General features: G+C 67.3%; 53 protein-coding genes (2 of these 53 only partly in view). 23 read left to right on the top strand and 30 right to left on the bottom strand.

Annotation, left to right across the window (positions count from 1 at the left end):
- The 3 genes from BLR29_RS15585 to BLR29_RS15575 form a co-directional block, all read left to right on the top strand.
- On the top strand, positions 1-1,747 hold the 3' end of the coding sequence (locus BLR29_RS15585) for an FtsK/SpoIIIE family DNA translocase (protein WP_092137925.1). Its footprint begins 1,964 nt before the window's first position; only the last 1,747 of its 3,711 coding nucleotides appear in the window; its start codon lies off the left edge, out of view; it ends in the stop codon at positions 1,745-1,747.
- A 22-nt stretch (positions 1,748-1,769) separates the two neighbouring features.
- Entirely contained in the window at positions 1,770-2,114 is a 345-nt protein-coding gene (locus tag BLR29_RS15580; protein WP_092138244.1) for a cupin domain-containing protein, read from the top strand.
- Between the two features lie 128 nt (positions 2,115-2,242).
- Complete coding sequence (locus BLR29_RS15575) at positions 2,243-3,829, top strand: ABC transporter permease/substrate-binding protein (RefSeq protein WP_176860969.1); 1,587 nt, start codon at positions 2,243-2,245, stop codon at positions 3,827-3,829.
- A gap of 94 nt (positions 3,830-3,923) precedes the next feature.
- Here BLR29_RS15575 and BLR29_RS15570 read toward each other — a convergent pair whose 3' ends face one another.
- On the bottom strand, positions 3,924-5,354 hold the full coding sequence (locus tag BLR29_RS15570) for an aminotransferase-like domain-containing protein (protein WP_092137924.1): 1,431 nt from the start codon (positions 5,352-5,354) through the stop codon (positions 3,924-3,926).
- Positions 5,355-5,579: 225 nt separating this feature from the next.
- Here BLR29_RS15570 and BLR29_RS15565 point away from each other — a divergent pair, with 225 nt between their 5' ends.
- From BLR29_RS15565 to BLR29_RS15555, 3 genes are all read left to right on the top strand, one after another.
- The gene (locus tag BLR29_RS15565) at positions 5,580-5,765 is read left to right on the top strand and encodes a DUF2970 domain-containing protein (RefSeq protein WP_092138242.1); all 186 of its coding nucleotides are present in this window, start codon (positions 5,580-5,582) and stop codon (positions 5,763-5,765) included.
- An 81-nt stretch (positions 5,766-5,846) separates the two neighbouring features.
- Complete coding sequence (locus BLR29_RS15560) at positions 5,847-7,160, top strand: c-type cytochrome (protein WP_092137923.1); 1,314 nt, start codon at positions 5,847-5,849, stop codon at positions 7,158-7,160.
- A complete protein-coding gene (locus BLR29_RS15555; RefSeq protein WP_092137922.1) occupies positions 7,157-8,995 on the top strand; it encodes a flavin monoamine oxidase family protein in 1,839 nt (612 codons plus the stop codon). Before BLR29_RS15560 ends, BLR29_RS15555 begins: the two co-directional genes overlap by 4 nt.
- 11 nt (positions 8,996-9,006) lie before the next feature.
- On the opposite strand, the gene BLR29_RS15550 is transcribed toward BLR29_RS15555, so the two are convergent.
- Positions 9,007-9,987 carry a glutathione S-transferase family protein gene (locus BLR29_RS15550; protein ID WP_092137921.1) on the bottom strand — a complete coding sequence of 327 codons (981 nt, stop codon included), beginning with the start codon at positions 9,985-9,987 and terminating at the stop codon, positions 9,007-9,009.
- A gap of 101 nt (positions 9,988-10,088) precedes the next feature.
- Here BLR29_RS15550 and BLR29_RS15545 point away from each other — a divergent pair, with 101 nt between their 5' ends.
- Positions 10,089-11,006 (top strand): LysR family transcriptional regulator, encoded by a 918-nt coding sequence (locus tag BLR29_RS15545; RefSeq protein ID WP_092137920.1) that lies wholly within the window; start codon positions 10,089-10,091, stop codon positions 11,004-11,006.
- A 61-nt stretch (positions 11,007-11,067) separates the two neighbouring features.
- Here the strand turns inward: BLR29_RS15545 and BLR29_RS15540 are convergent, their stop codons facing one another.
- Both BLR29_RS15540 and BLR29_RS15535 read right to left on the bottom strand, forming a co-directional pair.
- Positions 11,068-11,508 (bottom strand): MarR family winged helix-turn-helix transcriptional regulator, encoded by a 441-nt coding sequence (locus tag BLR29_RS15540; RefSeq protein ID WP_092137919.1) that lies wholly within the window; start codon positions 11,506-11,508, stop codon positions 11,068-11,070.
- A 475-nt stretch (positions 11,509-11,983) separates the two neighbouring features.
- Entirely contained in the window at positions 11,984-12,523 is a 540-nt protein-coding gene (locus BLR29_RS15535) for a carboxymuconolactone decarboxylase family protein (RefSeq protein WP_092137918.1), read from the bottom strand.
- A gap of 169 nt (positions 12,524-12,692) precedes the next feature.
- On the opposite strand from BLR29_RS15535, the gene BLR29_RS15530 reads away from it, so the two are divergent.
- From BLR29_RS15530 to BLR29_RS15520, 3 genes are all read left to right on the top strand, one after another.
- Positions 12,693-13,679 (top strand): AraC family transcriptional regulator, encoded by a 987-nt coding sequence (locus BLR29_RS15530; RefSeq protein ID WP_092137917.1) that lies wholly within the window; start codon positions 12,693-12,695, stop codon positions 13,677-13,679.
- 171 nt (positions 13,680-13,850) lie between these two features.
- Positions 13,851-14,750 carry a non-homologous end joining protein Ku gene (locus BLR29_RS15525; RefSeq protein WP_092137916.1) on the top strand — a complete coding sequence of 300 codons (900 nt, stop codon included), beginning with the start codon at positions 13,851-13,853 and terminating at the stop codon, positions 14,748-14,750.
- 23 nt (positions 14,751-14,773) lie between these two features.
- The gene (locus BLR29_RS15520; RefSeq protein WP_092137915.1) at positions 14,774-15,604 is read left to right on the top strand and encodes a tetratricopeptide repeat protein; all 831 of its coding nucleotides are present in this window, start codon (positions 14,774-14,776) and stop codon (positions 15,602-15,604) included.
- Between the two features lie 24 nt (positions 15,605-15,628).
- On the opposite strand, the gene BLR29_RS15515 is transcribed toward BLR29_RS15520, so the two are convergent.
- The 3 genes from BLR29_RS15515 to BLR29_RS15505 all read right to left on the bottom strand — a co-directional run bounded on the left by BLR29_RS15515 (position 15,629) and on the right by BLR29_RS15505 (position 19,822).
- The gene (locus BLR29_RS15515) at positions 15,629-16,954 is read right to left on the bottom strand and encodes an Nramp family divalent metal transporter (protein ID WP_092137914.1); all 1,326 of its coding nucleotides are present in this window, start codon (positions 16,952-16,954) and stop codon (positions 15,629-15,631) included.
- 135 nt (positions 16,955-17,089) lie between these two features.
- Positions 17,090-19,345, bottom strand: coding sequence for a xanthine dehydrogenase family protein molybdopterin-binding subunit (locus BLR29_RS15510; RefSeq protein ID WP_092137913.1), 2,256 nt, complete (start codon positions 19,343-19,345; stop codon positions 17,090-17,092).
- 3 nt (positions 19,346-19,348) lie between these two features.
- Complete coding sequence (locus tag BLR29_RS15505; RefSeq protein ID WP_092137912.1) at positions 19,349-19,822, bottom strand: (2Fe-2S)-binding protein; 474 nt, start codon at positions 19,820-19,822, stop codon at positions 19,349-19,351.
- A gap of 293 nt (positions 19,823-20,115) precedes the next feature.
- Here BLR29_RS15505 and BLR29_RS15500 point away from each other — a divergent pair, with 293 nt between their 5' ends.
- Together BLR29_RS15500 and BLR29_RS15495 are read left to right on the top strand one after the other, a co-directional pair.
- The gene (locus BLR29_RS15500; protein ID WP_092137911.1) at positions 20,116-21,165 is read left to right on the top strand and encodes a tripartite tricarboxylate transporter substrate binding protein; all 1,050 of its coding nucleotides are present in this window, start codon (positions 20,116-20,118) and stop codon (positions 21,163-21,165) included.
- A gap of 143 nt (positions 21,166-21,308) precedes the next feature.
- A complete protein-coding gene (locus BLR29_RS15495) occupies positions 21,309-22,286 on the top strand; it encodes a D-2-hydroxyacid dehydrogenase family protein (RefSeq protein ID WP_092137910.1) in 978 nt (325 codons plus the stop codon).
- Between the two features lie 92 nt (positions 22,287-22,378).
- Here the strand turns inward: BLR29_RS15495 and BLR29_RS15490 are convergent, their stop codons facing one another.
- Positions 22,379-22,954 (bottom strand): redoxin family protein, encoded by a 576-nt coding sequence (locus BLR29_RS15490; RefSeq protein ID WP_092137909.1) that lies wholly within the window; start codon positions 22,952-22,954, stop codon positions 22,379-22,381.
- Between the two features lie 406 nt (positions 22,955-23,360).
- Here BLR29_RS15490 and BLR29_RS15485 point away from each other — a divergent pair, with 406 nt between their 5' ends.
- The 5 genes from BLR29_RS15485 (at position 23,361) to BLR29_RS15465 (ending at position 29,092) form a co-directional block, all read left to right on the top strand.
- Positions 23,361-24,317 carry a tripartite tricarboxylate transporter substrate binding protein gene (locus BLR29_RS15485; protein WP_255371296.1) on the top strand — a complete coding sequence of 319 codons (957 nt, stop codon included), beginning with the start codon at positions 23,361-23,363 and terminating at the stop codon, positions 24,315-24,317.
- Positions 24,318-24,346: 29 nt separating this feature from the next.
- Positions 24,347-25,144 (top strand): enoyl-CoA hydratase/isomerase family protein, encoded by a 798-nt coding sequence (locus tag BLR29_RS15480; protein WP_092138241.1) that lies wholly within the window; start codon positions 24,347-24,349, stop codon positions 25,142-25,144.
- 18 nt (positions 25,145-25,162) lie between these two features.
- A complete protein-coding gene (locus BLR29_RS15475) occupies positions 25,163-27,271 on the top strand; it encodes an acetate--CoA ligase family protein (protein ID WP_092138240.1) in 2,109 nt (702 codons plus the stop codon).
- Between the two features lie 17 nt (positions 27,272-27,288).
- The gene (locus BLR29_RS15470; RefSeq protein WP_255371270.1) at positions 27,289-28,176 is read left to right on the top strand and encodes an alpha/beta fold hydrolase; all 888 of its coding nucleotides are present in this window, start codon (positions 27,289-27,291) and stop codon (positions 28,174-28,176) included.
- A gap of 109 nt (positions 28,177-28,285) precedes the next feature.
- Positions 28,286-29,092 (top strand): IclR family transcriptional regulator, encoded by an 807-nt coding sequence (locus BLR29_RS15465; protein ID WP_092137907.1) that lies wholly within the window; start codon positions 28,286-28,288, stop codon positions 29,090-29,092.
- A 56-nt stretch (positions 29,093-29,148) separates the two neighbouring features.
- Here BLR29_RS15465 and BLR29_RS15460 read toward each other — a convergent pair whose 3' ends face one another.
- Positions 29,149-29,418, bottom strand: coding sequence for a zinc ribbon domain-containing protein (locus BLR29_RS15460; protein WP_092137906.1), 270 nt, complete (start codon positions 29,416-29,418; stop codon positions 29,149-29,151).
- 123 nt (positions 29,419-29,541) lie between these two features.
- Between BLR29_RS15460 and BLR29_RS15455 the strand changes: the two genes are divergently transcribed.
- Together BLR29_RS15455 and BLR29_RS15450 are read left to right on the top strand one after the other, a co-directional pair.
- Entirely contained in the window at positions 29,542-29,976 is a 435-nt protein-coding gene (locus BLR29_RS15455) for a MarR family winged helix-turn-helix transcriptional regulator (RefSeq protein WP_092137905.1), read from the top strand.
- A gap of 162 nt (positions 29,977-30,138) precedes the next feature.
- Positions 30,139-30,669 (top strand): DUF3016 domain-containing protein, encoded by a 531-nt coding sequence (locus BLR29_RS15450; RefSeq protein WP_176860968.1) that lies wholly within the window; start codon positions 30,139-30,141, stop codon positions 30,667-30,669.
- 38 nt (positions 30,670-30,707) lie between these two features.
- Here BLR29_RS15450 and BLR29_RS15445 read toward each other — a convergent pair whose 3' ends face one another.
- On the bottom strand, positions 30,708-32,084 hold the full coding sequence (locus tag BLR29_RS15445; protein ID WP_092137903.1) for a sensor histidine kinase: 1,377 nt from the start codon (positions 32,082-32,084) through the stop codon (positions 30,708-30,710).
- Positions 32,081-32,773, bottom strand: a complete 693-nt coding sequence (locus BLR29_RS15440) for a response regulator (protein WP_092137902.1) — start codon at positions 32,771-32,773, stop codon at positions 32,081-32,083. The genes BLR29_RS15445 and BLR29_RS15440 overlap by 4 nt, the downstream gene beginning before the upstream one ends.
- Before the next feature lie 217 nt (positions 32,774-32,990).
- Here BLR29_RS15440 and BLR29_RS15435 point away from each other — a divergent pair, with 217 nt between their 5' ends.
- Complete coding sequence (locus tag BLR29_RS15435; protein ID WP_092137901.1) at positions 32,991-34,052, top strand: porin; 1,062 nt, start codon at positions 32,991-32,993, stop codon at positions 34,050-34,052.
- A gap of 201 nt (positions 34,053-34,253) precedes the next feature.
- Here BLR29_RS15435 and BLR29_RS15430 read toward each other — a convergent pair whose 3' ends face one another.
- Positions 34,254-34,739, bottom strand: a complete 486-nt coding sequence (locus BLR29_RS15430; protein WP_092137900.1) for a GFA family protein — start codon at positions 34,737-34,739, stop codon at positions 34,254-34,256.
- A 324-nt stretch (positions 34,740-35,063) separates the two neighbouring features.
- Here BLR29_RS15430 and BLR29_RS15425 point away from each other — a divergent pair, with 324 nt between their 5' ends.
- The gene (locus BLR29_RS15425; RefSeq protein ID WP_092137899.1) at positions 35,064-35,399 is read left to right on the top strand and encodes a hypothetical protein; all 336 of its coding nucleotides are present in this window, start codon (positions 35,064-35,066) and stop codon (positions 35,397-35,399) included.
- Positions 35,400-35,693: 294 nt separating this feature from the next.
- On the opposite strand, the gene BLR29_RS15420 is transcribed toward BLR29_RS15425, so the two are convergent.
- The 5 genes from BLR29_RS15420 to BLR29_RS15400 form a co-directional block, all read right to left on the bottom strand.
- Positions 35,694-36,629, bottom strand: coding sequence for a LysR family transcriptional regulator (locus BLR29_RS15420; protein ID WP_092137898.1), 936 nt, complete (start codon positions 36,627-36,629; stop codon positions 35,694-35,696).
- The gene (locus BLR29_RS15415; RefSeq protein WP_092137897.1) at positions 36,629-37,564 is read right to left on the bottom strand and encodes a 2-hydroxy-3-oxopropionate reductase; all 936 of its coding nucleotides are present in this window, start codon (positions 37,562-37,564) and stop codon (positions 36,629-36,631) included. Before BLR29_RS15415 ends, BLR29_RS15420 begins: the two co-directional genes overlap by 1 nt.
- Positions 37,565-37,633: 69 nt before the next feature.
- A complete protein-coding gene (gene garL / locus BLR29_RS15410; protein WP_092138238.1) occupies positions 37,634-38,425 on the bottom strand; it encodes a 2-dehydro-3-deoxyglucarate aldolase in 792 nt (263 codons plus the stop codon).
- A gap of 19 nt (positions 38,426-38,444) precedes the next feature.
- A complete protein-coding gene (locus BLR29_RS15405; RefSeq protein ID WP_092137896.1) occupies positions 38,445-39,539 on the bottom strand; it encodes a malate/lactate/ureidoglycolate dehydrogenase in 1,095 nt (364 codons plus the stop codon).
- 2 nt (positions 39,540-39,541) lie between these two features.
- The gene (locus tag BLR29_RS15400) at positions 39,542-40,543 is read right to left on the bottom strand and encodes a Bug family tripartite tricarboxylate transporter substrate binding protein (protein ID WP_092137895.1); all 1,002 of its coding nucleotides are present in this window, start codon (positions 40,541-40,543) and stop codon (positions 39,542-39,544) included.
- A gap of 202 nt (positions 40,544-40,745) precedes the next feature.
- Here BLR29_RS15400 and BLR29_RS15395 point away from each other — a divergent pair, with 202 nt between their 5' ends.
- Positions 40,746-42,425 (top strand): thiamine pyrophosphate-binding protein, encoded by a 1,680-nt coding sequence (locus BLR29_RS15395; RefSeq protein ID WP_092137894.1) that lies wholly within the window; start codon positions 40,746-40,748, stop codon positions 42,423-42,425.
- A gap of 14 nt (positions 42,426-42,439) precedes the next feature.
- Here the strand turns inward: BLR29_RS15395 and BLR29_RS15390 are convergent, their stop codons facing one another.
- The 5 genes from BLR29_RS15390 to BLR29_RS15370 form a co-directional block, all read right to left on the bottom strand.
- Positions 42,440-42,757 (bottom strand): hypothetical protein, encoded by a 318-nt coding sequence (locus tag BLR29_RS15390; RefSeq protein ID WP_092137893.1) that lies wholly within the window; start codon positions 42,755-42,757, stop codon positions 42,440-42,442.
- A gap of 110 nt (positions 42,758-42,867) precedes the next feature.
- On the bottom strand, positions 42,868-43,563 hold the full coding sequence (locus tag BLR29_RS15385) for a substrate-binding domain-containing protein (RefSeq protein WP_092137892.1): 696 nt from the start codon (positions 43,561-43,563) through the stop codon (positions 42,868-42,870).
- Positions 43,564-43,633: 70 nt separating this feature from the next.
- Entirely contained in the window at positions 43,634-44,626 is a 993-nt protein-coding gene (locus BLR29_RS15380; protein WP_092137891.1) for a tripartite tricarboxylate transporter substrate binding protein, read from the bottom strand.
- 55 nt (positions 44,627-44,681) lie between these two features.
- Positions 44,682-45,653: a tripartite tricarboxylate transporter substrate binding protein gene (locus BLR29_RS15375; protein WP_092137890.1), complete on the bottom strand. Its 972-nt coding sequence runs from the start codon at positions 45,651-45,653 to the stop codon at positions 44,682-44,684.
- A 119-nt stretch (positions 45,654-45,772) separates the two neighbouring features.
- Complete coding sequence (locus tag BLR29_RS15370; protein ID WP_092137889.1) at positions 45,773-46,654, bottom strand: fumarylacetoacetate hydrolase family protein; 882 nt, start codon at positions 46,652-46,654, stop codon at positions 45,773-45,775.
- 151 nt (positions 46,655-46,805) lie between these two features.
- Here BLR29_RS15370 and BLR29_RS15365 point away from each other — a divergent pair, with 151 nt between their 5' ends.
- Entirely contained in the window at positions 46,806-47,528 is a 723-nt protein-coding gene (locus tag BLR29_RS15365; protein WP_255371269.1) for a FadR/GntR family transcriptional regulator, read from the top strand.
- A 187-nt stretch (positions 47,529-47,715) separates the two neighbouring features.
- On the opposite strand, the gene BLR29_RS15360 is transcribed toward BLR29_RS15365, so the two are convergent.
- The 8 genes from BLR29_RS15360 to BLR29_RS15325 all read right to left on the bottom strand — a co-directional run.
- The gene (locus tag BLR29_RS15360) at positions 47,716-48,822 is read right to left on the bottom strand and encodes a porin (RefSeq protein WP_092137888.1); all 1,107 of its coding nucleotides are present in this window, start codon (positions 48,820-48,822) and stop codon (positions 47,716-47,718) included.
- A 181-nt stretch (positions 48,823-49,003) separates the two neighbouring features.
- Positions 49,004-51,112, bottom strand: a complete 2,109-nt coding sequence (locus tag BLR29_RS15355; protein ID WP_092137887.1) for an acetate--CoA ligase family protein — start codon at positions 51,110-51,112, stop codon at positions 49,004-49,006.
- Positions 51,113-51,169: 57 nt separating this feature from the next.
- Positions 51,170-51,565 carry a Zn-ribbon domain-containing OB-fold protein gene (locus tag BLR29_RS15350; RefSeq protein WP_092137886.1) on the bottom strand — a complete coding sequence of 132 codons (396 nt, stop codon included), beginning with the start codon at positions 51,563-51,565 and terminating at the stop codon, positions 51,170-51,172.
- Complete coding sequence (locus tag BLR29_RS15345; protein WP_255371268.1) at positions 51,562-52,740, bottom strand: thiolase family protein; 1,179 nt, start codon at positions 52,738-52,740, stop codon at positions 51,562-51,564. Before BLR29_RS15345 ends, BLR29_RS15350 begins: the two co-directional genes overlap by 4 nt.
- Positions 52,719-53,966, bottom strand: a complete 1,248-nt coding sequence (locus BLR29_RS15340; RefSeq protein WP_092138235.1) for an ABC transporter substrate-binding protein — start codon at positions 53,964-53,966, stop codon at positions 52,719-52,721. The genes BLR29_RS15345 and BLR29_RS15340 overlap by 22 nt, the downstream gene beginning before the upstream one ends.
- A 70-nt stretch (positions 53,967-54,036) precedes the next feature.
- Entirely contained in the window at positions 54,037-55,095 is a 1,059-nt protein-coding gene (locus tag BLR29_RS15335; protein ID WP_092137885.1) for a cyclase family protein, read from the bottom strand.
- A gap of 4 nt (positions 55,096-55,099) precedes the next feature.
- On the bottom strand, positions 55,100-55,915 hold the full coding sequence (locus BLR29_RS15330; protein ID WP_092137884.1) for an IclR family transcriptional regulator: 816 nt from the start codon (positions 55,913-55,915) through the stop codon (positions 55,100-55,102).
- A 171-nt stretch (positions 55,916-56,086) separates the two neighbouring features.
- Positions 56,087-56,233, bottom strand: partial view of an AI-2E family transporter gene (locus BLR29_RS15325; RefSeq protein ID WP_255371266.1) — the final stretch only. 1,041 nt of this gene lie beyond the right edge of the window; 147 of the gene's 1,188 nt are visible here — the last part of the coding sequence; its start codon lies beyond the right edge, outside the window; the stop codon is at positions 56,087-56,089.

Here is a 56,233-nt window from a genome sequence, read left to right as displayed (position 1 = left end):
CAACACCGATGCCATGACCGCCGTCGCGGCCGAGGCGCCATCGCCGGACGTCGAGCCAGTCGAAGAGGATGCCGGCGCCGCGGTGCTCGACGCCAATGCGCTCGTGCAGGCCACCCCCAAGCCGCGCATCGTGCTGCAGGCGGTGGTTGGCAAGACCGTGCCGCTCGCGCCCGCGCCGGCCATCCAGTCGTCGTCGCCGCTGGTGCCATCGCTGCCGGTGTCTTATCCCGTGCCCCCGGCACCTCCGGCGCCGCCGCGCATCGTCGACTATCGCCTGCCTGGCGGCGACCTGCTGGAAGCGGCGATGGATAGCGGGGAACAGGTATCCGAGGAGCGGCTGCAGGAGACGGGCGAACTGATCGCCCAGCGTCTGGCCGAGTTCAAGGTGCCGGTATCGGTGGTCGGCGCCAGTGCCGGCCCCGTCATTACGCGATTCGAGGTCGATCCGGCCATGGGCGTGCGCGGCGCGCAGGTGGTGGGTCTGATGAAGGATCTGGCGCGCGCGCTGGGCGTGACGTCGATCCGCGTGGTGGAAACCATCCCCGGCAAGACCTGCATGGGGCTGGAGCTGCCAAACGCCAAACGGCAGATGATCCGGCTCTCGGAGATCGTCACCGGCGCCGCGTTCCAGGCGCACGCATCGCGTCTGGTGCTGGCGATGGGCAAGGACATCACCGGCAACCCGGTGGTGACCGACCTGGCCCGGGCGCCGCACCTGCTGGTGGCCGGCACGACCGGCTCCGGCAAGTCGGTCGCGGTCAACGCCATGATCCTGTCGATGCTGTACAAGGCCACGCCGGAAGACGTGCGCATGATCATGATCGACCCGAAGATGCTGGAACTGTCCGTCTACGAGGGCATCCCGCATCTGCTCGCGCCCGTGGTCACGGACATGAAGCAGGCCGCGCACGCGCTCAACTGGTGCGTGGGCGAGATGGAAAAGCGCTATCGGCTGATGTCCGCGCTGGGCGTGCGCAATCTGGCCGGCTACAACCAGAAGATCCGCGCGGCCGAGGCCGCCGGCGAGAAGGTGCCCAACCCGTTCTCGCTGACGCCGGACGCGCCCGAGCCGCTGTCCACGTTGCCGTTGATCGTGGTGGTGATTGACGAGCTGGCGGACCTGATGATGGTGGCCGGCAAGAAGATCGAGGAACTGATCGCGCGGCTGGCGCAGAAGGCCCGCGCCGCCGGCATCCACCTGATCCTGGCCACGCAGCGGCCGTCGGTGGACGTGATTACCGGCCTGATCAAGGCGAACATCCCGACGCGCGTGGCGTTCCAGGTGTCGTCGAAGATCGATTCGCGCACGATCCTGGACCAGATGGGCGCGGAAAGCCTGCTGGGGCAGGGCGACATGCTGTTCCTGCCACCGGGTACCGGCTATCCGCAGCGGGTGCACGGCGCCTTCGTGGCCGACGACGAGGTGCACCGCGTGGTGGAGCACTGGAAGCAGTTTGGCGAGCCGGACTACGACGAGGCCATCCTGGCCGGGGATACGCCGGATGCCGGCGGCGCCGACCTGTTTGGCGATGGCGGTGGGGATGGCGAGGCCGATCCGCTCTACGACGAGGCGGCCCAGTATGTGCTGACCTCGCGCCGGGCGTCGATCTCGTCGGTCCAGCGGCAATTGCGGATTGGTTACAACCGGGCTGCGCGGCTGATCGAGCAGATGGAGGCAGCCGGTTTGGTATCGCCGATGGGTCGCAACGGCACGCGCGAGGTGCTCGCACCCGGGGCGGGCGACTGAGGCCACTGCACGCATGGCGATCATGGCGACCTCCCACGGCAACCTCCTGCACGATGTGCCGTCCGGCGCGCCGGACGAGGTCTTCACGGCGCTGCTGCAACGGCAGGCTGCCGGCGAGGTGACGATCGAGCGCATCGTCTCCAATGGCCAGTCCAGTCCGCCCGGATTCTGGTACGACAATCCGCAGGACGAATGGGTGCTCGTGGTCGCCGGCAGCGGGGCCGTGGAGACCGATACCGGAGCCATGCACAAGTTGGTGCCGGGCGACTGGCTCCATCTGCCCGCGCATTGCCGGCATCGCGTCGCCTGGACCGATCCGGCGCAGCCAACCGTCTGGCTGGCCGTGCATTTCACGGCGAAACCCTAGGCGCGACGGGCGCTGGGCGGGCGATCCCCTTATGATGGCGGGAAATCCCGATGCGAGATCCCCGCTTGCCATTGCTTCCGCAGCGTTTCCGAATCTCCGTACCGCGCCTCCGGCGGCCATGCCCGCCAATGCCGGCGGCGTGGCTGGTGGCGCTGTTGTTGGCGCTATCGATGGCGCTCACCGGGCATGCCGCGCAGGCGGACACGCTGCGCGTCGGCTCCAAGCGCTTCACCGAGTCCTACATCCTGGGCGAAATCCTCACCCAGACCGCATCCGCCGCCCATGGCGAAGCCCGGCACCTGCAAGGGCTGGGCAATACGGCGATCGTCTTTGAAGCGATCAAGGCCGGAAGCATCGACCTCTATCCCGATTACACCGGCACGCTGGCCAGCGAGATCCTGAAGCTGCCGCTCGGCGCCACGCTCGCCCAGATCAACCTGGCGCTGGCGCCGATGGGGCTGGCAGCCGCCATCCCACTGGGGTTCGAAAACACCTACGCGATTGCGGTGTCCGAGGCGCGTGGCCGCGACGTTGCCACGCTCTCCGATCTGGCCCGGCATCCCGCGATGCGGCTGGGGCTGTCCCATGAATTCCTCGGCCGCGTCGACGGCTGGCCCGGACTGGCGCGACGCTATGGCCTGCCGCAGCGGCCGGCAGGTATCGATCACGGCATTGCCTACGAGGCGCTGGCGCAGGGGCAGATCGATGCGACCGACATCTATTCCACCGACGCCAAGATCCGCAGATTCCATCTCCGCGTGCTGGAGGACAACCTGCATTTCTTCCCGCGCTACGACGCGGTGGTGGTCTACCGGCTCGATGTGCCACGGCGTTACCCGGGGATGTGGCAAGCGCTGGAGGGCCTCGCGGGCAAGATTCGCGTGGCGGACATGATCGACATGAACGCCGCGGCCGAGATTGATGGCCAGTCTTTTGTTGCCGTGGCGCGCCAATTCCTGGCCGGCAATCTGCAAGGCAACCCGAATGCCATGTCGAATGCCAACCCGGGCACCAACCCGGGTGCCAGCGCGAATGCGGAGTCGAAGGGCGCCAATGCGCAGGCGATTCCGGCGGACGCACGACGCGGCGGCCTTGCCGCCACGCTATTCAGCGCGGACACATGGCGACTGACAGTTCGCCATGTTGCGCTGGTGATGGGGGCGGTGGGCGTGGCGACGCTGATTGGTGTGCCGCTGGGCATCGTCGCGGCGCGGCGGCGCCGGCTCGGGCAGGTTGTGCTGGCTACCGTCAGCGTGCTGCAGACGGTCCCGTCGCTGGCGCTGCTGGCCATGTTGATACCGTTGCTGGGTCGCATTGGCGTCTGGCCGGCGATGGTCGCGCTGTTTCTCTATGCGCTGCTGCCGATCGTCCGCAACACATGCACGGGCCTGCAACAGGTGTCGGGTGGGATGCGCGATGCGGCGCGGGCGTTGGGATTCCGGTCGATGCAGGTGCTCCGGTATGTCGAAGTCCCGCTGGCAATGCCGATCGTCCTGGCCGGCATCAAGACGGCCGCCATTATCAGCGTAGGCACGGCGACGATTGCCGCCTTCGTGGGGGCTGGTGGATTCGGGGAACGCATCGCCACGGGACTGGCGCTGAATGATTCCACGCAATTGCTGGCCGGGGCGATTCCTGCCGCCGTGCTGGCGTTGGTGGTGCAGGCGGGCTTCGGCCTGCTGGAGATGTTCTGGGGCCGCGAGCGGCACGCCTGATCGCGGTTGGTGGCCCCGGACCGCGCCTTACCGCACCACCTGCAGACCGGCACGCCGTGATGACCGTGGATGCCGGCCACAGGCCCGCGCACCGTTACCGTCGCGCCGCCGCGACCGACTGCGCGCGCGCCAGCGCCCCCAGCGTGGCCACCGCCGCTTCGGCCCGCGCATCCCATGCATGACCGTAGTTCAGCCGGATGCAATTCCGGTATCCCTGCCGTGCGGAGAAGATCGGGCCGGGTGCGATGGCGATGCCTTCCGCCAGCGCCGCGCGATGCAGCGCCAGCGCGTCAAAGCCGCTGGCGAATTCGACCCACAGGAAGTAGCCACCGTCCGGCCGCGAGACGCGTACCTCGTCCGGAAAATGCTGGCCGATGGCGGTGATCATTTGCCCCTGCCGGGTCTCCAGCACATGCCGCAGGCGGCGCAGATGCTTGTCGTAGCTGCCGTGTTGCAGATACTCGGCCAGCGCGACCTGCGTCGGCACACCGGCTGACAGCGTAGTCATCAGCTTCAGATGGCGAATGGCCTCGCCAAACCGGCCCGGCGCCACCCAGCCGATGCGGAATCCCGGCGAAAGTGTCTTGGAGAACGAGCTGCAGTGCATGACCAGCCCGTCGGTATCGAACGCCTTGGCCGGCAAGGGGCAGCGATCGCCAAAGTACAGCTCGCCATACACATCGTCCTCGATCAGCGGCACCTGGTGCCGGGTCAGCAGGGCCACCAATGCCTGCTTCTTGTCCTCCGGCATGCTGGCGCCAGTCGGGTTGTGGAACTGCGTCATGAACCAGCACGCCTTGATCGGATGGCGCCCGATTGCGGCTTCCAGGGCGTCGAGGTCCACGCCGTCGACCGGGTCGACGGGGATTTCCACGGCCTTGAGCTTCAGCCGTTCCAGCGCCTGGAGCGCGGCGTAGAAGCCTGGCGACTCGATGGCCACCACGTCGCCCGGCTGGGTGACCGCCATCAGGCAAAGGTTCAGCGCTTCCAGGGCGCCGTTAGTGACGATGATGTCGTCGGTGGGCTGCGGCGCACCGGCGCCGAGGTAACGCAGGCCGATCTGCTGGCGCAGCACCGGATTGCCGGGCGGCAGGTCGTTGACGGAATACCACGGGTCCAGGTCCCGGCCGGCGCGGGCAAGCGACTTGCCCAGGCGATTCCACGGGAACAGTTCGGGCGAGGGGAAGGCGGAGCCGAACTGCACCAGTTCGCGGTCCCGCGCGGCCTCCAGCACGGCGAAAACCAGCCGGGAGATATCCACCTCCGTTGACACCTTTTGCGACGGGCGCGCCTTGGGCGGGGGCAGCGTACGGCCAGTCGGGCCTGCCACGTAGTAGCCGGACCGCTCGCGGGCGCGCACCAGGCCGCGTTCTTCCAGCCGGTAGTAGGCCTGGAAGGCCGTGGAAGGGCTCACGCCATACTGGGCCACGGTCTTGCGGATCGACGGCATCCGCGTGCCGGCTGGCAGGCTGCCGTTGCGAATGTCTTGCGCCAGGGTTTCGGCCAGGGCTTCGTATCGTTTCATGTGGGGGCGTTCGGGGGCGTTCCGGGTCGTGCTGGTCGTCTTGGGGGGGGCGGACAACTGATACGCAGAATTATTGCAGATCATGTGCTGATCCGATAACTCCGGGTGGATTTTCCGGGCTTCTGATCCGTATGAATCGCACGAGGCTGATTCTGTTCCCTCACGGTGCATCGCGGCATGATTGCGATATCTGCCGAAAGGCATGGCCACGACGGGAGCTCGCACGTGCATCCACTCAGACTGATTGCCACTGTCCTCTGGGGCTTCTTCGGCCTGCGCAAGGGGCAGGCGTACGAACAAGACCTCCAGAACGTGCGGCCGGTGCCGCTGATCCTGACCGGAATCGGCATGGCGGCGGGGCTGGTCGGATGCCTGGTATTGCTGGCACACTGGGCCGTCTCGCACGGCTGAGCTACGCTCATTCCGTGACCCGTGATGACTGCAGCGACTTGCCCCGACGGCCAACCTGACGCCAACCCTCACGCCCTCCTCATGCGCCCCTACGGCCGGTGGCTGTCAGCCGCCATCCTTGTCCTGACCAGCGCCGGCGCCCACGCGGCGGCGTCCGCGCCGGCAGACCAGATCGCACGTGGCCGGTATCTGGCGAGCATCGCCAACTGCGCCGCCTGCCATACACGCGAGGGCGGGGCGCCGATGGCGGGCGGGCTGGCCCTGCGCACCGGCGTCGGCACGGTGTATTCGACCAATATCACGCCGGATGCGGAGACCGGGCTCGGCAAGTATTCCCTCGACGATTTCGACCGCGCGGTGCGCCATGGCGTGGCGCGCGACGGCAAGCGGCTGTATCCGGCCATGCCGTATACCTCATACGCAAAGATGTCGCGGGACGACGTCGCGGCGCTGTATGCCTATCTGCGTGCCGATGTGAAACCGGTCCGCCAGACCAACATGGATGCCGACATGCGCTGGCCGTACAGCATGCGCTGGCTGCTGGTGCCGTGGAACTGGCTGAATCTCTCCGATCGCCCGGTGCGGACGGATGCGGCGAAAGGCGCGGCGTGGAACCGTGGCGCATATGTGGTGCAGGCGGTGGCGCATTGCGGCGCCTGCCATACGCCGCGCGGCATGCTGCACGGGGAAAAAGGCACCGACGAACGCAGCGGATATTTCCTGGCAGGAGCGTCCGTGGAGGGCTGGTCGGCCACCAACCTGACCGGCGACCAGATCACCGGCCTGGGGGCATGGTCGAAGGCGGAGATCGCCGAATACCTTCGGACCGGACGCAATGCCCATGCCACGTCATTCGGCCCGATGTCGACGGTCGTGGCTTCCTCCACGCAACACATGGCGTCCGACGACCTGGACGCCGTGGCGACTTACCTCAAATCCTTGCCCGGCGCCCGGGGCGAAGCCCAGCCGTTCCGTTACGACCCGACGATGACGACACAACTGGAGGCCGGCAGGTTCGACACCGCCGGATCGCGCCAGTACGCCACGTTCTGCATGCCTTGCCATCACGCCAGCGGCAAGGGCTTTGCACGCGTCTTCCCGCCGCTGGCCGGCAATCCGACGGTGGCCGACCCGGACCCGGCATCGCTGATCAACCTGCTGCTGGACGGCGCGGTGACCGCGCGTGTCAACACGGCACCCACGGACTACCACATGCCGGGTTACGGCTGGACGATGGAAGACCAGGAGATTGCCAACGTGCTGACCTTCATCCGCAGCAACTGGGGCAATCGCGCCAAGCCGGTCTCGGAAGGCACGGTCGCCGCGCGCCGGCAGGCACTGGGTACGCGTGCGCCCGAGTCGGCCAACGCCAACAAGCCGCTCTCATCCCCATGACCATCACTCGCAGAGACTTCCTGAACGGGAGCGCGCTGGCCATCGCCGCAGGCATGACGCCCGCCGGGCTGCTCCGGGCCGCACAAGCCACGGCGCCGGTCTATCCGCCGGCGCTGACCGGGCTGCGTGGCAATCATGCCGGCACGTTTACGCTGGCGCACAGTCTTGCGCGCGAGGGTGCGAAGTATCCGACGGTCCTGGCCCGCGAGTCCTATGACCTCGTGGTCGTGGGGGGCGGCATCAGCGGGCTGGCGGCGGCCTGGTTCTACCGGCGCAAGTTCGGCGCTGACCGGCGAATCCTGATTCTCGATAATCACGATGACTTCGGCGGGCACGCCAAGCGCAACGAGTTCACGGTCCGGGGCCGCACGCTGGTGACCTATGGCGGCAGCGCGGAGATGCCGCCGTCCGCCACCGACAATGCAGCGATGCGCGAGATGCTGTCGGGTCTCGGCCTGACGCCGTCGATTCCGGCGCAGACCCGCCCCGGCGACGGCTACGTCCGGCGCGGGCTGGGCAGGGCGGTATTCCTTGATGCGGAGCATTTCGGGCGCGACCAGTGGCTGTCCGGCGACCCGCTGGCCGACTGGATCGATGCCAGCAATGCCGGGGCGCCGACGTCTTCCGATGGATTGGCACGTTTCCTCGATGCCGCGCCGCTACCGGCCGCGGACCGCCAGGCCCTGATACGGCTGACGCAGGCGCAGGTCGACTATCTCTCCGGCATGCCACCCGAGAGCCGGTCGGCTTACCTGCGAACCACGCGCTACGCCACGTTCCTGCGCGACAAGGCCGGCGTGGGCCTGGCCGGCGTGCGCTTCCTGCGCAGCCGCAGCCAGGATGCCTACGCGCTCGATGCCGATGGCATTTCCGTGGCGCAGGCGATCGCCATCGGCCTGCCTGCCGGGGCGAACATGCCAGCGCCGGCGGTGGATCCGCGCCTTGGCAAGTCGCCGGCTTCGCGCCTGTGGTTTCCGGACGGCAATGCCTCGCTGGCACGCGCCCTCGTCAACAATCTGGTGCCCGGCGCGGCATCGGGGCGAGCGGGCGAAGGCGCCAATGCTCGCTTCGACTACAGCCGGCTGGATGTCAGCGGCAGTCGCGTGCGCATCCGGCTCAACAGCACCGCGCTCGCCATCGAGCCCGATGTACGGCTCACCCGCGTCACCTACGGCTGGCAGGGCAATCTGCAGCGCGTGGAAACCCAGCACGTGGTGGTGGCCGGCTACAACATGATGGTGCCGTTCATCCTGCCGACGCTGCCGGACGACGCCAAGGCGACGCTACGGTCCTGCGTGAAGGCGCCCGTCGTCTACACCAAGGTGGCGCTCGATCACTGGCGCGCGTTCGATGCGCTCAAGACCTGGCGCATTCACGCGCCAACCATGGCCTATTCCGATCTGTGGCTTGAAGCGGCCGGCGATCCCGGCGACCCGGTCGTTCTGCACATGCTTTACGTGCCGACCGTGCCGGACAGCGGGATGAGTGCACGCGAGCGCTTCCGCGCCGGACGGGCGTTCCTGCTGGGGACGCCATTTGATGCGCTGGAGCACGAGATCCGCGCGCAACTGGATCGCATGCTCGCACCGGGTGGCTTTTCCTCGGCGGCGACGATTCGCGGGATCACGGTGAACCGCTGGGCGCACGGCTACAGCTACATGCCGGGCAGTCTCTCGCCCGATGACGCCACGCTGCAGGCGGCGCTGGAGCAGGCCGGACGTGGCGTGGGCAGTATCCGCATTGCCGGCGCCGATACGGCGGGGAGTCCGTCGGTCACGGGCGCGGTGGAGCAGGCCTCGCGCGCGGTGTCATCGCTGACCGCTCCGGCCGCGTAGCGACGCCACAGTCAGGCCAGCCGTGCGCGATCATGCGGGGCCATGAAGTCCTGCATCGGTCCCACCGGCACGATGCCCGCCGGATTCAGCGTGAGATGGCTTTCGTAGTAGTGCCGTTTGACGTGTTCCAGGTTGACCGTCGGCGCCACGCCAGGCCACTGGTAGATATCGCGCACGTAGCCGGACAGGTTCGGATAATCGGCAATCCTGCGGATATTGCATTTGAAGTGGCCCACGTACACCGCATCAAAGCGGATCAGCGTGGTGAACAGGCGGATATCGGCTTCGGTGAGCACGTTGCCGACCAGAAAGCGGCGCGTCGCCAGATGGTTTTCCAGCCAGTCCAGCGTATCGAACAGGGGGGCGACCGCTTCCTCGTACGCCGTCTGCGAGGTGGCGAATCCCGCCTTGTACACCCCGTTGTTGACGTTGTCGTAGATGCGGGGATTGATTGCATCGATTTCCGCGCGCAACGCCTCCGGGTAGTAGTCGCCGGGAGCGGCGCCCACGCCGTCGAATGCACTGTTGAACATCCGGATGATCTCGGACGATTCGTTGTTGACGATGGTCTGGCGTTGCTTGTCCCAGAGCACCGGCACCGTGACGCGGCCCGTGTAGTCCGGCGCCGCCGTCGTGTAGACCTGATGCAGCACGCGTGCGCCGTTGACCGTGTCCGACGCGACGCCCGGCCCATCGGCAAATGTCCAGCCTTCCTCGCGCATCAGCCAGTGCACCACCGACACGCCGATCATGTCCTCCAGCCCTTTCAGCTTGCGCAGGATCAGTGTCCGGTGCGCCCACGGGCAGGCCAGGCTGACGTAGAGGTGGTAGCGGCCCGGCTCGGCGCGGAATCCGCCGGTGCCGCTCGGGCCCGGCGCGCCGTCGGCCGTTACCCAGTTGCGGAAGGCCGCGTCCCTGCGGACAAAGCGGCCGCCGGTGGAGGCCGTGTCATACCACTTGTCCTGCCAGTGGCCGTTGACCAGAAGTCCCATGATGCATCCTTGGCGATGTGAAATCAGATAGCGCCAGTGTGGACGATCCGCGACCGCCTGCCGTACGATTCTGCTGACCAAGACATTCGACAGGATTGAACATGTTGAGCGAGGACGAACTGGCGTTGCTGGAAGCCATCCGGGAGAGCGGCAGTTTGTCCCGGGCGGCCGCGCGGCTGGGCAAGGCGCCGTCAACGGTATCCCACGCCGCCCGTCAGCTGGAATCGCGCTTCGATGCCTTGCTGTTCGACCGGCGCCGCTACCGGCTCCAGCTCACGCCGGCCGGCCGGCTGCTTGCGCAGGAGGCGGCGCGCCTCATGGTGGATGTGTCGCGCATGACGCAACGCGTGCGCCAGATCGCGAGCGGCTGGGAAGACCGGCTCTGGATCGTCTCCGACGAACTGCTCGAATTCGAGCTGCTGTTGCCCGTTATCCGTACCTTCGACGGCCTGAAATCGGGCGTCGCGCTGCGTCTCACGACGGAAGTGCTCGGTGGCACCTGGGAAGCGCTCCGCGACGGTCGCGCCGACCTGGTGATCGGCGCGACTAACGAACCGCCCGGTATGCCCGATCTGCGCTGGGCCGAGCTGGGGGTGATGGAGTGGGTATTCGCGGTGTCGCCGCGCCATCCGCTGGCGGCGGTCAAGACGCCGCTGACGCGCGACCAGATCGCTGAACATCGCGCCGTGGTCGTGGCGGACACCTCGCGCCAGACGGCGGCACGCGGCTATGGCGTGGTGGGCGGGCAGGCCGCGCTGGCGGTACCCAGCATGCGGGCCAAGATCCTCGCGCAGCGCGAAGGACTGGGCGTCGGCTGGCTGCCACGGCAGCGGGTGGCCGGACTGCTGGCCAAGGGCGAGCTTGTGGAAAAGAAGACGGTGGATCCGCGCGAGCCTAATGTGCTCTATCTGGGCTGGCGGGGGGACAACGATGGCCGGGCCCTGCAATGGTGGCTCGATCAACTCAGCCAGCCGAGACTGGCCAAGCGCCTGGTCCAGGGTGCCGAGGTGCGCTTCTGACAACGCCAGCCGCGGCGATGGCACAAAAAAGCCACCGGTGACGGTGGCGGTGCAGTGCCTCTTAGCGCGTCGAGACGAATTTCTGCAGGAGCCGGCGGAATTCCAGGAATTCCGCCTCGGAAAACTCCTTCAGCCGCTGATTCAGCACTTCCGGCGCAATTTCGGGGATCTGGGCGGCGACGGCCTTGCCTTTTTCGGTCAGCGTCAGATTGACCACCCGGCGGTCATCGATGCTGCGGCTGCGCTCGAGGAGGCCTTTTTCCTCAAGCTTGTCGAGCATGCGGGTCATCAGGCCACTGTCGATCCCGAGCAGCTTGCTGATCTCGAACGGTGTGCTCGCCACGCCACGTGTCAGGGAGAGCAGGATGCCCATCTGCTGACCGTTGATGTCGAGCGGGCGCAGCGCCGAATCCATTTCCATCAGCAGGCTGTTGCGTGCCTTGTTGAGATGGAAGCCGATGCTCTGTGTGAGCTGAAAGTTGTCTCGTGTGTAGTGCTTCACTGCCGTTTCCTTGTGTTGCACTGAAAACTATTTGATAAGTCAGAAAGTGTCAAGACACCTTGGGGCGTCCTGCCACCCGAATCACTTTGGCGGGGCCGTTTGGCGGAGCCGCTTTCGTCCCGCCCGTCGCGCTCGTCACGCATCATCATCCGCAACGCCCCGGACTCCCACGGTGAATCCACTGCTCATCCATCGTCCTTCATCTGGCTCGGACGATCGTCGGACACCAGTCTGGCAAATTCTGCGCAGATTGAGAATTCAATTTTGTTGTTTGTCGATGTAGAAGGAATGCATTGCAAAGACTAAAACTGCCGCGCAGTACGAAATCCGGCCGGTATGGCAGAAATAATCGAGCATCCCAATGCAAATCGACGCCGCGCGCCGGTCGGGGCGCTGCAGCGTCGGCAACGGGTTGCAGTTTTCGAGATCGCCGGAACACCCTGCACGTGGCGGTGTAGCGCTCCGGTGCGCGGCCTCAGTTGACCGCAGGGAAGTCCAGCGTCGTGTCGTTGACGCGGTTGATCATGTTCGTGAACAGGATCGCGCTGATCGCCTGGACGGCCTCGACAACCTGACGGTCCGTGTAGCCGGCCGCCTTCAGGCCATCCACGCTGCTGGCCGGCAACGTGCCCCGCGTGGTCACCAGTTCCACGGCAAACCGCGTCAACGCATCGATCTTCGCGTCTTCCGGATAGTTGCCCTGGCGCAACTGGCGGGTCTGCTCGGTGGTATAGCCAGCCCCCTTGGCCATCAGCGTATGGGCCGCCAGACAATAGTCACACTGGGTGGCCTGGCTCACGGACAGGTTGATGGCCTCGAGTTCGCGTGCCGACAGTGTGCCGCTCTTCAGCACCTGGCCGGTTTGCAGCGCCTGGGCCAGTACGGCGGGGGCATTGCTGCCGATGGTTGCGTAGGCGTTCGGTACCTTGCCGACGGCCTTGCGGATGGCGCCGAACAGCTCGGCGGTCTGGCCGGTGGCGTCTTCGATGGCGATGGTGTGCAGGCGGGTGGTCATGATCGTATCTCCTTGGGGGTTCCGGTTAGCGGATTCGCCGGTGAGTGTGTGGCGCTTCCTTGGACTCAATGGTAGGTGTGGAGGCGATACGTATTGACTAGAATAGGTTCATGTTTTTGCTTATTCGTCTCAACTCTATTTCCACGCAAGGGTGACTCATGGATAGCGTATGGACAGCCTGAGTGAACTGGTCCGCCTGCTGGCGCCGTCAGGCACCGTGGATCTGCATTGCCGCGTGGCTGGCGCGTGGTCGGCGTTCAATGCGCAGGCCGCGCCGGGCCATATCCCATATCACGTCGTTCTGGACGGGCAAGCCGAAGTCACCGTGGGCAAGGATCGCCTGCGGGTGTCGGCGGGCGACGTGCTGCTGTTTCCGCACGGTGCGGCCCATACGCTGACCGGGCGACATGCGAGCAAGCGGCGCGTCACGGAATCGCGCCATTTCAATGGCGTGGTGACGGAAGTCACCGTTCCTGGCGCGGCCGCGCCGCTGGACATCCTGTGTGGCACCTTCGTGCTGGGCAGTGCCGCGGACATCCTCCTGCGCACGCTGCCGGAAGTGCTGTGCATTCCGACGGCCGATCCGGACCCGTCAGTCGCAAGCAACGATGGCAACGATCAGAACGATGGCAACGATGGCGGCTGGTTGCGCGGGTTGATCGGCATGATGCACGCGGAGACGGACCGTCCACGGCCGGGCGGGGCGGCGATCGTCGCGGATCTGTCCACCACGTTGTTTACCGTGCTGTTGCGCACGTTGATCGCGCGCGGTGGCGTGGCGCACAGCCTGATCGCACTGATGGCCGACGCACGCATGGCGCGCGCGGTCGAGGCCGTGGTGCGAGCGCCGGAGGCGCCGTGGACGGTCGACAGTCTGGCCGAGGTCTGCAATGTCTCGCGTGCCACGCTGGCGCGGCGCTTTGCCCAGCTCGGCGGCATCACGCCGCTGGAGCTGGTGACCACGCTGCGCATGGAGCGCGCCGCGCGGCTGCTGCGCCAGGACGGGCTGTCAGCCGCCGCAGTCGGCGAGCAATGCGGCTATGCCTCGCAAGCGGCGTTCGGTCGCGTCTTCACACAGCATTTCGGGATCGGCCCCGGCGCGTATCGGCGGCAGCATCGCGCGCAACGCGCGGGCGGGGCGCCGGCCGGCGCATGATGTTTGCCGGCGGTTAGCAATGGCGTGCCCTGTCTGTCCGAGTCGCCCAATCGGCACAACGCCGGCGCTGGCGCGGCCCCTCCGGCACTTGCACTGTTGGCGGCTGGAACTGATCGGGCGTGGCGGACTAGACTGGCCAGAATGACAGGTGCTTCACCGGAGGTATGCGCCATGGCCGCACGTTCCATCGCCTCGCTATCCATCAGCTTCGGGCTCGTTTCCATCCCGGTGAAGGTCTACTCGGCCACCGAGAGCAAGTCCGCGATCAGCTTTAACCTGTTGCACAAGGGCTGCGGATCGCGCCTGCGTCAGCAGTACATCTGCCTGAGGGAAGACGTGGTCGTGGAACGGGCCGACATGGTCAAGGGCTACGAGTTCGACAAGGACCGCTACGTGACCTTCGACCCCGACGAGCTGAAGGCGCTGGAAGAGGCGGCCGAGCAGACCATCGACATCGTGTCCTTCATGCCGGCCGGCGCCATCGATCCCATTTACTACGACAAGGCCTACTACCTGGGGCCGGACAAGCGCGGCGCCAAGCCCTACAACTTGCTGTCGGAGGCCATGCGCAAGACGAAGACCTGCGCGCTGGCCAAGTGGTCGTGGAAGGGCAAGCAGTACATGGTGCAGATCCGCGTGGGCGACGACGGCCTGATCCTGCAGCAACTGCTCTATGCGGACGAGGTGCGCGACATGGCGGACCTGCATGTGGAACGCACGGACGTGCTGCCGGCCGAACTGGCGCTGGCGCAGCAGTTGATCGAGCAGAACTCGGTGAAGGGGTATGACGCGTCGGCCTACACGGACGAGGAGAAGCAGCGGATCCTGGCGCAGATCGACAAGAAGATCGCCGGCAAGAAGATCACCGTGGCCGCTGAAGCCCCGCCGGCAACAGGCGGCGAAGTGATCGACCTGATGGAGGCGCTGCGCAAGAGCATCGGCGCCAACAAGCGGCAGCCGGCGGCCGGCAAGACCGCCGCCAAGTCCACGGCGGAGCCCGCGCCACGCAAGACCGCCAAGCGGGCGGCGGCGACGGTGGCCGAGGCGCCCCGGCGCGCGGCGCGCAAATAGCAGGCAAGGGGACTGGCGCGACAATGGAAGCCTATTCCATGCGGGATGTTCAGGCGCTGCTTGGCATCCCGCGTACCGTGGTGACCGCGATGATCGCGGCGGGCGTCATCGCTCCCCGGCGCGGCACGCGGCATGAGTACCGGTTTTCGTTCCAGGACATCGTGCTGCTGCGCACGGCGCAGTCATTGCGAGAGTCGCGCATTCCCACACGTCATATCACGCGGTCGCTCAGGCGCTTGCAGGGACTGGGCGAGGGGCGCCCGCCGACTGGCCTGCGTGTGACCGCCGTCGGTGGCGACGTCACGGTCCACGACCGGCAGGGGCGCTGGCATGTCGATACCGGGCAGTTCGTGCTGGACCTGGACGCGGCCGGCAGCGATGACGCGGCGGGCAGCGGTGCCGTCGTCGATCTGCGTCGGCCACGCAAGCAGGCGCCGCCGGACGACCCCGTCACGTGGTTCGACCACGCCGTGTCGCTGGAGCCGACCGATCCGGCCGGCGCGGAGGCGGCTTACCAGCGCGCGGTGACGGCTGCGCCCGACTACCTCGATGCGTGGCTGAATCTGGGTTGCCTGTTGTGCGAGCAGGGGCGATTCGACGAGGCCGTGACGCGCTACCGCGTGGCGCTGGAACACCTGCCGACGCAGCCCATGCTGCATTTCAACCTTGGCGTCGCACTGGAGGATGCTGGCGCCAGACGCGAGGCGCTGGCGAGCTACCACGCGTGCATCGACCAGGCCCCGGACTTTGCCGATGCGCACTACAACGCCGCGCGGCTGCACGAGGAACTGGGCGACCCGCATCGCGCCATCCGCCACTACAACCAGTACCGCAAGCTTGAGCCTGTGGTGTAGGCGCGCCGGCGGAGATGCCCCCCGTCAGGCCATCGCGCCTTGCCAGAGCAGCGCGCCGTTCAGCAGCACGATCAGGCCGGCGGATGCCCAGGCCAGCGCCAGCGCCACGCCGCGTACGCGCCATTCGCCCATCAGGCCGCGATCGGCACCAAAGCGGATCAGCGGCACCACGGCCAGCGGCAGCGACAGGCTCAACACCACCTGGCTGGCCACCAGCAACTGGGCCGACCCATGCTCGCCGAACAGCCAGACCGCCAGCAGCGCCGGTACGATGGCCAGCCCGCGTGTCAGCAGTGTGCGGCGCACGCGCGACATCTTCAGGTTCAGGAAGCCTTCCATCACCGCCTGGCCAGCGAGTGTGCCCGTCAGCGTGGAATTCAGTCCGCAGGCCAGCAACGCCACGGCGAACATCAGGCTGGCCAGGTCCGAGTGCAGCAGCGGGGCCAGCAGGCGATGGGCATCGGCCAGGTCGCTGACCTCGGTGATGCCGTTGGCGTGGAAGACGGCGGCGGCCACGATCAGCAGCGCCGCGTTAATCAGGAAAGCAAAACCCAGCGAGCCGAAGGTGTCGAGATTGACGCCGCGCAGCGTTTGCACCATGGCCCGGCGACGCGTGCCGGCGCTGCCTTGCCGGGGCGCGTGGCGGCGCACCAGCGACGAGTGCAGGTAAAGGTTGTGCGGCATTACGGTGGCGCCGACGATGCCCGCCGCGAGCCACACCATGCCGGCATTCCGCACCAGTTCCGGGGACGGCGCGAAGCCGCCGGCCACGGCGGCCCAGTCGGGCTGGGCCATCGCCAGTTGCGCGACAAAACACAGCGCCACCAGCAGGATCAGCCCGGCCACCATCGCTTCCATCGTGCGCTGCCCGTGACGCTGGACGGCCAGCATCGCCACGGTGGCGACGGCCGACATCAGCACGCCGACCCACAGGTTCACATGGAGCAGCAGTTGCAGCGCCACGGCACTGCCGACGACTTCCGCGACATCGCAGGCGATGATCGCGATCTCGCTGGCGATCCAGAGTGCCACCACGGTGCGCCGCGAAAACCGCTCGCGGCTCAGTTGCGCCAGGTCGCGCCCGGTGACCACGCCCAGGCGCGCGGCGATCCACTGGAGCAGGATTGCCACCAGGCTGGCGGTGGCGACGACGACCAGCAGGCTGTAGCCATACCTGGCTCCGCCGGAGATGGCGGTCGCCCAGTTGCCCGGGTCCATGTAGCCCACGGCCACCAGCGCTCCGGCGCCCAGGAAGGCGGCGCGCGAACGCGGGACGCGTGCCGCCGGAGCATCGCCGACGGTGGCAGGCGAGGCAGCGGGCAGGGCGGGGGTGTCGAGGGTCGGGGGCATGGTCCGGGGCGCGCAAATGTCTCGTACAGGTGGCAAGGCTGGCAAAGCCACCTATGCGAAGCATTGTGGGCGCGCCCGCCCATGATTCCCAATTGGATCTCGCTAATACTCCGATAAGCGCTGTCCGCGCGCCGCTCAGGCCGTCGCACGCCCCTTTGCCGGCGCGGCCTTCAGCCCGGCCAGCAGCTTGGGTGGGAGGAACGGCACCGAGCGCAGCCGCACGCCCGTGGCGGCGAAGACCGCGTTGGAGATCGCGGCCGGGATCGTCGCCGGCGCCATTTCCCCGGCGCCCCAGGGCGACGCCTCGGGGCGGTCGATCAGGCTGACCGTGATCCGGGGCACGTCGGGAAAGCGCAGGATCGGATAGCTGGCCCAGTCGAGCGACGTCACGCGATGCGCATCGAACTGCAATTCCTCCAGCAGCACGCGGCTGATGGTCTGGACGATGCCGCCTTCGATCTGGTTGCGTGTGCCGTCGGGGTTGATGATCTGCCCGCAGTCATGGCTGCACCAGACGTCGGTCACGCGGATATGGCCATCCTTCTTGTTGACGGCCACTTCCAGCACGGTGGCCACGTAAGTCCGGTCGTTGTCGTAGCGGACGAATGCCAGACCACGGCCGCGCACCACATCGCGCGGATCGCCCTTGCGGCGTATCGCGCGGGCGGTCTTCGCATTCCAGCCGGCCAGCCTGGCCACGTCCTCCAGCACGGCGCGGGCGCGCGGATCGGGCAGGTAATCCAGCCGCCATTGCAGCGGGTCCGCACCGGCCGCGGTGGCCAGTTCGTCGAAGAAGGCTTCGTTGGCAAAGGCGTTCTGCAGCCGGCCCGGCGAGCGCAGGTGCGCCGTGCGGAATGCGCTGTCGGTCAGCTTGTGGACCTTGGTGCTGACGTTGGGCAATGTGTAGAGGATGTCCGCGTTCTTCTGGATATTGCCGGTAACGTAGGAGGCGCGGGGAATACCGGACGTGATCGTCGCCAGCAGCGGAAATTCCTCGATGGTGCCTTTCTGCGCCGCCACGTAGAAGTCCGATTTCCACGCCAGCGGACGGTGCTGCGCGTCCAGGCCGCCCTCGAGGTCGATGGCGGTCGGCGGGCTCTTGGGGTCCCAGCCGTGCTCGTCGGCGCGCATCCATTGCACGCGCACCGGCGCGCCGGCCAGTTGCGAGACCAGCGCGGCATCGGCCGAGCAATCCTCGTGGCCATTGCGGCCATAGCAGCCGGCGCCGTCCAGATAGATCAGCCGGACGCTTGCCTTGTCGAGGCCAAGCGTGACAGCGATCTCCCCCTGCAGCGAGTGAGTGGACTGCGCGGCCGACCAGATCGTGCACTGGCCGTCGCGGAAGTCCGCCACGGCGCAGGCGGGGCCGATCGACCCGTGCGTATGCGGCGGAAACTCGTAGGTCGCCTTGAGCCGCTTGCTGGCGCCGGCCAGCGCCGTGGCGGTGTCGCCCTTGTCGGCGGCGGTTTCCACCTTGTTCACCGGCAACCCGCGCCAGTAGGTGTACATCTGGTCCTGCGGAGGGAAGTGCGGTTGGTCGTCCCACTGCACCTTCAGCAGGCGCGCGGCCTTGACCGCACCCCATTCGCTCGGGCTCAGCACGGCCAGGAAGTCCTGCTTGCGGACGATGCGCACGCCGGGCAGGTCGCGGATCGAGTTCTCATCGACGCTGACCAGCCGCGCGCCGGGTCCGGCCGGGCGGATGACCCGCGCATGCAGCATGCCGGGCAGTTTGAAGTCTTGCATGAAGGTGAACTGGCCGGTGACCTTGCCGGGGATATCGACGCGCGCCACGGTCTTGCCGACCAGCTTGCGGTCTGCTGGCGCCTTCAGCGGCACCTTGGGGTCCAGCGCCACCTCCAGTGGCTTGCCGGCGACGAGTTCGCCATAGCCGATGCGGCGATCCCCGGCACGCGTGGCGACGACGCCGTCGGTGACGGTCAACGCTTCCCGCGAGACGGCCCACTGCGCCGCGACGCGCGACACCAGAGCCTGCCGCGCGCTGGCGGCCGCCCGTCGCAGCGTACCGCCGCCGTCCTGGATCGTCAGGCTGCCGGCGGTCTGGCCTTGATCCAGCGTCAGCAGCGTGTCGCCCATGATCATGTCGACGTTGCCGAATGGCACGTCGAGTTCCTCGGCCACCATCTGCGCCAGCGCCGTGCGGGCGCCCGTGCCCAGGTCCACCTTGCCGCTATACACCGTCACGCGGCCATCCGGCGCGATCGCCAGCCAGGCATCGACCTGGCCCTTCACCGTGGACGCCTTCGTCACGGTCTGTCCGGCGGCATCGACGGCGGTCAGCGCCCGGGCACTGGCAGGGGCCAGCAGTCCCGGCAGCGTGAACGACACCACCAACCCACCCGAACCCTTGAGAAAAGTGCGGCGATCCATGGCTCAGGCCTCCTTTACCGGCGTGCCGGCGGCACGTTGCACGGCCTTGATGATCCGGGTGTGCGTGCCACAGCGGCACAGGTTGCCGGCCAGCGCGTCGCGAATCTGCGTCTCCGTGGGCTTCGCCGTCTGGGACAGCAGCCCCACCGACGTCATCACCATGCCGTTGATGCAGTAGCCGCATTGCGCCGCCTGTTCGGCGATGAAGGCGGCCTGCACGGGATGCGGGTGCTCGGGCGTGCCGAGTCCTTCCAGCGTGGTGACCTTGGCATCGCCGACGGACGACACGGGCAGCACGCACGACCGCGTGGCCGCGCCATTGAACAACACCGTGCAGGCGCCGCACTGGCCGAGCCCGCAACCGAATTTCGGGCCGTGCAGGCCAAGGTCGTCGCGCAGGACGTAGAGCAGGGGGGTATCGCTATCGACGTCGACGGTCCGGGTCTGGCCGTTGACCTGCAATGTGTAGGCCGGCATGGTGCTCCTCTGTTTGTCTTGTGATTGTCAGGGTGCTGGGGACGTACGCGCCCGCCCGGCACGGCAGCGGCATAGCGGCACGGCGGAAATGCCCATGCGGCGGCGCGGGGCGCAACAGGTAATCTAGGCGACGCACGGCACGCCGGACAGCCGTGGCCGCGCATCATTTCCACGGCATGGAAATCGATGCTTCTGGCCGGTGGATTTCTTCCTACACTGTGCGGATTCGATAACAGCCGGACCCCGATTGCGACAAGGCAACGGGCGTACCGGAGACTGCCGGAGACTTCCGCATGACCCGTTTTGCCCTCCCGCCCACGCATCCGACGGCGCCGACAGAGTCGACGGCATCGACAGGAGGCCCCGTGGATGCCCGCCGGCGCGTGCTGCTCAAGGCGGCGCCCGCCGCGCTGGCCGCCGGCTGGCTGCCATCGGCCCGTGCTGCCACGTACCCCGACAAGCCCTTGCGGCTGGTCGTGCCGTTCGCGGCTGGTGGCCCGGTCGATGCGATTGCGCGGCTGCTGTCGCGCCAGATGGGCGGCAGCCTCAGCCAGCCCGTCGTCGTGGAAAACCGGCCGGGCGCCGGGGGCGTGATCGGATTGGGGCAGGTCACCAGCGCGCCGGCGGACGGCTACACGATGGTGCTGTCGTCGATCCAGCTCGTCACCAACCCCGCGCTGATGCCGTCCGTGCCCTACGTGGCGGACAAGGACTTCGCGCCGGTGACGGTCGTCGGCTTTATTCCGCACGTGCTGGTGGTGCGCGCCGACGCGCCCGCCAGAACACTGCAGGAACTGGTGGCGCAGGCCAAGCGCGCGGGCGGGTCGATGAGCTATGGCTCCTCGGGGCCCGGCACCTCCGCGCATCTGGCCGGCGCGCTGTTTGCGGACCGTGCCGGCATCCAGGTCGTGCACGCGCCGTATCGCGGGGCTTCGCCCGCCGTCACGGACCTGCTGGGCGGCCAGATCCATTTCATGTTCCTGGACACGCCCACGGCGCTACCTTACCTGCGTGCGGGCAAGCTGCGTGCGCTGGCCGTGGCGCCGGCCAGCGGGGCGAAGGTGTTGCCCGACGTGCCGACGGTGGCCGCATGCGGCTATCCCGGCTTCGATATCCACGCGTGGTACGGCATGCTGGTGCGCGCGGGGACGCCGGCGCCGGTGCAGCAACGGCTCTACGACGAGATCCGCGCCGCGCTGCAAAGTCCCGCCGGCGTGCAATACCTGCACGAGCAGGGCATCGATCCCGGCGGCATGCCCCCGGCGGAGTTCGGCGCGCTGATCCGCAAGGATCTGGCGAGCTGGCAAGACGTCGTGCACCGCCTCCACATTTCCCTTTCGTAATTTCACCGTCTGCAACCCTAGAGGTTGTTTAAAAATGAAGCGAAGCGGTCCTGGCTAGGCGCGCGGCCGCAGACAGTACAAGTGGTACGGCCAGGCCGCGCAACGACGCCAGGATCTTTTTTAATCGACCTCCTACTCCAACTATGCGAATCGCCATTCCCGATGACTACCAGGACTGCGTACGGACCCTGGATTGCTTTGCCCGGCTGGCCGGTCACGATGTGACGGTCTACCACGACAACGTCAAGGACATCGACGCACTGGCTGCCCGGCTGGGCGATGCCGATGCCATCGTGCTGACGCGCGAGCGTACGGTCATCACCGCCGCATTGCTGGACCGCCTGCCGCGCTTGCGGCTGATCAGCCAGACCGGCAAGGTGGCGGGGCACATCGACCTCGCGGCCTGCTCCGCGCGCGGCATCGCCGTGGCGGAGGGCAGCGGGTCCGGCGCCGCGACGGCCGAACTGGCCTGGGCACTGATGCTGGCCAGCCGCCGGCATCTGGTGGCCGAGGTCAACCGCTTGCGCGCCGGCCAGTGGCAGGGCCATCTGGGGCAGCAACTGCGCGGCCAGCGCCTGGGGGTCTGGAGCTATGGCCGCATTGGCAAGCAGGTGGCGGGCTTTGGGCGCGCGTTCGGCATGAAGGTGTGGGTATGGGGGCGCGAAGGCTCCACCGCCGATGCCCGCGCGGACGGCTTCGAGGTGGCGCCCTCGCGCGAGGCGTTCTTTGCCGACAGCGACATCGTCTCGCTCCATATCCGCCTGACAAAGGACTCGGAGGGCATCGTCACCGCCGCCGATCTCGCCCGCATGAAGCCGACGGGATTGCTGGTCAATACGAGCCGCGCGGAACTGATTCCGCCCGGCGTGCTGGCCGAGGCGCTGCGCGCGGGGCGGCCGGGCTTTGCCGCCGTGGACGCCTACGAACGCGAGCCGGTGCTCGGCGCCGACGATCCGCTGCTCACGCTCAATAACGCGCTCTGCACGCCCCACATCGGCTTTGTCGAGAAGGATAACTACGAGGCCTACTACGGCACCGCCTTCGACAATCTCAACAGCTTCTTCGCGGGCAAACCGGTGAACCTCGCCAATCCTGACGTCGTAGCGCACCTGCGCGCCTGACCACTCCGCTTACGCTCCACTTGAGCTCCACTTAAGCTCCCTTAAGGACGGCCATTCGCTCTCTCTCGCGGCCGTCCATTTTTTTGCCTGCTTCACGACGCCTCGCGGGCGCAGGTGCCGGTGTCGCAGCCTGTTGCCGGTCGCTCGCCATTCGCCATCGGGGCCTGTTCCGCAGGAGCATCGGACGGCGGCGTCTCGCCCACCAGTTGCCCGATCAATGCGCCGACCGCCATGTCATCGGCTTGCCCGAAATGGTGGAGGCGAATATTGCCGGCCTTGTCCAGCACGATCAGGCTTGGTGTGCCACGCATACCATAGGCCTGCATCGTCATCGGCACGGCTTGCCCGGGCGTCGGCTGATCCACGCCGATCGGGATGCTCACGCGATATTCGTGGAGAAAGACCTTCAGCGCGTCGACGGTCATGACGGCATGGTGCTCGAAGACCGAATGCAGGCCGATCACCGCCACGTCGTCGCGAAACGTCCGGCGAATGCGTTCCGCCTGCGGAATCCCATGTGAAACGCAGCCGGGGCAAAGCATCTGGAATGCGTGGATCACCACCACCTTGCCGCGCAAGTCGCGCAATGTGATGGGCTGCGGCGTATTCAGCCACTCCGTCACATGGAGTTCCGGCGCCGGCATCGACGATAAGCGGGATTGAGCCATCTTCCACCTCCAATGGGTAGTCTGGGAGCGTTGCGACAAGGGGTGCCGCGCTGGCATCCGGCGGGGTCGCGCATGACGCGCCGCCGCCCCTGTCTGGCTGGTTTCCAGTATGGATCGCCAGGCTGGGGCATTGGATACGTTCCGTCCTTTCCGCATACCCATTCGTCCAGATCTGGCCGTCGCTTGCGGACCTGGCGACGCCGCCTCCATGCGGTACTCGCGGGCTATTCAATTCCACAAAACGGAATTGACGGGCTGCGTGAAACGACGCATGCGCCTACGCTGTAGCCATTGAAGACGTGCCGTCCGATCCCCGCGGATGACGCGACAACAGCAACAGGAGACAGCCTTGGCATTCCCTTATTTCCGCGCCGCCGGCCGGCTGGCCGTGGTATCCGCATCCGCGATGTTCGCGATCCTGGGCGCCTCGGCGCCCGCCACCACGCACGCCGCGGCCTCCACGTTCCCCGACAAGCCGATCCGCATCGTGGTGCCGTTCTCGCCGGGCGGCGGGACGGACCTGATTGCCCGCGCGATGGGCGTGGCGATGGGGCAGGACCTGGGCCAGACCGTCGTGGTCGACAACCGTCCCGGCGGCGGCACGATCATCGGCACGGACAACGTGGCCAAGAGCGCGCCGGATGGCTACACGCTGGTCATGGCCACCTTCGCGCATGCCGTCAACCCGAGCCTGCAGCCCAAGCTGCCGTATGCCACCGACAAGGCGTTCGCGCCGGTCATGCTGGTGGGCCGCTCGCCCAATGTGCTGGTGGTGCGTGCGGACAGCCCGTACAAATCGGTGCGCGACGTGATCGCGGCGGCCAAGGCCCAGCCGGGCCGCATCTCGTTCGCCTCGCAAGGTCCGGGCACGTCCGCGCATCTGGCCGGGGAACTGTTCAAGAGCCTGGCCAGGGTCGACTTGAACCACATCCCCTACAAGGGCGCCGGCCCCGCCATTACCGACCTGCTGGGTGGCCAGGTGGACCTGATGTTCGCCACGGCCTCCGCCGTCGGCAACCTGCTGGAGTCCGGCAAGCTGCGCGCGCTCGGCGTCACCAGCGCCCAGCGTTCGGCCAGCCCTGATCTGTCCAAGGTGCCGACCATCGCCGAGAGCGGCGTGCCCGGCTACGTCGCCGAAAGCTGGTATGGCCTGTTCGTCCCAGCCGGCACGCCTGCGCCGGTGATCGCCCGCCTCAACGCCGCCGCGCACAAGGCCGTGACCACCGAGGCATTCCGCAAGCGCGCCGATGCCGAGGGCCTGATCGTCAGCCCCGGCACACCCGAGGAACTCGCCCGCTACGTGCGCGGCGAAGAGGTGCGCTGGAGCAAGGTCGTCAAGGACGCCAAGATCACCCTGAATTGATTTCGCCCGAATTTTCCGAGAACTTCACCATGACCGATTTCAACCTGATCCAGCTCGACGTCCGCGACGGCATTGCCGTGCTGACCCTGAATCGTCCCGAAAAACGCAACGCCATCAGCGACGACATGCGCACCGAGCTGATTACCGCGCTGGAACGCGTGACCGCCGACCGCGCCATCCGCGCGCTGGTGCTGACCGGTGCCGGCAAGGGCTTCTGCGCGGGTGGCGATGTCGCCGGCATGCAGCGCCGCATGGACGCGCCGCCAGGAGAGGTGGGCTTCAATGGCTGGACCCGCCAGCAGCGCGTGCATCATTCCGTGGGCTTGCTGCACAACATGCCCAAGCCGACCATTGCCGCCGTCAATGGCGGTGCCAACGGGCTGGGTGCCGACATGGCGATGGCCTGCGATTTCGTGATCGCATCGGACGCCGCCAGCTTCACGTGGTCGTATATCCACCGTGGCCTGATTCCCGATGGCGGCGGCATGTACTTCCTGCCGCGCCGCACGGGCCTGCCTGCGGCCAAGGAACTGATTTTCTCGGGCCGCAAGGTGGACGCCGCCGAGGCGCTGAAGCTTGGCATCGCCGACCGGCTGTCGTCGTCGGAGACATTGATCGGCGATGCGCTGACGTGGGCCGCCGAACTGTCGCACGGCTCGCCGACCGCACTGGCGCTGGGCAAGAGCATCCTGAACCAGACCTTCGAGCTGACCGCCGACCAGGTCTTCGGGCAAGGCAGCCAGGCACAGGGCATCTGCTACACCAGCGCCGAGCACCGGGAATCCGTGCTGGCCTTCCTGGCCAAGACGGCCGCCGCAAAGGGCTGAGCGATGGCGACCGAACTGATGACCTCCACGTCCGCCGCCATCGCGCGCCTGGTCAAGCCGCGCAGCGTGGCCGTGATCGGCGCATCGGCCGATCCCAACAAGACGGCGGGCCGCCCGGTGTCGTACCTGACGCGCCACGGCTTTGACGGCGCGATCTATCCGGTCAATCCCAAGGTGGATGCCATCGACGGGCTGCGCTGCTATCCGGATATCGGTTCGCTGCCCGAGGTGCCGGACGTCGGCATCGTGCTGCTGGGCGCGGAACGCGCGCATCACGCAGTGCGCGAACTGGCACGGCGCGGCACGGGCGCGGCGATCGTGCTGGCCAGCGGCTATACGGAAACGGGTGCCGAGGGCGCGCGCCGGCAGGCGGAACTGATCGAGGCCGCAGGCAGCATGCGCTTGCTCGGGCCCAACACCATCGGCCTCGTCAATCTGACCGACAGCATTCCGTTGTCGGCCAGCGGCGCGCTGGAAATGGAACACTTTCCGGCGGGCAGCATCGGCGTGGTGTCGCAGAGCGGCGGCATCCTCGGTGCGCTGCTGTCGCGTGCGGCGGCGCGCGGGATCGGGCTGTCCAAGCTGGTTTCCACCAGCAATGAGGCGGACCTGGACCTGGCCGACTTCATCGACTACCTGGCCGATGACGACGCCACGCGGGTGATCGCGCTGTACGTGGAAAGCGTGCGGCATCCCGAGAAATTCCGCGCGGCGGCGCTGAAGGCCGCGGCGGCGGGCAAGCCCGTGGTGGCGTTCAAGATCGGCCGGTCGGAGGCCGGGGCCCGCGCGGCGGTGTCGCACACGGGCGCCATGGCCGGGGCCGACAAGATGTACGACGCGCTGTTCCGGCAGGTGGGCGTGATCCGCGCGCAGACCTTCGCGGATCTCATCGACATTCCCGCGGCGCTCGCCACGGGCCGCGTGCTGCATGGCAATCGCGTGGCGGTGCTGACCTCGACGGGCGGCGCCGGCACGCTGGTGTCCGACAGCCTGGGCGTGTCCGGCTTTGAAACCCCGGCGCCCGACGTGGCCACCGCCGATCGCCTGCGGGCGCTGCAGAAGGGCGACCACGCGGCGCTGGACCGCAACCCGATCGACGTGACGCTGGCGGGCCTGCAACCCGACCTGCTGCGCGGTGCGATTCGCGCCTTGCAGGCCAGTCCGTCGTACGACGCGGTGGCGATCATCGTCGGCTCGTCCGGGCTGGCCATGCCGGACCTGATGGCCAATGCAATCCGGGACTGCCTGCCGGAGAGCGACAAGCCGGTGCTGGCCTACGTCAGCCCGCACGCGCCGCAGGTGGCGGCGGTGCTGAACCAGCGCGGCGTGCCGGCGTTCAGCGCGCCGGAATCGTGCGCCGTGGCGCTCGGCGCGATGCTGGCCGCCGGGCAACTGAAGGCGCTGGCCCCCGCGCAGGGCGCCGCGATCCGTGCCGACGTCGATACGTCCGACCTGCAGCCGGGATCGCTCGACGAGGCCGCCGCCAAGCAGCTGTTTGCGCGCTTCGGCCTGCCGGGCGTGCGGGAAGTCGTGGTGACGGATGCGGACGCCGCCGCCAGCGCCGCGCGCGATCTCGGTGATCGCGTGGTGCTCAAGATCCTGTCGTCCACCATCACGCACAAGAGCGACATCGGCGGCGTGGCGGTCAATATCGCGCCGCAGGACATTCCGGCCCGGCTGGCGAGGATGGCCGATGACGTGAAAGCGCACACCGGCGACGCGCCGACGCGCTTCCTGGTGCAGGAGATGGTCAGCGGCGGCGTGGAGCTGATCCTCGGCATGCACCGCGATGCGCTCGGCACGGCGATCCTGCTCGGCATGGGCGGGGTCACGGCCGAATTGTTCCAGGACACCACGATGCGTCTGCTGCCGCCAACGGGTGGCCTCTCGCGTGACGAGGCCCTGTCCATGATCCGCGACCTGAAGACGTGGCCGCTGCTCGATGGCTACCGTGGCCGGCCCAAAGCCGACGTGGAGGCGCTGGCGGATGCTATTGTCGCGTTTTCGGTGATGACGGCATCGGTTGGCACACGGCTGGTCGAGGCGGAAATCAACCCCGTCTTCGTGCTGCCCGCCGGGCAGGGCGTGCGCGCGGCGGACGGCGTGGTGGTGATTGGCGAGGCATGACAGGGAAGGGAGCGACGATGACGGCATCCGCGGAGCGCGTGACGGTGAATGAGGCAGGCGTGGCAAACGCGGCAAGCGCAGCAAACGCAGCAAACGCGGCGGCGGAGGTCGAATGGCTGATGCAGCAGGCCACGACCTTTATCACGGACGCGGGCGGCTGCCGCATCGTCTGGCGGCGTTTTGGCAGTGGCCCGGCCGTGCTGCTGGTGCATGGCGGCCACGGCAGCTGGCTGCATTGGGTTCGCAATATCGAGGCGCTCGCGGCGCGGCATACGGTCTGGGCGCCGGACCTGCCGGGCTACGGCGAATCGGGCGATCCGGCGGACGGGGCGCTGCAGTCCCTGATCGACGCGGTGGTGGCGGGCTTTGCCGAATTGCCCGACACGCACACGGTGGATCTGGTCGGGTTCTCTTTCGGCGGGCTCACGGCGTCGCATCTCGCCAGCCAGTTGCCGGGTGTGCGCCGTCTGGCACTGCTTGGGCCGGGCGGTCACGGCGGCGTGCGGCGGCAGCAGACGGCGCTGGTCGACTGGCGCCGCGCCGAAGGGGCCGAGGCGCTCACGCAGGCGATGCGCCACAACGTCGAGGCATTCATGATCGCGGACCCCGCCAGCGTGGATGCGCTGGCGCTGCTGGCCTACACGGAGTCCTGCCGTCATGCGCGCTTTCGCAGCAAGCACATTTCGCGCGCCGGCGGCTTGGCGGATGCGCTCGACCGCTTCGACGGCCCGGTGCTGGTGGCCTACGGCGAGCACGACGTGACGGCCGATCCGCGCGCGGTGCTGGACCAACTGGTGACAGGCCGTCCCGATCGCCGGGGCGCATTCATCCCGGGTGCGGGGCATTGGGTCCAGTACGAGGCCCACGATGCCATCAACACCGTGCTGGGCGAGTGGCTGGCCTGAGAGCGGGCCCGCACGGGTGCTCCTGATTTGTGCGAGACTGCCGTCTGACATTTCCGCTTGACGGAATTGCAGAACAACAACGCAGAAGCGACGCGCAGGAGACAGCACCGTGGATACGCAGGACGCCCGCAGCCGGGCCCGTGGCCGCCCGGCCAGCACGCTGGCCAATCGCTCGCTCGAACGCGGCATCGAGATCCTGCGGGCCTTCCGGCCCGGTTCCGATGTGCTGGGCAACGGCGACCTCGCCGAGCGTACCGGACTGGCACGTTCGACCGTCTCGCGGCTGACCCAGAGTCTTGTCGATACCGGTTTTCTTCAATACGATGCCGCGCTGCGCGCCTATCGGCTCGGGGCACCGGTCCTCAGCCTGGCGCACGCGATGCACACCGGTTCTGCGGTGTTGCATGTGGCGGCGCCACTGATGCGCGAACTGGCCCAGGCCGAACATCTCAACGTCGGGCTGGCGATGGCCGACCGCGACGAGATGGTCTATCTCGAATCGATCCGCTACAGCCGCAAGGTGTCACTGCGCACCGTCGTGACCGGGCAGCGCGTGCCGATGGCGCTGACTTCGCTCGGACGCGCCTGGCTGGCCGTGGCGCCCGCCGACGAGCGGCAGGGCCTGATGGCCGTGTTCGCGCGGCGGTTTCCCGCCGGCTGGGCCGAACTGGAGGCGGACATTCTCGATGCCGTGGCGCAGGTCCAGCGGCGCGGCTGGTGCGCGGCCAGCTGGCAACCCGAAGTGGTGGCGATGTCCGCGCCGCTGCGGCTGGGACATCATCCGGTGCATGTGCTTAACGTCAGCCTGTCGACCCGTGCCTCCGTGGCGGAGGCCGCTCGCGAACTCGAGCCGCACCTGATGCGGCTGGTCACGCAGATTGGCGACGCGTTCCGCGCGGGAACCGGGGGCCTCTAGGTCGAATCCACGGGCGCTCTGCTCGTCGCGCTCTGCTCGTCGCGGTCTGGTGTCGATCAGCGCGCGCCGCCCCTGCGCATTCCCGGCCCATCCGAGCGGCCGGCCAGCTTGACCGGCCCGCAGCACGCACATCCCGCGCCGTGGCTCGATGATTCGTTCGATGCCGATCCGCTGCTGTCACTGCCCGCCAGCGCCGGCGCGGCCACCAGCGCGCGTGCCGCCATCGCCCCGCACCGAGGGCAGGCCGCCGGCTCATCGCGCCGGGCAATCGGCCGCATCAGCGCGAAGTCGCCACAGTCGTCACACCGATAGTCATAGGTGGGCATTGCTTCTCCGCCTGAAGGGGTCGCATCAGGCTACCAGCTTAGATCAGGTCGCGCCACAATGGGCGGCCCCGCTGTCGCGCCGCGACAGTACGTTCCGGGCGACGAACTCCCTCTCACCGCGCGATGGAAATGAATCTCGAAAAGCGCTTCGGCTTCCTGGTGGCGGACGTCGGCCGGCTGTCCGGCAAGCGGTTCGACGAACTCGCCCGCAGCTCGCTTGACCTGACGCGGGCCCAATACCGGGCGCTGGCCTACCTGTCGCACTACGGCGAAGTGAACCAGGCATCGCTGGCGGACCTGATGGAAGTCGCGCCGATCTCGGCCGGGCGGCTGCTGGACCGCATGGAAGAGGGCGGGTGGATCGCACGCCGGCCCAATCCCGAGGATCGTCGCGAGCGCATGGTACGCATGACCGACAAGGCGGGCCAGGCGCTGGACGCGGCACGCAGGGTCGGAGACCTGGTGGCCGAGCAGGCGCTCGACGGCCTGACCCCGGCCGAAGCCGACCAGTTCATCGGCCTGTTGCAACGCGTACGCGCCAACCTGTCACGCACATAGATTCCCGGAGCGCGCACCGGTCGGGGCCTGCGTCCCGCGCCCCGGGCAGGCGGGTGGACTATGCTGTAGACAGCCCGGCTTCGCCGGCTGGACGCCGGGCGGCGGATGTTGTCATCTGCCGGTATTCCCAGCCGTGCAGACCTGCAGCGAGGCATTGATGCCATGTCCAGGTACACCATTCCCACGCTGGCCGCGATCGTGGCGCTGGGGCTGCCGGCCATCGTCGGCGCCGCACCGTCTCCCCCCGTGGCCGACCATCCGTCCGGCACGCTGTCCGTAACGTTTGTCCACCCCGAGACCTTTACCGATGCGGCATGGTCGCAGTCGTACGGTAGCGACCGGCAAGTGCTCGACGACATCAGCCAGCACCTGGCCAGGCTTGCCGCCCGGAACCTGCCCGAAGGCTATGCGCTCAGCATCGAGATACTCGACATCGATCTGGCCGGCTATGTCGACTGGCGCTACTCATCGCAGGTGAGGGTGATTCGCGACGCGACGTGGCCGCGCATGTTATTGCGCTACGTGCTCAAGCATGGCGAGGAAGTCATCGCCAGCGGCCAGGAGCGTCTGGCCAACATGAACTTCACGTGGGGCGTCAACCTGTATGGCTACGCGGACCGGCTGCGGTATGAAAAGGCGATGCTCGACGAGTGGTTCGAGCGCCGGATCACCAAGGTCACCGGCCACGCCTGACCGGGCGGATTGGGCGGATCGGGCCTCGTCCGTCGTCGTCAGGATGCTGGCGGGAACCGCACCGCGACGGTCAGCCCGCCGCCTTGCGTTTCCGCCAACGCGACCGTGGCGCCATGCAGGCGCGCGATCTCGCGAACGATCGACAGCCCCAGCCCGCTGCCCGCGCGTGCCGCGCTGGCCTCGCCGCGATAGAAGCGATGGAACACCGAGTCCCGCTCGAACGTGGCGATGCCCGGGCCGTTATCCTCGACGAACAGACACGGGCCATCGATCCGCACCGTGACGATGGCCCCGGCCCCCGCATAGCGGATCGCATTGTCGATCAGGTTGCCCAGCATCTCTTGCAGCAGGTCCGGCTGACCGTCGATCTCCACCGCCGTGTTGCCTTCAAAGCCCAGGTCCACCCCATCGCGCCGCGCGAGCGGTGCCCATTCCAGTGCCACGGTCTGCGCGATCGTATCGAGCCGCAGCCGCCGCAACGTAGGCGCGTAGCCACTGTCCGGCTCCAGCCGCGACAGCGACAGCAGTTGTTCCACTTCCTTGGCGGCCTGACGGACGGAGCCATGCAACCGCTCGACATGCGTGCGTACGCCCGGCAGGTCCTGCTCGCGCAGGGCCAGCTCGGATTCAGCCTGGATGATGGCCAGCGGCGTCTTGAGCTGGTGCGCCGCGTCCGCAAAGAAGCGCTTGCGTCCCTGCACCATGCCGTGCAGGCGGGCCACGTACTGGTTGACGGCCAGCACCAGCGGCTTGGTTTCGACGGGCAGGGCGGCGTCCGCGAGCGGCTCGAGGTCGTCGGGGCCGCGCGCGGTCATCGCATCGGAGAGGCGCCGTAATGGCCGCAGACCGCGCTGCACGCCGAACCAGACGATGACGAGCGCCAGGCTGACCAGCATCAGCTCCTGCAGCAGCGAACCGACCAGGATGTCCTGCGCTAGCTGCTCGCGCGGCTCGGTGGTCTCCGCCACAAGCACCCAGACCAGTTGCGTGCGCGCGGATCGCACATCGTGCAGCGGTAGTGGCATCGCGGCCATGCGCAGCGGCTCGCCACGATATTCGGCGTCATAGAACTGGGTGCGATAGAGCGAGCGCACCGGCTCGGGCGGCATCGGCAGGCCCTCGTAGCCGGTGATCGTGACGCCATGGTCGTCGCGGATCTGGTAGTAGATCCGCGATCCGGCTTCGGCATCGAAGACCTCCAGCGCCAGATAGGGGACTTCCACTTCCACGCGGCCATCGCGCAGGCTGATGCCTTCGCGCATCGACTTGAGCGATGCGGCCAGCGTGCGGTCGAATGCATGATGCGCCGCCGCCATGGCGCGCCGGTCCGTCAGCCACGCATCCAGCGCCAGCAGGCCCAGCAGCGGCAGCAACAACCAGAGCGTAAGTTGCAGGCGCAGGCTGGCGGCCCTCATGGGCGCGCGGCCTCCGCGGAGGATTCGCGCGCTTCCAGCAGGTAGCCCAGCCCGCGCAGCGTGACAATGCCCACGCCGCTGCCTTCCAGCTTCTTGCGCAGGCGATAGACGTAGATCTCGATGGCATCCGCGTTGACCGATTCGTCGATCCCGAAGATTTTCTCGGACAGCGCCGCCTTGTTGACGGCGCGGCCATCGCGCAGCAGCAGGATTTCCAGCACCGCGCGTTCGCGCCCCGTCAGCGCCAGCAGTTCGCCATGCAGCGTGAAGGCGCGGCTGACGCTGTCGTAGTGGAGCGGGCCGCAGTGGAGTTCGGTCCGGTCGTGCCCATGGCTGCGGCGGATCAGGGCGCGTGCGCGCGCCTCCAGCTCGCTCAGGGCGAATGGCTTGGCCAGGTAGTCGTCGGCGCCCAGATCGAGCCCGCGTACGCGGTCTTCCACCGATCCATGGGCCGTCAGCACCAGCACGGGCACCGCGTTGCGCCGCTGGCGCAGCCGACGCAGCACCTCCAGCCCGTCGAGGCGCGGCAGGCCGATATCGAGGATCGCCAGCGCGTAGTCCTGCGTGGTCAGCAGGTGGTCCGCACTGGCCCCGTCATGCATGCAATCGACCGTGAAGCCGGTCTGGCTCAGCGACTCCACAAGGGAGGCGGCCAGTTTGAGGTTGTCTTCGGCAAGCAGGATACGCATGGCAGGGATACGGCACGGCGGCAGGGAGGGATGATGCGGCCGACAGATGGCCGCGTGGAGTGATACCCGCAAGCGACAGTCCGTGCCTAGCTAGGGAAACCCCCAATCGGAGGCCGCGCAACAGCCTGAAATGACAGGAATTTCGAAAGCGATCTGAAAGTGAGGCTCCCATACCATCCGTGCCGTTCCACAACTAGAACGACACTGGGAGACTGGTATGAAAGGGAAGGCATTGACCCTGGCCGCGTTGGGTTGCGCGGTATCGGGTGGCGCGGCGGCGCAGTCCAGCGTGACGCTGTACGGCCTCGTCGACTCCGGCATCGAGTACGTGAATCATGCGGGCCCGGGCGGCACCTCCACGGTCAAGATGACCTCGGGCGGCAAGAATACGTCCCGCTGGGGCCTGCGCGGCACGGAAGACCTGGGCGGTGGGCTGAAGGCCGTGTTCGTGCTCGAATCCGGCATCGCGGTGGATACCGGCAAGCTTGACACCGACAACACGCTGTTCGACCGCCGCGCGACGGTGGGCCTGTCCGGCAAGTACGGCCGGGTACTGATGGGCCGCGACTTCACCACGACTTACGATTTCATGCTGCCCTTCGACCCGATGGGCTACGCGCCAAACTACTCGTGGGCCACGTCGTCCAACGCCACGGGCGGCCGCAAGGATGGCATGTTCACGCGCGCCACCAACATGGTCCGCTACGACGGCACGTTCGGCGGCGTCAAGCTGGGCGCCACCGTGGCGCTGGGCGAGGTGGCGGGCAGCTTCAAGAGTTCGTCCAAGTACGACCTGGGCGTCGGCTACAACGCGGGCGGCTTCGCGGCGGCCGTGACCTGGGATCGCCAGAACGGCGCGGGCACCAGCACCACGCCGGCCGACAGCGTCGACTACATCCAGGGCATCCACGCCGGGGCGAGCTACGACTTCGGCTCGCTGGCGGTGTACGCCGGCTACCGCAACTACAAGCGCACGTTCACCACGGCCGCGGCTTCGCAGCTGAGCGACATGTACTGGCTGGGTGCCGCGTACGACTTCACGCCCGCCTTCACGCTCTACGGCGCGGTGTACAAGCAGAACATCAAGGGCGATACCGACGCAGACCCGATCCTGTTTTCGCTGCGCGCCCAGTACAACCTTTCCAAACGCACCATGGCCTACCTGTCAGCCGGGTATGCCAAGGCGCGCAATGGTCAGAACGTGAGTGTCTCGCGTGATTTCGTTGGCTACGCCAACAATCAGGTCGGCGTGACGGCGGGCTTGCAGCACCGCTTCTGATCGTTGTTTCAACCGTCGTGGTGGACGGTTCCCGGCAGCGCGAGGGGCTCGCGCTGCCGGTTTTTGTTTGGAGATCGTTTCAAAACGATTCTGGCGTCGTTGCGCGGCCTTGCCGTACCACTTGTACTGTCTGCGGCCGCGCGTCTAGCCAGAACCGCTATCGCTTCGTTTTGAAACAATCTCCTGGGTACTTCTTGCCCTCTAGGAGAGCAACCCATGACGCTCATGCCATTCGCGTAGCGATTCATGTGGCCATGTGCGGGCGTGCTGGTGTGCGCGTCCGCGCGGCACATCGACCCATGGCGCCGCGAAGTCCAGCGCGGCTTCGACCACCTCCGGTGGCTTAGGCAGTGCAGTGTCGATGGCGCTGGCATTGGGATGGACGAGTTCCGGCCAGCGTGGGTCCCACAGCCAGAGCGGGCTGCCGCATTGCGTGCAGAAATGCCGGAACGCCTTTGATCGTGTCGGGCGCTTGCCGGGTTCACGCATCACCGCATGGAAGAAGCCGACGTATTTCTTGCCGCGCACGCGCAGGGTGGCGGCATCGCCACCGAGGTTGATCGCATAGCCGCCGCCACCGCCGGTCTTGCGACAGATGCTGCAATGGCAGTGCATGAACGGGTAAGGCGAATCGGACTCCAGGCTGAAATGCACGGCGCCGCATTGGCAAGAGCCTTCGAGATGCATGGCGATGTCTCCACGAGATCCTGCCGGCAGTGTGTGGCACGCGCGTGGCTGCCACAAGCGCTTTTTTTCCTCGAAAACTGTGGCGTTGTCAGGCGCCGTCTGTCAGCGCGGATGAGTTTTTGTAAGGAGATGTGTGGATGCGGCACGCGGTGCACGGCGCGACTTCTAGACTTCGGTGCGCGGTGCAGGAGCGGCAACGCTGCTGCGCACGGCATGTGTGGTGTCTTCTCCGTGTGGCCGATGCGTCGATGCACAAGCGCGTGCATCGCGCGCACGACACCGGCGGAAGACGCTGTCCGCCAACAACATCATGAGAGGTCTCATATGTCTTCGAACCGAATCATCCGTACTACCTCGCTGATCGGCGCTCTGGCAGCCGGCCTGATGTCTGCCACCGCCTTTGCCCAGACCACCACGGCACCGGCCGATGCCAATGCGGTGCCGCCGGGCATGACCCAGATTCAACCGCCGAAGGATCCGCTGGTGGAACGCCGCGAAGCGCGCAAGGTCGCCAAGGATCAGTACAACGCCGAGAAGTCAGCCGCCAAGGCGGAATACAAGCAGGACGTCGGCGCCGCCAAGCAGGAACGCAAGGACGCGAACAAGGCGGCCAATGAGACGGCCAGGCAGGAAATGCAGCAGGGCACGATGAAGCAGTGATGAGGCCCGTACCGCGTGCGCTGGCCGGGCGCAGGGGCGCCAGGCCAGCGCACACAGTCGGGCGCCGGGCCAGCGCACACAGTCGATTGCGGTCGGTGGCTTGGAGGCGCTATCAAAATGAAGCGCTAGCGGTTCTGGCTAGGGCGAAGCAGGGGTTTCGGATCGCATGCGATCCGGCTGCGTAGCAGCATGCGCCTGCCAGCGCATGCGCGCCCTGCAAGGGCGCGGCCGCAGACAGTACAAGCGGTACGGCAAGGCCGCGCAACGACGCCAGAATCATTTTGATAGTACCTCTTACACCAGACGCGCCCCCGGCCACGCACCGGACATCACGATATTGCGCACGGACTGCCTGACGGTCTGCATGATGTCCCACAGCTCCGGCACGGCCGGGCGGTTGCGCGCGGTGGCCAGCGCCACCTGGCGCGTCACCACCGGATCGATCAGTCGCGCCGAATGCAGGCGACCTTGCGCGACGCGGTCCGCCACGGCCGCGAACGGCAACAGCGTCGCGCCGCATCCGTCTTCCACCAGCCGCATCGCCACCGTATTCGACGCGTCGCACTCCAGCGCCATGTTCAGCGTGGTGCCGACGCGCGTGGCGAGCGATTCGGCCAGCATGCGCAAGCCGTGCCCGGTGCTCGGCAGGATCAGCGGCACTTCGGCCAGCCGGCGGGCGGGGAAGGTCGGCCCGAGATGACTCCATGAGGTCGGCGCGACCAGCGTCAGGTCCTCTTCCAGCAGGATGTCCACCTTCAGCCCGCCTTGTTGCTCGGGCAGGTAGAGCAGGGCGACATCGATCTCGCCCGCCGCCAGCCACGCCAGGACGGGGCTCGCCAGACCTTCGACAAAACGCAGCTTGGTGGCCGGGAATCGCTGCTTGAGCGCGGTGCCGATGGCGGCGAATGCCGTATTGGCGATGGTCGGCTGCGCGGCGATTACTAGTTGCGTGGGGCCTTGCGCGGTGGAGGCTCGAACGGCCGCGCGCGCTTCCGTCAGCGTGGCGGCCACCTGTCGCGCATAACCGAGCAGCGTGGTGCCGGCTTCCGTCAGCACCACGCCGCGCCCGCTGCGATGGAACAGTCGCGTATCGAGCGCTGCCTCCAGCCGCGCGATCTGGCGGCTGACGGTGGACTGGTCGGCACCAAGCTCCAGCGCCGCGCGCGAAATGCTCTGTGTGTTGGCCACGCAAACAAAGCACGCCAGGTCGTCGGAGTTCAGGGTTGTCATCAGCCCGCTTTGCCCGCCTTCTTGCCCGCGTCCCCGGCAGCGTCCTTCGGCTTGTCACCGATTGCGAACGACGACAGGTGCTCGATCGCCTTGACCAGCCCCGAATGGTCCCAGCCCGCGCCGCCCTGGGCTACGCAGACGTTGAACAACTGCTGGCACGATGCGGTATTGGGCAGCCCCAGCCCCAGCGCCTTCGCGGTGGACAGCGCCAGGTTCAGGTCTTTCTGGTGCAGCTCGATGCGGAAGCCCGGATCGAAGGTCCGCTTGATCATGCGTTCGCCGTGCACCTCCAGGATGCGCGAGCTGGCAAAGCCGCCCATCAGCGCCTGACGCACGCGCGCCGGGTCGGCACCAGCCTTGGCGGCCAGCACCAGTGCTTCGCTGACGGCCTCGATCGTCAGGGCGACGATGACCTGGTTGGCCACCTTCGCCACCTGCCCGTCGCCAACGTTGCCGACCAGCGTGATGTTCTTGCCCATCAGTTGCAGTAGCGGCAGCACGCGGTCGAATACATCCGCCTTGCCGCCGGCCATGATCGACAGCGTGCCGGCCTTGGCCCCGACCTCGCCGCCGGATACGGGCGCATCCACATAGTCGCAGCCGAGCTGTTCGATGCGCGCGGCGAACGCGCGGGTCTCGATCGGCGAGATCGAGCTCATGTCGACCACGATCTTGCCTGCCGTCAGCCCTGCCGCAACGCCGTTCTCACCGAACAGCACGCGATCCACGTCGGGGGTGTCCGGCAGCATCAGGAAGATGACGTCCGCCTGTCTGGCGACCTCGGTGGCGTTGGCGCAGGCCTGCATGCCGGCGTCCTGGAGCGCCTGCGGTACGCCGCTGCGCGTGTGCGCGCAGACCGTGTGGCCGCCGGCCTGCAGATGCTGTGCCATCGGCGTGCCCATCACGCCGAGTCCGATAAATCCGATCTTGCTCATGTCAGTGTCCAGTTGTGATGCGGGTGATGCGGGTGATGCTGGAAATGCGGATGATGCGACGGCGGCGGGTCACGAGGCAAAGCGCTCGCGCAGCGCACGCGAGGCATCGCGCAGGAGCCCGTGGTCGAGCCCGACGGCCACGAAATGCGCGCCCATGTCGAGGTAGCGCCGCGCGTCGGCTTCGACCGGCGTCAGCGTGCCAATGGCCTTGCCGGCACGGTTGGCCGCGTCGTAGATGCGGGCCACGGCCGCCTGCACATCCGGATGGTTCGGGTTGCCCAGGTGCCCGTAGGCCGCGGCCAGGTCGTTCGGACCGATGAAGATGCCGTCGACGCCCGGCTCGGCGCAGATCGCGTCGGCGGCGTCCACGCCTTTGCGGCTTTCGATCTGCACCAGCACGCAGATGTTGTCGTTGATGGTCTTGAAGAAGTCCGGCAGGGTGCCGTAGTGGTTCTGGCGTTGCGCCCCGGAGACGCCGCGAATGCCGTCCGGCGGATAGCGCGTGGCGCGGACGGCGCGACGTGCTTCCTCCGCCGACTCCACGAACGGCACGAGGAAGTTGTAGAAGCCGATATCCAGCAGGCGCTTGAGGATTACCGGATCGTTCCACGGCGGGCGCACCACGGGCGCGCTGGTGCTGTCCTTCAGCGCCATCAGCTGCGGCACGAAGCTCAGGATGTCATTGGGCGAGTGTTCGCCGTCCAGCAGCAGCCAGTCGAAACCGGCCAGGCCGAGGATTTCCGCGGTCACGGGCTGGCCCAGCGAGCTCCAGCAGCCGATCAGGCGCTTGCGCGCGAGGATATCGGCCCGGAAACGATTGGGCAGCGGCGAGATTTGTGGCAGGTGAGCGGTGGTGGTCATGGTGTGCATTCCCCTTTATTCAGTCCGCAGCCAGCGCCGAGAGCGGCCCCGGCGATTGTCCGCGCGCCTGCAGCACGCGGGCGGCGGCATCGTCCAGTTGGGACAGCGTGCTGCTGTCCACCGGAATGATTTCGGCCCGCGCGCGGCGCCAGGCGCGTTCAGGATCGCCGGGCAGGCGGATGGCGTCGTTGCCGGGCTGCAGGCGCGATGCGCGCAGCCATTCGACGAACGCCTCCACCTCGTGGCCGAAGGTGGTGGTGCTGCCCAGCCTTGCCGGGTCGAAGATGATCGCCAGCATGTTGTTCCAGACCGCGTGCTCGTGGGTGAGCGTCTCGGGGCGGATCGTGTGGCCGCCCGTGACGGCCGCGCCCAGCAGCTCGCACATCACGGCCAGCACATAGCCCTTGTGCTCGCCGAACGTGCGCAGCGCGCCTTGCGGCGAGCCGGGCGGCGGGAACATGACGGACGGGTCGTCGGTGGGATGCCCCGACGGATCCATCAGGCTGCCGGCCGGCACCGGTACGCCCTTGTTGTTGGCTACGCGGACCTTGCCCAGTGCGATGGCGCTGGTCGCAAAGTCCAGCACCAGCGGCGGCGCACCGGCCACGGGCACGCCGATCGTGAACGGGTTGGTGCCAAAGCGCGCATCGTAGCCACCGTGCGGCGCGACGATCGGCTTGGACAGCACGTTGACGAAGTGGATCGAGATCATGCCGGCCGCCGTGGCCTGTTCCGCCCAGTGGCCGACGCGCCCGAGATGGTGCGAGCGGCGCAGGCCCAGCACGCAGACACCGTGCGCCTGCGCGCGCTCGATACCCATGCGCATCGCTTCCTCGGTCACGGCCTGGCCCATGCCTCGGTTGCCATCCAGGCTCAGGATGCCGCCCGATTCATGGACCACGCTGACATGCTGGTTCAGCTGCAACTGCTCGCCCTGCCAGGACATGACGTACTTCGGGATCATCCCCACGCCGTGCGAGTCGTGGCCGGACAGGTTGGCGCCGACCAGGTGATCGGCGGTCAGCGTGGCCTCGCGGGCATCGGAGCCGGCGGCCAGCCAGAGATCGGCAACCCACCGATGCAGCGCGGCGGTCGGAATACGGTGTTCAGCCATGCTTACTCCAGGTGAATGTTGGCCACCTTGATGAGATTGGCCCACTTGGCGACCTCGCTCTTCTGGAAGCTGCCCAGTTCCGCAGGGCCCGCACCCGAGGGCTCCACGCCCATCGATGCCAGCCTGGCCTTCATGTCCGGCTGGCGGATGATCTTGCCGATCTCGGCGGAAAGCTTGTTCACGATCGGCATCGGCGTGCCGGCCGGCGCGAAGATGGCTTGCCACGACACGATCTCGTAGCCGGCCAGTCCGGACTCGGCCATGGTCGGCACGTCGGGCAGTTCCGCCGCGCGCTTGCTGCCGGTGGTGGCCAGCGCGCGGAACTTGCCGGACTGGATCATCGGCATGGCGGCCACGCTGTTTTCGAACACCAGGTCCACCTGGCTGCCCAGCAGCGCCTGCACGGCCTGGCTGCTGCCCTTGTACGGGACGTGGGTCATGCGCAGGCTGGCCATGTTGGCGAACAATTCCGCGGCCAGATGCTGGGAGGTGCCATTGCCCGACGAGCCAAAGTTGATCGAGCCCGGTTTGGCCTTCGCGGCGGCGATCACGTCCTGGACGGACTTCCACGGGCTGTTGGCGTTGACCACCAGCACATTGGGCAGCGTGCCGATCAGCGCGACAGGCTGGAAGTTCTTGACCGGGTCGTACGGCATCTTGGGGTAGAGGCTCACGTTGATGGCGTGGGAGCTGATGGTGCCGCCCAGCAGCGTGTAGCCATCCGGCGCGGCCTTGGCCACGTAGTCGGAGCCGATATTGCCGCCGGCGCCGGCGCGATTTTCCACCACCACGGACTGGCCGAGGGCCGTCGCCAGCTTCTGGCCGATCAGCCGGCCCAGCAGGTCGGTCGTGCCGCCGGCGGCAAACGGGACCACGTAGGTGATGGGCTTGCTCGGCCAGCCATCGGCGGTCTGGGCGGACTGGGCGCGGACCTGCGGGGCTGCCATGCATCCAAGGCAAAGCATCGTCAGCAGCGGCCGCATCAGTCGATGAGGGAAGGGCATTGCGTGGTCTCCGGTTGCGCGATCGTTGTGGATATCAATCACGGGCGTCTTCTGGGGCGCCTCGCCAGCAAATCTACACGGGCGCGTGGCGGGCTGACTTGCATAAAATGCATAGCAGAAATGCACGATAGACCCCGCGCATAAGGCCGTCAAACGGAAAAATCCCTGTCATCCCGCTTTTGCTCCGACCATACTCACTGCCATGACCGCACATACCCCATCCCCCAAGGCCCGCACTGGCGGCCGAGTCCTCGTGGACCAACTGCGCCTGCATGGCACCGAGCGGATCTTCTGCGTGCCGGGCGAGAGTTTCCTGGACGTGCTGGACGCCTTGCATGACCAGCCGGCCATCGACCTCGTCGTCTGCAAGCACGAAGGCGCCGCCGCCAACATGGCCGAGGCCGACGGCAAGCTGACCGGCCGCCCCGGCGTGTGCTTTGTCACGCGGGGGCCGGGCGCGACGCACGCCAGCATCGGCGTCCATATCGCCGCGCAGGACTCCACGCCGATGATCCTGTTCGTCGGCCAGATCGCGCGCCAGCACAAGGGCCGGGAGGCGTTCCAGGAAGTGGACTACGCCGCCGTGTTCGGATCGATGGCCAAATGGGCCGCCGAGATCGACGATCCGGCGCGGATTCCGGAGATGGTGGCGCGCGCGTTCCAGGTGGCCACGTCAGGGCGCCCGGGCCCGGTGGTGCTGGCCCTGCCGGAAGATGTGCTGGACGATCTGGTGGCATGCGCCGATGCGGCGCCGTACCGGGCCGTGGCCGCCGCGCCGCGCGCCGAGGATGCCAGGGCGCTGGCGGCGGCGCTGGCCGAGGCCCGGCAGCCGCTGGTGATTGCCGGCGGCGCCAACTGGACCGCGTCGGCGGTGAAGGATTTTGCGGCCTTCGTGAAAGCGTGGGATCTGCCCGTGGCCTGCGCGTTTCGCCGCCAGGACGTGATCGACAACCGCGATCCGCACTACATCGGCCACCTGAGCCTGGGCGTGAGCCCCAGGCTGGCCGAGCGCGTGAAGACGGCGGACCTGATCGTGGCCTTCGGCACCCGGCTCGGCGATATCGCCACGGACGGCTATACGCTGCTGGAAGCCCCGCAGCCGAAGCAGAAACTCGTCCACATCCATGCGGACAGCGCCGAACTGGGTCGCGTGTATCAGGCAGCCCTGCCGATCCATGCGGGCATCGAGGCCGGTGCCGCGATGCTGGCCGCCCTGCAGCCGCCATCGGCCCCGGCCTGGCATGACTGGACCGCAGGAGCCCGCGCAGAGCACGAAGCCTTCGTCTTCCCGCCCAAGTCCCATCCGGAGCTGGCCGGTGTGGACATGACCGCCGCCATGGCGCACCTGAACGCGGTCTTGCCGGAAGACGCGATCCTGACTAACGGCGCCGGCAACTACACGGTCTGGCTGCACCGCTTCTATGCCTACAAGCGGGCGCGGACCGAGCTGGCGCCGACGTGCGGGGCGATGGGCTACGGACTGCCGGCGGCCATCGCCGCCAAGCTCCGGTCGCCGGAGACGACCGTGGTCTGCCTGGCCGGCGACGGCTGCTTCCTGATGTATCCGCAGGAAATCGCCACGGCCGCCGCGCATGGCGCGAACCTGGTGGTCATCGTGGTCAACAATCGCATGTACGGCACGATCCGGATGCACCAGGAGCGGCGCTATCCGGGCCGGCAGAGCGGGACGACGATCGCCAATCCGGACTTCGTGGCGATGGCTCGCGCATGTGGCGCCTGGGCGGAGCGCGTGGAAAAGACGGAAGATTTCGCGGCCGCATTCGAGCGCGCCCGCAACGCCGGCCAGCCAGCCGTGCTGGAGCTCATGACCGATCCGCTCCAGATCACGCCGGCGATGCGGGTCACCGACTTGCCCGCATAGCTGTCCGTCTCGTCCTAGAACAGTGAACCTTGCGGCCGGGCCTCGTGCCCGGCTTTTTCACGTCCGGCGGCAGGCTGGCCGAGGATCTGGCGGATCTTCTCCAGGTATTGCTCGCCGACGGCGCGATGCAAATGCCGCGCCTCGTCCGCAAACGCGCGGCGCGACGGCGGGCGAATGTTCAGCATGCGGCAAATCGTTGAAAGATAAGGCTTTTTCCCGTCGCTGGCGGCCCGGCGGGCGGCCGAGAGCAGCGCCGCATCGGCAATGCGTCCCCTCAGCCATCCCAGGACCTGGCGGTCATATTCATTCTGCACGCGAATCAGATGCTCCATGACGCCCACTCCGATACTGTTCATTTATACAGTTACTGTAAATATATACAGTGAATCGGATATTTCAAGGCGCGCGTGGTGCTAGTGATTGCTAGCGACAGGGCCGAGGTTCAAAAACCAAAACCACTACGCTTGCGCAGCGCGACCGAGCCTTCACCGGCCAGCACCTCGACAAACTTCGCCGCCAGCGCGGGTGACCGTGCCTGGTTGCAAACGGCCGCGGTGTACACCGTGCTCAACGCGTGCGCCGCGGGTAGTTCGCCCACCAGACGCACGCCCGGCGTGTAAAGGATTTCGGTCACCTGCGTGCAGCCCAGCATGCCTTCGCCCTCGCTGCGCGCGAGCTCGCGCATGGCAGTGGCTCCGTTCGGAAACTCGTGGATGCGCCCGGCCAGCGCTTCGGCCAGCCCCAGTGCCTTCAGCATGCCCCCGATGTGGATGCCCGCGCTCGACTTGGTCATGTCCGGCACGTAGAGGCCGCGCGCCGCCGCGAGTGTGGCCTTCAGCGCCTCGCTGGTGCCAACCGCCGCGGCGGGCATGCCCTCGCGCACCGCGACGCCGGTGGCCACGGGCCCTAGCGCGCGTGCGCTGCCAGGTACGACGTGGCCTTGCGCGGCAAGCTGTTCGATCAGCGCCGCCGACAGCACTAACAGGTCGCAGGGCTCGCCGGCCAGCAGCTTGTCGCGCATTGTGCCGACGGCGCCGAAGGTCGGGGCGAGGGTGCAGCCGTTGGCATGCTCAAAGTTCTGTTGCAGCCCGGTCACCACGGCCTGGGCCGCGCCGCCGCTGAAGATGGTCAGGTTCATTGTTGTTCCATCGATATCAAAAGAATAATCAGGAGGCCTCGCCCGCGCCGGGCGAGGCCTCCGCACGTCATCAGTCCACCGTGATACGCGCCGACTCAACGATCTTGCGCCACTTCGCGATGTCCTGATTCAGGTATTGCGTAAAGGCCGCGGGCGACATCGTCATGCCTTCGATGCTGCTCCTGGCCCACTGCGCGCGCACGGCCGGGTCTTGCACGGCCTTTGTGATCCGCTGGTTGAGCTGATCGACGATCGGCTGCGGCGTGCCTTTGGGCGCGAGGATGCCAAGCCACAGCGTGGCGGTGTAGTCGGGCAGCCCCAGTTCGGCCATGGTCGGCACGTCGGGCAGCACGCTCGAACGCGTCTTGCCGGTGGTGGCCAGCGCGCGCACCTTGCCGGTGGCGATCAGGTCCGTCATGGTACTGACCGCATCGAGCATCATGTCGACCTGGCCGCCAAGCACGTCGGTGCGCGCACCGCCGCTGCTCTTGTACGGGATGTGCACGATGTCGATGCCCGCCATGTTCTTGAAGAGCTCACCGGCCATGTGGTAGGGCGTGCCAGTGCCGGAGGAGGCGTAGTTGAGCTTGCCCGGCGCGGCCTTGGCATACTTGATCAGATCAGGCAGCGTTTTCGGCGCGAGACCCTCACGCACCACCAATACCAGGGGCGCTTCGTTCACCGGTGCCACCGCCACAAAATCGCGCATCAGCGCATAGGGCTTCTGGTGCAGTAGCGATTCGTTCACGGTCTGCGTGTTCGACATCATCAGCAGCGTGTAGCCGTCGGCCGGTGCCTTGGCTACGAACAGGGTTCCGATGACCGCTCCGGCACCGGGGCGGTTTTCGACGATGAATGGCTTGCCGCTTTCGCGGCTCAGCTTATCGGCCAGCACGCGGGCGTACACATCGGCAGATCCGCCCGGCCCAAAAGGCACGACGATGGTTACCGGGCGCGATGGATACGCCGACGCATCTTCGGCCCTGGCCGCCGCGCTCAGCCCGAGCGAAAACGCGGCGAGCGCAAGCGCGGCCAGGCCGCGCACTGGTCCTGCTTTCCACATGGGTTGTCTCCTTTTGTTCTTGTCGTGTGGCCTGTATCAGTGCCCAGCCAATCGCCTATTCCACCTTTCCGATCTTGCGCACGGCGGTGGCGATCTTGCCGGCATCCTTGTCCCAGTACGCCTGGAACTGGGGCGAATCCATGTAGAGGACCGGCGACCCGGCGTTCTGGATGACCGAGTTGACCTTGGGGTCGGCCGCAGCGATACGCGCGGCATCGCGCAAGCGTTTGACGATCGGGTCCGGGGTGCCTGCGGGCACGAACAGGCCCGACCATTGCGCGAATTCGACGTTGTAGCCCAGCTCCGTCAGGCTGGGTACATCGGGAAGCGCGACGAGCCGATTGTCGCCCCAGTGGGCCAGTGCGCGCAGCTTGCCGCCCTTGATGAACTGGAGGACGGACGAGGGTCCTGTCGAGACGGCGTCCACCTGACCGCCCATCAGGGCCACCACCGCCGGGCCGGCCCCCGTGTATGGCACGTGGAGCATGCTCAGCCCGGCCTGGTTGGACAGCATGGCCATCGGCACATGCATGGTGCCGTAGTTGCCCGATGAGCCGTAGCTATAGCGACCGGGATGCGATTTCACATCGGCGATGAAGTCCTTTGCGGTCTGCCACGGACTGTCGGCGCGCACCACCAGGACGGTAGGATCGGCCGTGAAGCGCGCGATGGGCTTGAGCTGGTCAAGCTGAAACAAGGGCTTGCGCCCGATGATCTTGTCGGCTTCCGGAATGATGGAAATCGACGAAAGCGCCATCAGGACCGTGTAGCCATCGGGAGACGACTTGGCGACGTAACCCATGCCGATGCCGCCACCAGCGCCCGCCCTGTTGTCCACTACTACCGGCTGGTGAAGTTCGCGCGAAAGTGCTTCGGCAACCGGCCGTGCCACCGCGTCCGCCACACCACCGGGCGCGAAGGGCACCACCATCGTGATCGGCCGCGTGGGCCATGAGTCCTGAGCAGATACTGCTGGTGCGGCCAGGATCAGCGCCACACCTGAGATGTTGAGCCATTTGTTGTTCATCTTGTCTCCTACCGCACTCAGCGCGAGGTGGCCTGCGTCTTCTTCATCTTCTCTTTGAGCAGGTCCACCCGGCTTATGTTTTTTGTCACCCGGCGCGTGCTGCGTTGCCGGGATCGCGCTCAGACAACGCGATTGGTCAGCGTACCGATGCCTTCGATACTCACTGCCATCACATCGCCCGGTTGCAGGAACTTTGGCGGCTTGAAGCCCAGGCCGACACCGGCAGGCGTGCCGGTCGCGATCACATCACCGGGGCGCAGTTCCATTGCCGCGGACAGCGTTTCGATCAGTGTCGGGATATCGAAGATCAGGTCCGCGGTGTTGGCGTCCTGGCGCAACTCTCCATTCACGCGGCACTGAATGGTCAGGTTGGCGGCATCGACAGCATCGGCTGTGGCAATCCACGGCCCCATCGGGCAGAAGGTGTCGATGGACTTGCCCAGAAACCACTGACGGTGCTGCTGCTGCAGATCTCGTGCGGTCACATCATTGACGATGGTGTAGCCAAAGATATGCTGCCAGGCGTTCGCCTTCGAGATCGCCTTGCCGGCCTTGCCGATGACGATGGCCAGTTCGGCCTCGTAGTCCAGCTGCGAGGTGATTTGCCGATGGGCATCGACGGCCTCGCCGTCTGCGATGATGGAAGTTGGCGCCTTGGTGAAGATCACTGGATACGGCGGCGCATGTTCCCCGTCCTTGGACGACGAGTCGAAGCCAGACTGCTGGAACTCCCTGGCATGCTCGTGGTAGTTCTTGCCGACACAAAAAACATTGCGCCGCGGGCTCAGCGGCGCGAGCAGCTTCGTTCCATCGAGCGCTTTCCAATCGGCATCAGCGGGCGGATTGGTCAGTTTGGCGCCGGCGACAAACTCGCTGATCAGCGATTCCATGTCGCCTTCGTAGGCGGCGCCATTCTTGAATGTCTGGCAATAGTTCTTGCCGTCGGCGGAGATTGCCACCACACGCGGGCCGGTGGCGGTTTGGATGCGGGCGAGCTTCATCGATTGGGCCTATTTGGGTTGATATGGGTCTGACGACAACCCAATTTACCGCAGGGATTTCGATGGAGTCAATACAAAGCCGCGGCTTTAAGGGGGTTTCGTTCGTTACGCTGGCAACCCAATTTGGCCCAATTTAGGCTCTCGCGATAGAATGCTGTTCGTTGACAGGGCAGAAACAGTGATGACGCAACTTATCGAGGAAGACGGTATCCAGGGCGCACTGGCTCTCAAGAACCAGATTCTGGAGAACCTCAGAAGCGGTCGGTGGATCGCCGGGCAGAAACTACCGACGGAGCGAAAACTTAGTGAGACTTTCCAGATTGGACGCTCCACCGTACGCCGCGTGCTTGCGCAGCTGAAGGCGAAAGGTCTCTTGCGCCAAAGCGTGGGCAGCGGAACCTATGTCGCCGACGAAATCGAGAAGACGATCAGTGTAGAGCGTGCTGCAACCGTCAATGTCAGCCCTGCGGACCTGATGGAGGCGCGCCTGGTTCTCGAGCCATCCCTGGTGGAGCTAATCGTTCGCAACGCCACGGCGGCGGACTTCGCCGAGATGGAAAGGTGCTGCGACGAAGCCGAGGCCGCTACCAGTCTGGAATTGTTCGAGTATTGGGACGGTGCGCTACATCGGCAAATTGCGGCTGCCGCGCATAACAATTTCGTACTGGACGTATTCGAATCGATGAATCGCGTCAGGGCAACGGGCGAGTGGGGTGCGATGAAACGCAAGAGCGTCACGCCCGAGCGGCGGGCGGCCTACCAGGTTGAGCATCGCGCCATCGTCAGAGCACTGAAGGACAGGGACATCGATCAGGCGCGCGAAGCGACCCTGGATCATCTCGTGCATGTAAGGAAGAACCTTCTGGGTTACTAGTGCCGCGCAGAGCTTCACGAACGACGTAACGAGATGAAAATCGCCCGTTCATCGGTAACGTCTGTTCGATATCCATGTCTTCTGAGAAGCGTGGCTGGCTGGCGTCCGGCGCGCGGACGAAAAAAAGCCCGCCGAAGCGGGCCGAGCAAGACGAAGGGAAAGTCTTCGCCGGATGGTGTCGTTGTGGTTAGAAGCGATGGCGTACGCCAATGATCGCGCCGAACTGGTTCTGGCCGGCGCCCACTTGCTCGGACGTGGCGGTCAGCGTGGTGGCGCTGCGGTTCAGCGACGGGCCAAAACCCCCCAGTCCCATTGACGACCCTTCGTTGTTCTTGGCGAAGGCCAGGACCGTGTACAGGTCCGTGCGCTTGGAGAATGCGTACGTACCGGTCAGCACGAAGCTGTACGGGTCGCCGCTGCTGTTGCGCACGTCGGTGTAATAGGCGGCACCGGTCAGCGTGATGGCCGGCGTCACCTGGTACGTGGCACCCACCCAGTACAGATTGGTGCGCAGCGAGCTGGTGGCGAAGTCGCCGTAGTACCAGCGATAGGCGGCAAATACGCGGCCACGGGCGAAATCGTAGGCGGTGCCGATGGTGGCGCGGCGCTCGCGGTTGTCGTCGGTGGCGACCGTGCTGCCGCGCACTTCGTCATAGACCACGCGGGCGGACAACGGGCCGGCCGAGTATCCGACGGCTGCGGACCAGTTGCGGCCCGCCTTGTAGTCGCCCGGAATTTCGCCACCGGCGCTGCTGTCGTAGCCGGTGCTGTAGAACAGGCCGTAGTACAGGCCACCAGTCTGGCCGGTCAGCTTCAGCGAGTTGTCGGCACGGCCGGACAGCCACTTGTCATGCGACAACACCGAATAGCGCGAGGCCACGGCCATCGGGTCATACGTCAGCGAGAAGTCGTAGAGCACCGTCTGATGGCGGCCCAGCGACAGCGTGCCGTACTGGTTCTGCAGGCCCACGAACGCCTGGCGGCCAAACAGCCGGCCCCCCTGGTTGACGTTCGCGGTGTCCAGGTCAAAACCGCTTTCCAGCGTGAAGATGGCTTTCAGGCCGCCACCGAGATCTTCGTTGCCGCGCAGGCCCCAGCGGGACGTCGACAGGTTGCCGGCGGACATGCGCACGGTATCGTGGCTGGTGCCGCCGGCCGTCGGCAAGTTGGTCAGGTATTCGATACCGGCGTCGACGACGCCGTAGAGGGTGATGCTGCCCTGGGCATGGGCAGCGGCGGGCAGGGCAGCGGGGAGCACGGCCATGGCGGCCAGGCAGGCGAGACGGGTCTTCATATCTTCGTGATCCTTGTTATATGGCGCGCAGACGTTCTCCGGTAGGGCTCGGAAAGCATGCGGCGATTCGCAATGTAACGAGGGGTCAGCGAGCGAAAAAGACCGGGCGCGTCGACAGTCTGTTCCAGCGGTTGAACAATGGAAGCTTGTGCCGGACCGCGATTTGCGTCTTCGGGGCGTATCAGTCGACGATTTCCATGAGCGCATCGACAACGATGGCACCGTCCGCACTCACCATGACCGGGTTGAGGTCGATCGACCGGATCGCCCCCTGGGCCGCGTGGATCAGGGCGCCAACGCGCGCCGCCAGCTTGCAGAGCGCTGGCATGTCGACGGCCGGCTCGCCACGCACGCCTGCCAGCAACGGGGCGATCCGCAACGTGGCCAGCGCACGCGCGATGGCCGCCGGACTGGCCGGCGCCAGCAGCACGGCGGTGTCGTGCAGCACCTCCACATACTTGCCGCCGTCGCCAATCAGCAACACCGCGCCGAAGACCGGGTCCCAGTGCGCGCCGACCAGGCATTCCTGCAGGCCCTTGATCATCCGCGCCACCAGCACGCCCTCGCACGGCGCTCCCAGGGCTTTCAGCGTCTGCGTTTGCCGCGCATAGGCTTGCGCGATGGCGTCGGGGTCATTGCAGTGCAGCGCCACCAGCCCATGCTCGCTCTTGTGCGGCACCTCGGGCGAACAGGCCTTCACGGCTACCGGCGCGCCGATCCGCTGCCATGCGGCAACCGCCTCGTCGGCGCTCCGGCAGAGCTGATGATCGACCACCGGCACGCCGGCCACCGCCAGACGCGCGAGGCTTGCGGCTTCGCTCAGGGTCCGGGTGGCCCCCATCGACTCCATCGACCCCATCGCCCCGACCGGTGGCATCGCGGGTTCCGTGGCGACTTCGCGCAGCAGTTGCTGATGCCCGGTGAGCTGGTGGAACGCGGCCAGCGCATCCGCCGCGCTGGAAAAGGTCGGCACCCCGGCCTGCCGGAAGGCGCCGGCAACCGATTCCTGCCACGCCGCCACGGCAATCGGCTTGCCGGCGTGGTTGGCAAACTCGGCGGCATCGCGCGCAAAGCGCGGCACGTCGTAGCCCATGCCGGCCACGGGGATGTCGAGCAGGAACAGGTCCGCCGCAGGGTCCGCGCCAACCACCGGCAGGACGTCGCCGAACAAGGCGCTGTTTGTCAGCAGCGCCGCGGTGACATCGACGGGATTGGCGGTGGCCGCAAAGCCGGGCAGGCGTTCGGCCAGCGCGGCCTGCGTGGCATCGGCCAGCGGCGCCATGCCGATGCCGAGCGTATCCGCCGCGTCGGCCGCCATCACACAACTCGCGCCGGAGTTGCTGACCACCACCAGACGCCGCCCCGTGGGTTGCCACCCGCGCAGATAGAGCGGCGCGCAGCGGGCCAGCGCGTGGGCGTCGTCGACACGCCAGATGCCATGCCGCGCAAGGAAGGCATCGACGGCGCGGTCTTCGTTGGCGATGGCGCCGGTGTGCGACGCCGCCGCGCGCTGCCCGGCGTTCGACCTGCCGGCCTTGACCGCGACCACCGGCACGCCGCGCGCGCGCGCCACGGCGGCGGCCCGGGCCAGCACATCGGGGTCCAACAGGGTTTCCAGATAGAGCAACAGCACCCGGACGTCCGGGTCCTGCGCCACCGCCAGCGCCAGTTCGCTGGCGGTGACATCGGCCTGGTTGCCGGTGGCATGGACGTGCCGCACCCCCAGCCCCTGGCTGCGCAGCAGGCCATAGACCATGGCCGCCGTACCGCCGCTCTGGCTCACCACGGCGACGGGCCCGTCCAGCGGCGCGATCTCGATGAACATCGTGGAAAAGCTGGCCACGGCACCGTTGCCGAAGTTCGCCAGCCCCTGGCTGTTGGGCCCGATCAGCCGCAGGTTGGCCGCGCGGGCGACGCGGACCATCTCGTCCTGCTGGCGCCGGCCTTCCTCGCCGGCTTCGCCAAAGCCGGAGGCGATCACGATGGCGGCGCCGACGCCCAGCCGCGCCGCATCGCGGACGGCCTCCACGGCGGCCTGCCCGCTGACGACGATGATGGCGAGGTCGGGCACGGCGGGCAGGGCGTCGAGCGATGGGTAGCCGGGCAGCCCCTGGATGGTGGTGCGCTGCGGGTTGACCGGGTAGATCGTGCCGGCATAGCCCTGCTGGCGCATGTAGTAGATCGGTCGGCCGCCGATCTTGTGGATGTTGTCCGAGGCGCCGACGATGGCGACCGATCGCGGGGCGAGGAGGGCGGGGAGCGTGGAGGATGTGGACGGTGGGGTGGGCATCGTGGTGACTCGAAACAGGGACCCGGGCGTAGGCGGTGGCCGCAAGATGCGGCGGCGCTACGCCCGCTGAAACCGCAGTAGCGTCTGCGTGCCGATTGTCAGGAAGCCGGCCCGGACGCGATCCCCGATCGCCACGCCCGGCTCCGCATGCCCCATCACGCGGGGCCCTTCATCGAGCGTCGCCAGCACCAGCGTGTAGGGCGCCAGCGCGCGAAACGCCTCGGTGGGCGCGCGCGCGACCTCGGTCACCGCATAGACGGTGGCGCCGCCGCCGGCATCGCGCCAGAGCAGCCGCTGCCCGCCGCACAGCCGGCAGGCATGGCGCGCGAGCGGTTGCCAGGCGCCGCACGTCTCGCACACCTGATAGCGGACCACGCCGGCGGCCAGGCCTTCCAGATAGGCGCCGGGCGGATGTGGGGGACTTCCGGGGCTTGCCGTGTCCGGGTGGCTCATGTCGCCTCCAATACCAGGCTGACGTGCGACGACAGCACGCCACCGTCGGCATGAAACAGTGCGCGATGGCGCCGGGGCAATTGCCGCGTGCCGGCGCGGCCGGCGAGCTGGCGGGCCGCCTCCGCCAGATGCATCAGGCCGCCCGCCACGCCCGAGTGACCGAAGCCGAGCAGGCCGCCATGGGTATTCAACGGCAGGGCGCCGTCGACGCCGAAATCCCCGGCCCGCAGCCGGTGGATGGCCTGTCCGCGTGCGGCAATGCCAAGCTCTTCCAGCAGCATCACCAGCGTGATCGTGAACGAGTCGTAGATCGCCAGGTAGTCCGCGTCGACCACGGCACAGCCGGCCTGGGCCAGCGCGCGATGCATGGCGTCCGCGGCGCCGGTCTCCATCACGCTCTCCATGGCGCCCAGATGCTGGTGGCGATGCCCTTGGCCGGCCCCGGCAATCCGCACTGGCGTGCCCGGGCCGGCATCCGTCGAGACCACCACCGCCACGGCGCCGTCGGAAATCGGGCAGCAATCGGACAGCCGCAGCGGCGCGGCAATGGGGCGCGCATTGCGGGCATCCTCGATGGTCAGGGGATCGCGCAGGTGGGCGTCGGGATGCCCGCACGCGTGCCGGCGCATCAGTACCGCGAAATCGGCCAGCCCATCCGCCGCCATGCCGGTTTCGTGCAGGTAGCGCGAGGCCAGCAGCGCGTAGTAGGCCGGCACCGAGGCGCCATTGGGCACCTCCATGTCGGGCTCGCCGACCTGCGCCAGCGTCTGCATCGACTGATCGCGGCTCTGGCCGGTCAGCCGGTTTTCCCCGGCCACCACCAGCACATGCCGGCAGCGGCCGGCGCGCACCAGATCGTGTGCGAGCATCGCCATCAGCCCGCCCGTGGCGCCACCGCCGGCCATGCCATGGGCGTAGGCCGGCGTCAGGGACGCGTACTCGCAGAACCGGTCGGCCAGCATCAGGTGCGGCAGCGTGGTGGCGTAGCCGCACAGCACGCCGTCCACCTGATCCCGGGCGAGCCCGGCGTCCGCGAGCGCGCCATCTGCGGCCTGCGCCATCAGCGTCAGCGGCGTGCTGCCCGGCAGGCGTCCGAACGGCGTGTTGGCAACGCCGCGCACATAGGTGGGGACGCCCGCCTCGGGACGGTCGATCACTTCTTCAGCAGCGGGCACTGCGATTTCGACACCGGCATGAACGCCTGATCGCCCGGTACGGTCGCCAGCACCTTGTAGTAGTCCCACGGGTACTTGGACTCGGCCGGCGTCTTGACCTCGAACAGGTACATGTCGTGGATCATGCGACCGTCCTCGCGGATGCGGCCGTTCTTGGCGAAGAAGTCGTTGATCGGCAGCGTCTTCATCTGCTTCATCACGGCGGCGGTTTCATCGGTGCCGGCGGCCTGGACGGACTTCAGGTAATGCGTGACCGACGAATAGACGCCCGCCTGGCTCATGTTGGGCATCTTCTTGAGCTTGTCGAAGTAGCGGCGCGACCACGTGCGCGTGGCGTCGTTCATGTCCCAGTAGAAGGCCTCGGTCAGCACCAGCCCCTGCGCGGTCTTCAGGCCAATCGCATGGATGTCGTTGATATAGAGCAGCAGCCCGGCCATGCGCTGGGCGCCGTTGCGGGTCAGACCGAACTCGGACGCCGCCTTGATGGCGTTGACGGTGTCGCCGCCCGCGTTGGCCAGCCCCACAACCTGCGCCTTGCTGGCCTGCGCCTGCAGCAGGTACGAGGCGAAATCGCTCGCGCCGATCGGATGCCGCGCGGCCCCCAGCACTTGTCCGCCCGCCTCGGTCACGACCGCCGTGGCCGATTGCTGCAGCGTATGGCCGAACGCGTAGTCGGCGGTCAGGAAGAACCACGTCTTGCCACCGCGCTGCACCATCGCCTTGGCCGTGGTATTGGCCAGCGCGTAGGTGTCATACGCGTAGTGGACCGATACCGGCGTGCACAGGTCATTGGTGATCCGCTCGCTGCCGGGGCCGGAGAACACCACGATCTTGTTCTTCTGCTTCGCCACATCCAGCACGGCCAGCGCGGGCGCGGAAGCCGCCACGTCCAGGATCGCGTCCACGTGGTCCGTGTCGAACCATTCGCGGGCCTTGTTGGCGGCGATGTCCGCCTTGTTCTGGTGATCGACCACCACCAGCTCGACCTTCTTGCCCATCACCTTGCCGCCGAAGTCGTCGATCGCCATCTGGGCTGCCGTGGCGCTGCCCCGGCCCGTGACGTCCGCGTAGAGGCCGCTCATATCCAGCAGCAGGCCGATCTTCACCACATCGTCGGAAATCCCCGCCTTCGGCTGGGCGGCCGCGCCGCCTGCCGCGCTGGCCAGCGTGACGGCCAGCAGCAGCGCGCCGACCGATGGAATCTTCCGAAGCGTCCGTGCCTGCATCCCGGTGTTCATCATGTTGTCTCCTCCTGGTTCTTGTCGGCGTTGTCTTCTGGGGGCTCGGGCCGGCGCTTCAGACCGTCGCGATCGGTGTCACCGGCGAGCCCACGGCACCCGGCAGCCGCAAAGGTGGCGCGGTCAGCATGAAGCGCGTGCGCCGGTGCGCGCGCAGCCAGTCGGCCAGCTCCTTCATGTACCAGAGCTCGCCCAGCGGCAGGCCGAGCTTGAACAGGCAGTGGTGATGCAGGGGCAGCAGCGGGTGGGTCCTGGCATCGGCGGGCGCCGGCCGCGCGGGGTAGCGCTCCACGGCGTAGTTGTCGGCGATCAGCGCGGCGATGCCGGCGTCGGTGATCCAGTTCAGCAGCCGCTCGTCGCGGCCATCGAGGGCGCAGCAGCTGTGGTGCAGCACGGTCTCGTCCGGGGTGCGCTGCATCGACAGCACCACCTCGGCAAAGCCGGTGCGCAGCAACAACATGTCGCCGGACTCCACCTCCACGCGGTGCGCCTCCATCGCGCGCATGAGGCCGTCATAGCCCACGTCGCGGAAGTCCATGCCGAACACGTCGGCCAGATCCACCAGCACGCCGCGTCCCTGCATGCCCTTGACGGCGAAGTTCTCGATCCCGAGCGCATCGGCGTGGCTGTGCTGGCCGTGGCCGCAGTCGTGGGCCTCGAAGTGGTCGTCATCGGCGTAGTCCACGGGCCCGACGATGTCCGCATTCGCGCGGTAGCCGTTGTAGTACACCCGCTCGGGCCGGCCGTCGCCGTCGGCATCGAACAGCGCCCCCACGTGCGCGAGCGAATCCCATTGGGTCGAGTACTGCAGCGACAGCAGGACCTGGTCGTCGCTGATCACATCCGTGGCGGCCGGGTTGACCTTGGCCAGCGGGAAGTTGAGGTAGGGGATGTCGTCGCGCAGCGTGGGCCGCAGCACCGGCGGATGGCGGCGCGGGTTGAGCTTGTTGCCGCCCGGATAGTCCAGCGGCAGCGAAAGGCAGAAGCTCAGGCCGGCCTGGATCTCGCGCGCGCCCTTGACCACCTGGTCGGGGCCGATCAGGTTGACGCGGCCAAGTTGATCGTCGGGGCCGAAATCGCCCCAGTTGGAGCCTTGCGGACGTTGCTTCCAACGCATGCTGTCATGCCTCCTGGCGAAGAGTGGGCCGGCCTGGCGCCGGCTTGTGGGAATCCGGTGTGGCGGGAGGCTGGCCGCGCCAGGTGGCGCAGATGGCCTCGGCCTCGCGGCGCAGCGCACGTGCCATGACGGCTTCGCGCCCGGTGATGCGTTCGTTCAGCGCGGCAATGCTGATGGCGCCCAGCGGGTAGCCGTCGGCGCCGGGCAGGGCGATGGCGATGCCGCCCATGCGCTCCACCACCACATCGAGCAGCAACGCGTAGCCGCGTGCGCGCGTGGTCGCCACATGGCGGCGCAGCAAGTCGGTATCGATGCGCGGATAGTGGCGCAGTGCGGGGCCGATGCAGTCGAGCACGGCGTCGACCTCCGCATCGGGCAGCGCGGCCAGCAGGGCCAGGCTGCCGGCCCCCACGCCCAGCGGGCGGCGGCTGCCGACTTCCAGATAGCTGGCGCGGATGGGGAAGGTGCCCAGCCGCAGTTCGATGCAGACGGATTCCCAGCCGCTTGGCACGGAGAGGATCGCGGAATCCTCGAACGCATTGGCCAGCCGGATCAGCGCCGGGCGCACCAGCGGACGCAAGTCGAGCCGGCACAGGGTCGCGGCCTGCAGCGTCAGCCACTCGCGCCCGGGCGAGAAGGCCTTGGTGTCGGGGTTGCGTTCCACCAGCCCTTCCGCCGTCAGTGTTTCCAGCAGCCGCAACGCCGACGCCTTGTCCACGCCTGCCGCGGCGGCCAGATCGGTCAGCCGGGCATGGCGCGTATCGGACAGCGCACGCAGCAGCCGGCAGGCCTTCTGCAGGGAAGTGCTCGGTACTGTCACGCGACAGGGCCTCCGGAACCGGTGGGATTTCGCGGCGTGAAACCGGCGCGCCGCGGCAACCGTTGGGTTATAGGCGATCCGGCACGTCTGGTCATTCTGCGATGCATCAAAGTTTTGCCGGCTGAAACTCCATCGGCGGCTTCGATGCGTAGTTCTGCGGTGCAGTGCCCCTTACTCGCCGAGGAACTCCGCGAGCAGCTCAAGCCCCTCCACGTGATCCGCCACGACTTTGGCGATGACGGCGAGGGGAATCGCCAGCAACATGCCCCAGGTGCCCCACAGCCAGGTGAACAGCAGCAGCGAGACGAACACCGCCAC

The organism is Cupriavidus sp. YR651 (assembly GCF_900101625.1).
GTDB lineage: Bacteria > Pseudomonadota > Gammaproteobacteria > Burkholderiales > Burkholderiaceae > Cupriavidus.
This window is presented reverse-complemented; position numbering and strand designations above follow the sequence as displayed.

Coding starts and splice junctions, on each gene's coding strand:
- BLR29_RS15580 (WP_092138244.1), top strand. CDS start 1,770: ATGGCGACCTCCCACGGCAACCTCCTGCACGATGTGCCGTCCGGCGCG.
- BLR29_RS15575 (WP_176860969.1), top strand. CDS start 2,243: ATGCCGGCGGCGTGGCTGGTGGCGCTGTTGTTGGCGCTATCGATGGCG.
- BLR29_RS15570 (WP_092137924.1), bottom strand. CDS start 5,354: ATGAAACGATACGAAGCCCTGGCCGAAACCCTGGCGCAAGACATTCGC.
- BLR29_RS15560 (WP_092137923.1), top strand. CDS start 5,847: ATGCGCCCCTACGGCCGGTGGCTGTCAGCCGCCATCCTTGTCCTGACC.
- BLR29_RS15555 (WP_092137922.1), top strand. CDS start 7,157: ATGACCATCACTCGCAGAGACTTCCTGAACGGGAGCGCGCTGGCCATC.
- BLR29_RS15550 (WP_092137921.1), bottom strand. CDS start 9,987: ATGGGACTTCTGGTCAACGGCCACTGGCAGGACAAGTGGTATGACACG.
- BLR29_RS15545 (WP_092137920.1), top strand. CDS start 10,089: ATGTTGAGCGAGGACGAACTGGCGTTGCTGGAAGCCATCCGGGAGAGC.
- BLR29_RS15535 (WP_092137918.1), bottom strand. CDS start 12,523: ATGACCACCCGCCTGCACACCATCGCCATCGAAGACGCCACCGGCCAG.
- BLR29_RS15530 (WP_092137917.1), top strand. CDS start 12,693: ATGGACAGCCTGAGTGAACTGGTCCGCCTGCTGGCGCCGTCAGGCACC.
- BLR29_RS15525 (WP_092137916.1), top strand. CDS start 13,851: ATGGCCGCACGTTCCATCGCCTCGCTATCCATCAGCTTCGGGCTCGTT.
- BLR29_RS15520 (WP_092137915.1), top strand. CDS start 14,774: ATGGAAGCCTATTCCATGCGGGATGTTCAGGCGCTGCTTGGCATCCCG.
- BLR29_RS15515 (WP_092137914.1), bottom strand. CDS start 16,954: ATGCCCCCGACCCTCGACACCCCCGCCCTGCCCGCTGCCTCGCCTGCC.
- BLR29_RS15510 (WP_092137913.1), bottom strand. CDS start 19,345: ATGGATCGCCGCACTTTTCTCAAGGGTTCGGGTGGGTTGGTGGTGTCG.
- BLR29_RS15505 (WP_092137912.1), bottom strand. CDS start 19,822: ATGCCGGCCTACACATTGCAGGTCAACGGCCAGACCCGGACCGTCGAC.
- BLR29_RS15500 (WP_092137911.1), top strand. CDS start 20,116: ATGACCCGTTTTGCCCTCCCGCCCACGCATCCGACGGCGCCGACAGAG.
- BLR29_RS15495 (WP_092137910.1), top strand. CDS start 21,309: ATGCGAATCGCCATTCCCGATGACTACCAGGACTGCGTACGGACCCTG.
- BLR29_RS15490 (WP_092137909.1), bottom strand. CDS start 22,954: ATGGCTCAATCCCGCTTATCGTCGATGCCGGCGCCGGAACTCCATGTG.
- BLR29_RS15485 (WP_255371296.1), top strand. CDS start 23,361: ATGTTCGCGATCCTGGGCGCCTCGGCGCCCGCCACCACGCACGCCGCG.
- BLR29_RS15480 (WP_092138241.1), top strand. CDS start 24,347: ATGACCGATTTCAACCTGATCCAGCTCGACGTCCGCGACGGCATTGCC.
- BLR29_RS15475 (WP_092138240.1), top strand. CDS start 25,163: ATGACCTCCACGTCCGCCGCCATCGCGCGCCTGGTCAAGCCGCGCAGC.
- BLR29_RS15470 (WP_255371270.1), top strand. CDS start 27,289: ATGACGGCATCCGCGGAGCGCGTGACGGTGAATGAGGCAGGCGTGGCA.
- BLR29_RS15460 (WP_092137906.1), bottom strand. CDS start 29,418: ATGCCCACCTATGACTATCGGTGTGACGACTGTGGCGACTTCGCGCTG.
- BLR29_RS15455 (WP_092137905.1), top strand. CDS start 29,542: ATGGAAATGAATCTCGAAAAGCGCTTCGGCTTCCTGGTGGCGGACGTC.
- BLR29_RS15450 (WP_176860968.1), top strand. CDS start 30,139: ATGTCCAGGTACACCATTCCCACGCTGGCCGCGATCGTGGCGCTGGGG.
- BLR29_RS15445 (WP_092137903.1), bottom strand. CDS start 32,084: ATGAGGGCCGCCAGCCTGCGCCTGCAACTTACGCTCTGGTTGTTGCTG.
- BLR29_RS15440 (WP_092137902.1), bottom strand. CDS start 32,773: ATGCGTATCCTGCTTGCCGAAGACAACCTCAAACTGGCCGCCTCCCTT.
- BLR29_RS15435 (WP_092137901.1), top strand. CDS start 32,991: ATGAAAGGGAAGGCATTGACCCTGGCCGCGTTGGGTTGCGCGGTATCG.
- BLR29_RS15430 (WP_092137900.1), bottom strand. CDS start 34,739: ATGCATCTCGAAGGCTCTTGCCAATGCGGCGCCGTGCATTTCAGCCTG.
- BLR29_RS15425 (WP_092137899.1), top strand. CDS start 35,064: ATGTCTTCGAACCGAATCATCCGTACTACCTCGCTGATCGGCGCTCTG.
- BLR29_RS15420 (WP_092137898.1), bottom strand. CDS start 36,629: ATGACAACCCTGAACTCCGACGACCTGGCGTGCTTTGTTTGCGTGGCC.
- BLR29_RS15415 (WP_092137897.1), bottom strand. CDS start 37,564: ATGAGCAAGATCGGATTTATCGGACTCGGCGTGATGGGCACGCCGATG.
- garL (WP_092138238.1), bottom strand. CDS start 38,425: ATGACCACCACCGCTCACCTGCCACAAATCTCGCCGCTGCCCAATCGT.
- BLR29_RS15405 (WP_092137896.1), bottom strand. CDS start 39,539: ATGGCTGAACACCGTATTCCGACCGCCGCGCTGCATCGGTGGGTTGCC.
- BLR29_RS15400 (WP_092137895.1), bottom strand. CDS start 40,543: ATGCCCTTCCCTCATCGACTGATGCGGCCGCTGCTGACGATGCTTTGC.
- BLR29_RS15395 (WP_092137894.1), top strand. CDS start 40,746: ATGACCGCACATACCCCATCCCCCAAGGCCCGCACTGGCGGCCGAGTC.
- BLR29_RS15390 (WP_092137893.1), bottom strand. CDS start 42,757: ATGGAGCATCTGATTCGCGTGCAGAATGAATATGACCGCCAGGTCCTG.
- BLR29_RS15385 (WP_092137892.1), bottom strand. CDS start 43,563: ATGAACCTGACCATCTTCAGCGGCGGCGCGGCCCAGGCCGTGGTGACC.
- BLR29_RS15380 (WP_092137891.1), bottom strand. CDS start 44,626: ATGTGGAAAGCAGGACCAGTGCGCGGCCTGGCCGCGCTTGCGCTCGCC.
- BLR29_RS15375 (WP_092137890.1), bottom strand. CDS start 45,653: ATGAACAACAAATGGCTCAACATCTCAGGTGTGGCGCTGATCCTGGCC.
- BLR29_RS15370 (WP_092137889.1), bottom strand. CDS start 46,654: ATGAAGCTCGCCCGCATCCAAACCGCCACCGGCCCGCGTGTGGTGGCA.
- BLR29_RS15365 (WP_255371269.1), top strand. CDS start 46,806: ATGCTGTTCGTTGACAGGGCAGAAACAGTGATGACGCAACTTATCGAG.
- BLR29_RS15360 (WP_092137888.1), bottom strand. CDS start 48,822: ATGAAGACCCGTCTCGCCTGCCTGGCCGCCATGGCCGTGCTCCCCGCT.
- BLR29_RS15355 (WP_092137887.1), bottom strand. CDS start 51,112: ATGCCCACCCCACCGTCCACATCCTCCACGCTCCCCGCCCTCCTCGCC.
- BLR29_RS15350 (WP_092137886.1), bottom strand. CDS start 51,565: ATGAGCCACCCGGACACGGCAAGCCCCGGAAGTCCCCCACATCCGCCC.
- BLR29_RS15340 (WP_092138235.1), bottom strand. CDS start 53,966: ATGCAGGCACGGACGCTTCGGAAGATTCCATCGGTCGGCGCGCTGCTG.
- BLR29_RS15335 (WP_092137885.1), bottom strand. CDS start 55,095: ATGCGTTGGAAGCAACGTCCGCAAGGCTCCAACTGGGGCGATTTCGGC.